Raw genomic sequence first — 56,165 nt, forward strand, 5'->3', positions numbered from 1 at the left:
GGGCGCAGGAAGATGATCCCAATCGGGATGGCGGACAATGGCCCGATCTTGTGTTGATCGACGGAGGCAAGGGGCAAATGAGTTCGGTCAAGGCGGCGCTTGAAGAAATTGGGGTTGACGACGTGCCGCTGATCGCGATTGCCAAGGGACCGGACCATGGCCGTGAAGGGCGCGAAGTGTTCCACTTCCCGGACGGACGCGAAATCACCCTGCCGGTGAATGCGCCGGTGCTGTTCTATCTGCAACGCCTGCGTGACGAGGTACACCGCTTCGCCATCGGCGCGCACCGGACCAAAAGGAGCAAGGCGATTACCGCAAGTCCTCTGGACGAAGTTCCCGGCATCGGTCCATCGCGTAAAAAGGCGCTGCTGATGCACTTCGGGACTGCCAAGGCGGTGCGGAGTGCCAGTTTGGAAGATTTACAAAAAGCGCCCGGCGTATCGGCGGCGGTCGCGCAAACGGTGCACGATTTTTATCATATGATTTGAGGCACGACCGTTAAGGCCAACGGTCGAATATTTGGACTTGTTGCCAAGCCACAACGGCGTAAACAGGGAGATAGGGATATTACTCCCCTTGAGGCATTGATATGCAAATCAAAGATCGACCCGAATTTAGTCGCAAGGCGGCTGTGATGACCTTTAGCCCTGACCAAGATGTATTTACGGCGGTTCAGGCGATGAGCGAAAAGAATTATGGTGCAGCTGTGGTGATTTCACCGGATCAAAAGCCACTGGGCATTGTAACTGAACGTGACTTTATGCGACGATTACTGAATGCCGGCCTTGATCCCAAAACGACCCCACTCAGCGCTATTATGACAACAGACTTGAGGCTTGCAAAGGGTGATGACGACCTGCTGGATTGGCTGCGTCAAATGTCCAACGATCGCTTCCGCCACCTGCCGGTCGTTGATGATGACGGAACTCTGATTGGGATTATGAGCCAAGGCGATTTCGTCAGCTACACCTGGCCTGAATTATTAAACAGGTTAAAGGAACAAGCGCGTGCAACGTTTGACATCAACCCTTCGATCTTCATTGGTTTGGCGGCATTTGTTCTGATTGCGCTGACCGGTATTTTTGCAATTTTGCTAACGCGATAAAACGCAATGTATTGAAATATTAAGCTCTTCAAATATCTTACAATATCAATATATTATAGAAAGAAGCCATTTGCCTATTATCAACGCTAACAACGTCGACCTCTATTACGAAGACAATGGTCCAGCCGACGCGCCCGTTATCTTGCTCGTCATGGGCCTGGGCGCGCAGATGATTGCTTGGCCGGACGAGTTTATTCACGCACTCGTCGCAAAAGGTTTTCGCGTCATCCATTACGACAATCGCGATGTTGGCATGTCGCAGCGGATGGAGGGAGCTCATGCTCCGCATCTGGTATGGACGCTTTTCAAGGCACGCTTGGGGCTTTCGGTCAGCGTCGCTTACACTCTGTCCGATATGGCTGCGGATGGGATCGGTTTGTTGGATGCGCTGGGCATCGAAAAAGCGCATGTGGTCGGCGCGTCGATGGGCGGGATGATCGTACAGCTGATGGCTGCTAACCACCGGGATCGCTTATTCAGTATGACCTCGATCATGTCGTCCAGCGGTAAGCCTGGCCTTCCCGGCGCGCGCGCCGATATCCAGCGTCGCTTCATGGTAAAGCGCTCGCCCAACGCCAGCCGTGATGAAGCCGTCGCATTCGGCACCGATCTGGTTAGTTCGTTTTCTTATCCCGATCCGGCCCGCGCGAAGAATTCCCACGCCGAAATGACCGCCAAGGCGTTCGACCGGGGCTATTATCCGGTGGGGACACGGCGGCAGTTGCTGGCGATTATTGCGGACGGTAGCCGCGTAGAAAGGCTTAAGAAGATCACCACCCCGACCCTTGTCGTGCATGGCGCCGCTGATCCGTTGGTGCCGAAAGAAGGCAGTGAAGATATCGCCCGCCATGTCCCCGGTGCCCGACTGGAAATCATTGATGAGATGGCGCACGATCTGCCGCCGTCGCAGGTCGACCGCATGGTGGACTTTATCGCCAACCACGCGGCCGCCGTACGCTAACGGTTGTCCAGCTGCGCCCTGACCGCGTGCAGACCTGCGCGCGTGATTCGGTAAGGCGCGCCGCGTTGGCTGCCGATCAATTTTCTGCGGCGTAACTTTTGAAAGACAGCCAAAGTGCAGTCGGCAAGGCGCCAACCATCCCGGTTTATGCAGTCGACTTCGACAATATGGCCGCGGTCGTCAAAACGGTGGATGATCGAACCACCCTGCGCCAACGCATGCAACACGCGTTGTTCATGCTTCGAAATATTCATGGAATTTAACCCGTTGAATAGGTTTAGTGACCGGCCCGCACGAACGGCGAGGCCGGGGCTAAATCATCAGGTCTGCGAACATTTCACAGACGCTGGATTAACGGGTGGCAATCTCTTGCATAAATTCCTCGGTTAGGCGGTCAGAATATCGCTGATCGTGAATATTGCAAGTCGGATCAAATTTGTGTTGCGGCGCACCATTTTACACTTGCGCGCTATGATAGCTGCGATAACTTGGCGCTATGTCCAAAAATCAACTTCTCCTTGAAGCCATCGCACTCAGGAAATGCGTGACGACGGTCTATAATGGTGTGGCGATGACACTTGCTCCGCACATTCTGTATACCAAAAATAATGCGCTGTTCATCGATGCGATCACGATCGAAAAACATGGCGAACCGCCGCGTGAGAAAAAACTCGGCGCATTCCATCTTCAGGGATTAAATGATCTTCGGATAACCGATTGTCATTTCGAAATTGACGAATTGTTCGAACCCGAAGCTGAAAAATATGAAGGCGCAGCACTTTTCAAAATAAGCGACGGTTAGGGATAACACTTCCCCTGGGGGCGCAGGCTTGGCATGATGGCCCATGCACATCATCGCCACTGCCATCATCTGTTCGGTCAGGAACCACGGCGAAACCGGAGCCATTGTGGGGGCGTTCAGCGCCGATGACGGGTTGCTTGCCGGCTATGTGCAGGGTGCACGGGGGCGGCATTTAAGGCCCGTGCTGATTCCCGGCAACGTCATCAACGGTGAATGGCGGGTCCGAACGCCGGGACAACTGGCATCGCTAACCGCAGAGCCGTTTCACAGTCGCGCCCATCTGTTATCGGAACCTTTGGCAATAGCGGCGATTGATTGGGTAACGGCGTTGACCGCGGCTACATTGCCAGAAGCACTTGCTTATCCGCGTCTGCACAGTGCGCTTGATGGTGTGTTATCCGCAATAGAGCTTGCCCCTGCTGCACGGGTTTGGGCAGGGGCCATTGCGCAATATGAGACCTTGTTGCTCGCCGAACTCGGCTATGCCGAGGAAGGCACTAATGATGGCGCACCGGTCGCAATGATGGCACAGAACCGGGAACGGTTGGTGGCGCATATTCTGGGAGAACGCCGTGCCGATGTAATGGCGGCTAGGGAGCGTTTGGTGGACAGGTTAAAAAGGGCAGTTGCCTAATCAGGGTGGGGACGGCAAGGGAAAGCCGACCTTTTATATCATTTGCCATAAGGATATCGGACCCGTGTTAATCGCCCTTCTTCCCGGTGACGGGATTGGACCTGAAGTTATTACGCAGACACGCCGTGTGCTTGATGCGCTCTTGATCGATGCGCTCCATTTTGAAGAAGCACTTGTCGGTGGTGCGGCCTTTAAAGCGACGGGTCACCCCTTGCCGCCGGAGACTCTCGATCTTGCAAAGCGTGCCGATGCAATTCTTTTTGGCGCAGTCGGTGATCCCGATTGCGATGGGCTGGAGCGCCATTTGCGTCCGGAGCAAGCGATTTTGGGGTTACGCAAAGAACTCAACCTTTTCGCCAATTTGCGCCCCGCAAAACTATTTCCGGAACTTACCGATGCGAGTGCGCTGCGCCCCGAAGTCGCCAGCCAGATTGATATGGTGATCGTGCGCGAACTGAACGGTGACGTCTATTTTGGCGAGAAGGGCATGCGCACCACAGCGGACGGAAAGCGCGAAGGCTATGACATCATGTCCTATGATGAGGATGAAGTCCGCCGGATTGCCCGGGTCGGATTTGAAACCGCTATGGCGCGGGGTAAAAAGCTGTGCTCGGTGGATAAGGCCAATGTGCTCGAAACGTCGCAATTGTGGCGCGATGTGGTGATTGAAACCGCGCAGGAATATCCTGATGTCGCGCTCAGCCATATGTATGTCGACAATGCCGCGATGCAGTTGGTGCGTAATCCGGGGCAGTTTGATGTCATCGTGACCGGAAATCTGTTCGGCGACATCCTGTCGGATCAGGCCAGCATGTGCGCGGGATCGATCGGTATGCTGCCGAGCGCCTCACTCGATAGCGCGCAAAAGGGGCTTTACGAGCCCATCCACGGAAGCGCGCCGGATATTGCAGGGCAGGGCAAGGCCAACCCGCTGGCGACCATATTGTCGGCGGCGATGATGCTGCGTTATTCGCTTGGACAACCGGCGCAAGCTGACCGGATCGAACACGCAGTTGCAAGCGCGCTTGCAAATGGCGCGCGCTCTCCCGATTTGGGAGGGACGATGTCGACACATGAAATGGGCGATGCCGTTCTTGCTGCCTTGACCTGAACCTTTTGCTATCCGAAAAGCGACCCATGAAGAAAAATACCGGCCAGAATCGCGCAATCACCAGCACTTGGCGCCCCGCCACCCAAGCCATCCGCGGCGGCACATGGCGCAGTGAGCATGGCGAGACGTCGGAAGCCTTGTTCCTGTCGTCCGGCTTTACCTATGACGATGCCGAGACTGTCGCGGCACGCTTTACCGGTGAAGCTGAGGGCATGACCTATTCCCGGCTGCAAAATCCGACCGTGCAGATGCTGGAAGAACGCATCGCGCTGATGGAAGGGGCCGAGGCGTGCCGCGCCCAAGCCACCGGCATGGCCGCAATGACGACGGCGTTGCTGTGCCAATTGGAACAGGGCGACCATGTTGTGGCGGCGCGGGCGGCATTTGGGTCGTGCCGCTGGCTGACCGACAATCTGTTGCCAAAATGGGGGATTACGACAACCACCATCGACAGTCGCGACAATGACGCGTGGAAGGCGGCTATCCAGCCCAACACCAAAGTCTTTTTCTTCGAAACGCCGGCGAACCCGACGATGGATATCGTGGATATGGCCTATGTGTGCGGGCTGGCAAAAGAGCATGGCATCACCACCGTTGTCGACAATGCCTTTGCCACGAGCGTGCTGCAACGTCCGATGGATTATGGCGCGGATGTCGTGGCCTATAGTGCTACCAAATTGATGGACGGGCAGGGCCGCGTGCTGGCTGGTGCCGTGTGCGGGACGCAGAAATGGATTGATGAGGTTCTGTTGCCGTTTCAGCGCAATACGGGGCCAAACCTCTCCCCCTTCAATGCCTGGGTGGTGCATAAGGGGTTGGAAACGCTGGAACTGCGCGCGATGCGGCAGTCGGAGAATGCGCTGAAAGTCGGCAAATTTCTGGAAGGGCGCGTGCCGACGATCCTGCATCCTGGGCTTGCCAGCCACCCGCAGCATAATCTGGCAATGAGCCAGATGAAGGCCTGCGGCCCGATCTTTTCCTTTGTCCTCGACGGCGGACGCAAGCAGGCGCACCAGTTGCTGAATGCCCTGCAGTTGATCGATATTTCAAACAATATCGGCGATGCCCGCAGCCTGATGTGCCACCCGGCATCGTCGACACATCATGGCATGGGGCCAGAAGGCCGTGAAGCGATGGGAGTTGGCGAAGGGATGATCCGTATCAATGTCGGGCTGGAGGATCCGCAGGATCTGATCGACGATCTGGATCAGGCATTGAAGGTAGCCGGTTTATGAGCAATATTCTCGATTCTTTCTTTACTGCCAGTGCGACGACCGACGGCATAACCGTTCGCGTGGCGCCCAATTATTTGAATGAACAATCGCAGCCTGCGCAGGGGCGGTGGTTTTGGTCTTATCATATCCGGATCGAAAATCACGGTGACGAGCCTGTGCAACTGCTGACACGTCATTGGAAAATCACCGACGGCCGGGCGATGGTGAACCATGTCGATGGCGATGGTGTGGTCGGGGAACAACCGTTGCTCAATCCGGGTGAAAGCCATGATTATGTTTCAGGATGCCCTCTTGGCACGCCGAGTGGCATGATGGAGGGGCAATATCGTTTCATTCGTGCCGATGGCAGTACATTTTTGGCAGACATTCCGCGCTTTAAGCTGCTTGCACCTGCGACCGCGCGATGAAGCGGACGCATCTTCCGCTGAATGGCTTGCGCGTTCTGGACGCTGCAGCCCGGCATTTGAGCTTTACAAAAGCGGCCGATGAACTGGCCGTTACGCCTGCCGCTGTCGGGCAACAGATACGCGCGCTGGAGGATATGTTGGGCGTTGTGCTGTTTCGGCGCACTCCCAAAGGATTGGAATTGACCGGCGAAGGCACTGCTGGACTTGATGCTTTGCGCCAAGGATTCCTGATGTTTGAAGACGCTGTGCGCGCCATGCAAGCAGGGCAGTCCTCCAATTCCTTAACGATCGCGGCGCCGCGCGATTTTACCGCCAAATGGTTGGCTTCCCGGCTTGCAAAATTCGGACAGGCAAATCCTGAAACCCGCTTCACACTAATTGCTGCGGATGAAGACATTGATTTTACCGAAGCCAATCTCGATCTTGCTATCCGACTGACTGAAGGCCCCGGAGAGCACGAAGGCGTGCGCTTGTCCGAAGGTGCATTTATAACCGTAGGCGCGCCGGAAGGCGGATTGGACACGCCTATCAGTTGGCCGCATTGCCCCGTTGCCGAAGGATTACCCGCATTGCGCCTGTCGGATGCCGGCCTTGCTATCGATGCCGCAGCCATTGGCCTTGGCCGTGCAAATGTGCCTTATCTATTGGCAGAAGCCGATATCGCTGCGGGAAGGGTCAAGGTCGTCGACAACTCCAAAGAGAGTAACTTGGCTTACTGGCTGGTCGCACCCTTGCCGCAATGGCGGCAAAAAAAGGTGAAGGCGCTTGTCGAGGCCTTGACCTCCTGATTTCAAAAAGGCCGAAGCTTATTGCCCGGCCACGCTATCCAGCAATCGGCCCATAAGCGACGCAAAGACCATGTTGTCGACATCTTTGCTGATGTCATTCCAGCTGCCGGTAATGGTGTACCATTCACCCGCTTTCGATTGTGCCAGAAAGCTCATGGAAATCACGCCGGGTTCTGAACCACCCTTAAATCCCAGATATTGCCATTTCTCAGCGGATACAGGTGCCACGCCCTTGTTCACTGCCATTATATCCAGCATAGTCTGGTTGCCGGTTTGACGGATATTACGCAAAAGGTTGCCGATATCGGCCGGCGACGCAAACCATTCGATGCGGTCGATCGCGACCGGGCCGGAGCCGAGACCCGAGGGGTCAATCTTTTCAAAACCGAAGGCCGTTGCCTCTTTGGCCAGCAAATTACGCTGCTCGGCCTCACTTGCATTTTCAAAGCGCTTGCGAAGTTCCGCGTTGCTTTTCAACACAAATACCTCAACCGTATTCAACATCGGCAAAGCTTTGTCGGGGTCGCTATGTCCAATGGCGGCCAGCTTTTGTTCGACCGCATCGCGGCCCAAAACCCGCATCAACGCATCGGTCGCGGTGTTGTCGCTGGATGATATCATCCACGTCGCCAGTGTTTGAAGTGTAACCGGTGTCGTGCGGGGCCAGTTTACAGTGGCGTTTGAGGAATGGCTGTTCGCCAGTATCGGCACGACATCCGACCAACTGCGCCGTCCGGCCTGAATTTGCGATGCAAGCTCGGCCAGAATATAAAGTTTGAACGTCGAAGCTATCGCAAATTGCTGTCCGGTGGCGCGCCCGGCGACTTGCGAGCGTTGGCCTGACGCATCGATTTTTTCGACAAGATATCCGGCTTTCCCGGGCAGTTCGGCAAACGCAGCGTCAATTTTTGCCAGTGTGTCACCTTTTAGGTCGAACCCGGTAATCAGCAGGCCCACAACTTTTTGGGGCGAGCCAGATTCAACTGTAATGAGTGCGGTGGCAATGGCTTTTTCAAATTCGATCTTGATCGTGGCGCCATTAGTACCTTGCATCTCAACCGCGATTATTTTTTCCGGCTTACCATATTGCGCGATAAACTGGTCCGAGAGAGCCTTAAGCTGGGCTGGAGGAACCGCCGCCAAAAAGGTAGGTGAAAAATACTCTTCGTATTTGACCAATCCCGACAAAACAGCAGGCAGTTGTTCTATACGCTGGTCGAGCGGCTTCATGGGAACATTATCGGATTTGGCAGGTGTATTGGCCAATATCGGGGAGGCGCAGGCCGAACTAAGGGCAAGTGACAGAGCAAGTAACAGTTTCACCAGTTCGTCTCCTATATCATAGGTCCTGACCTCAGGGCCCCAATTCTAAGCGTCTATTGCCTCTTCGTCCAATTGAGCGGCATTGTCCTGAATAAAATTGAAACGGTGTTCGGGGTTTTTGCCCATCAGCCGGTCCACCAGGTCAGTTACCGCAGCTCGCCGTTCATATTCGCCAGGCAGCGTGATGCGAATGAGAGAACGGCTTTTGGGGTCCATTGTTGTTTCGCGCAACTGACCGGGGTTCATTTCGCCCAATCCCTTAAAGCGACCGACCTCCACCTTTTTATTTTTGAACACGGTTGCCTCCAACTCTGCGCGATGGGCGTCGTCGGCGGCGTACACGCTTTGGCTGCCATGCGTCAGGCGGTATAATGGCGGCCGTGCGAGGAACAGGTGCCCGGCTTTCACAATCTCGGGCATTTCCTGAAAGAAGAATGTCATCAACAATGTCGCGATGTGCGCGCCATCGACATCGGCGTCGGTCATGATGATGACCCGTTCATAGCGCAGATTGTCAGGGTTGCAGTCTTTGCGAACACCGCAGCCAAGCGCGAGCTGCAAATCGGCAATTTCGTTATTCGCGCGAATTTTATCGGCGGTCGCGGATGCCACGTTCAGGATTTTACCCCGGATTGGCAAAATCGCCTGCGTCTTGCGGTCGCGCGCCTGTTTTGCGCTTCCGCCTGCGCTATCGCCTTCGACGATGAATAATTCGGTGCCAGTGGGGTCGTCGGACGCACAATCGGTCAGCTTGCCCGGCAGCCGCACTTTTCGGCCCGACGTCGCCGTCTTCCGCTTGACCTCTCGCTCCGCCTTGCGGCGCAATCGGTCGTCGACCTTTTCCAGAATGAAACCCATCAAGGCCTTGCCGCGTTCCATATTGTCGGTCAGGAAATGATCAAAATGGTCGCGGACGGCGTTTTCGACCAGCCGCGTTGCTTCTGGCGACGTTAGCCTGTCTTTGGTCTGGCTTTGAAATTGGGGGTTCCGGATGAACACCGACAGCATCAGTTCGGCTTCGTTGAATATGTCCTCCGCCGAAATTTGCGCTGCCTTTTTTTGGCCAACCAGCTCGCCGAACGCGCGCAACGCTTTTGTCAGGGCAGCGCGAACGCCGGCTTCATGCGTTCCGCCATCGGGGGTAGGGATCGTATTGCAATACCAGCTATAGGCCCCGTCGGAATATATCGGCCATGACACGGCCCATTCGACGCGACCCTGACTGTCAGGAAAATCTTGCGATCCTGCAAAAAAATCAGTGGTCGCACATGCGCGCGTGCCGAGTTGTTCCCTTAAATGATCGGACAGGCCGCCGGGAAATTGAAACACCGCTTCGGCAGGTACGTCGGCGCTCGCCAACTCCGGATCGCAGCGCCAGCGGATTTCAACGCCCGCGAACAGATAGGCTTTTGAGCGGGCGAGACGGAACAACCGTGCGGGTTTGAACTTTGCGTCCGGCCCGAAAATTTCCGCGTCCGGCGTGAACGCGATCGTCGTCCCACGCCGGTTCGGGGTCGGCCCCAGTTCTTCCAGCTTTCCAAGTGGATGGCCTTGGGCAAAACATTGGCGATAGAGCTGCTTGTTGCGCGCGACTTCGACAACGGTGTCTGTCGACAACGCATTAACAACCGATACGCCAACGCCATGCAGTCCGCCCGATGTGGCGTAGGCCTTGTCCGAAAACTTGCCGCCGGAATGCAGCGTGGTCAAAATGACCTCCAACGCTGATTTGTCCGGAAATTTGGGGTGGGGATCGACAGGGATGCCACGGCCGTTATCGCTGATCGTCAGGCGGTTTCCGACACCGAGATGTACTTCGATCCGGTTGGCATGGCCCGCGACTGCTTCGTCCATGGAATTGTCGAGCACTTCGGACGCAAGATGATGCAGAGCGCGTTCGTCGATGCCGCCAATATACATGCCCGGCCGCCGCCGCACGGGTTCGAGCCCCTCCAGCACTTCAATCGCCGAGGCATCATATTCATTGGAGGCGGCGGTCGCCGCAGCGCTGCCGCCAAAAAGATCATCACTCATACAAACGGGTATAGGACGCACGGAGTCACCCGTGCAAGCGCCGTATCGATTTGCCCACAGGAAAGTTTTTGGTCGATATATAGGGCCTGCTTGTCGAAAGCCGGTATTTGTCCGATGATGATGGCATAGCGTGTTACACTTATAATACGGAGAAGATTTATGCTCGAGATTTCAGGGATTAGCCATGTTTACGCGAACGGTACTCGGGCTCTTGATAATGTAAATCTCTCCATACCCCGGGGCATGTACGGTCTTCTCGGTCCAAATGGCGCGGGGAAATCGACATTGATGCGCACAATCGCGACCCTGCAAACCCCCACCAGCGGCTCGATCAAATTCGGCGACCTGGATATCTTGCAAAATCCCGAAGAATTGCGAAAACGCCTTGGCTATTTGCCGCAGGATTTTGGCGTTTATCCGCGTGTGACCGCATTCAACATGCTGGACCATATGGCGGTGCTTAAAGGCGTGTCGAGCAAAGGCGAGCGCAAGACGGTCGTCGAAACACTATTGAACCAAACCAATTTATGGAACCACAGAAACCAGTTTATCGCAGGATTTTCTGGCGGAATGCGACAAAGGTTCGGTATCGCCCAAGCGTTGATCGGATCGCCTGAGCTTATCATAGTTGATGAACCAACAGCAGGCCTTGATCCCGAAGAGAGGAACCGGTTTCTTAATTTACTCGCCGGAATCAGCGATAATGTTGTTATCATTCTATCGACCCATATCGTTGACGATGTTGCTGACCTCTGTCCGCGAATGGCGGTTCTTGCCGGCGGCCGCGTGCAATTGGAAGGCGCGCCGCTTGACCTGATTGCCCAAACCAAGGGGCGCATCTGGAAAAAGACCATCGGCAGGGACGAACTGGTGGCGCATCAGCAGGACTATCAAGTGATTTCGACGCGGTTGTTTGCCGGACGGACTATCATCCACATACTTGCGGATGGCAAACCTGCCGGTTTTGATGATGTCGAAGCGGGGCTCGAGGATGTGTATTTTACCACCCTTGCCGACCTGCGTAGCGCCGCTTGAGGAGTGCCACATATGCTGTTTGACGTCGCGCGCTTTGAACTGCGCTACCAACTCCGCAATCCCGTATTTTGGGTTTCGCTGTTGCTTTTCTTTTTTCTCGGCTTTGGCGTTACCGCCAGCGAAAATGTTAGCATTGGCACACCGGGAACGGTCCATGAAAACGCCCCGTTTGCAATCGCGTCGATGATTGCGCTGGCGTCGCTCTTTTATCTTTTTGTCATCACATCCTTTGTCGCCAATGCGGTCGTTCGCGATGACACCAGCGGCTTTGGCCCCATTATAAAAGCGACAGCCATTGGCAAAACCAACTATGTTCTGGGGCGCTATCTTGGCGGAGTGGCCATTGCGCTGCTGGGATATTTTGCAGTACCGCTGGGGATGTTGGTTGGCGTGTCGATGCCCTGGGTTGACCCTGAAACCTTGGGCCCGAACAATCCGGCTTATTATCTTTGGCCTTATCTGATTCTTGCGGTTCCGAATATTCTTCTGATGTGCAGCCTGCTTTTTGGCCTTGCGACTATCACGCGGTCGATGCTGTGGAGCTACATTGGCGTCGTCTTGTTCTTCATGGGTTATCTGATCGTAACGACGATATTGGGGGGCAAGGTCGAATATCAGGATTTGCTGGCGCGTTTCGAACCGCTGGGTTTCGGGGCTCTGGCGGAGGCAACGCGATATTGGACAGCGGCAGATATGAATACCAAATTGCTGCCGTTCAATGAACAGCTATTGTTCAACAGAGTCCTGGTGCTGACGATGTCGGCTGCATTGCTGGCGGTTACATATTGGCGTTTTTCGATGGAAGAACGCGCCCCGTCCAAACGGAAATTGAAAAGGCTGGCCCGTCAGAAATTGGGCGAAGGCGGCGAAGCGGGCCCGGCTGTTATGGCCCCGTTGACGCACCAAAGCTTTGGCTCCGCATCGACGCGGGCGCAGTTCATGGTCCGGCTCAAGATGGAAATTCTGCAGGTCTTGCAAAGCCCAGGGCTTATCGTTTTGATGTTGATTGCCTTGATCAATACGGTGGCCGGGTTGTGGCTTACGCAGACAACATACGGTACGCCGGCATATCCGGTCGGGGCGGATATCATTACGAATATCATTGGCGGGTTTTCGATTTTTCTCCTGATCATCGCGGTATTCTATGGCGGCGAATTGGTGTGGCGCGAGCGCGATGTGAAAATCAACGAAATCATCGATTCCACGCCAACAGCAAATTGGGTCATAACCATCCCCAAACTACTCGCGATCCTTCTGATTTTGTTGAGCATCAATGCGGTTGCGATGACCACCGGCCTGGCGTTCCAGCTGATCAAAGGCGTTACCGATTTCGGCCTGTCGAATTATCTGTTCTGGTTCGTCTTGCCGACCACTGCTGAAATGCTGATCGTCGCGATATTGGCGGTATTCTTGCAAGCGGTTAGCCCGAACAAATATGTCGGTTGGGGCCTGTTTCTGCTGTGGTTCATATCCAGCATTTTCATCAGGAATATGGGCTACACCAACGCTCTTTACAGCTATGGGGCGAACCCCTTGACGCCGTTAAGCGACATGAACGGCGACGGTGGTTTTGGCTATGGCGCGTGGGTTTTGCGCGGTTATTGGTTGGCGTTCGGGGTCATCCTGTTGGTGGTTGCGCATCTTGTATGGCCACGCGGAACCGATACCCGTTGGCGCAGTCGCGTCAAACGGGTTGGTCCGGGGTTGCGGGGCACGCCCCTGGTTTTAATTGGCGCCAGCATCGCCTTCATGGTTGTGACTGGTATCCATGCTTGGCAGAATTTCAAAATATTCAACCGCTATGAAACCAGCGATCAGGCCGAGGCGTTCCAAGCGGATTATGAGAAGAAATATCTGAAATATGAAAAGCTGCCACGACCTGTCGTGAAATCCGTCACCCTGGACGCGCAGATATTTCCGAAGGACCGTCGGATGGAGGTCACGGGAAGTTACGTCATGCGGAATGAAACCGACAAGCCGATTTCGGAAGTCCATATTCGTCAGGGTGATCGCGATGTCGTTTATCCAAAACTGGCGCTGGCAGGAGCCAAATTGGCGAAGGACGATACGAAATTCGGGTACCGCATTTTCCGGTTCGACCAGCCGTTGCAGCCCGGTGCCGAAACCCGGCTCGATTTTCAATCCCGCATCCATCATCGCGGCTTTCGTAACGGAGCGCCGGCGACATCGGTCAATCTGAATGGCACGTTCGTCAACAATTTCGAATTTGCGCCCATTGTCGGCATGAACCGACAGGTTGTGTTGCAAGATCGAACCCAACGCAGGCGGCAAGGGTTACCGGCCGAATTGCGAATGGCAAAGCTCGAGGATATGACGGCGACGCGGGAAAATTATGTCCGCACAGATTGGGTGTTGTCCGACATTACCGTCACAACAGACGCCGATCAGGTGCCGATTGCTCCGGGCAGCAAGCTGTCCGACGAAAGCAGGAATGGACGACGGACGGCCCATTTCGTCAGTTCGGCGCCCATCCACAATTTCTTGTCGATCCAGTCGGCCCGCTACAAATTGACCCAAAAAAATCACAAGGGTGTGTTGCTGTCGATCTACCATGACCCGCGTCATGAGTGGAATGTGCCAAAAATGATCGGGGCGTTGGAGGTCGGGCTTGATTATTATCAGGCCAATTTCGGACCTTATCAATTTGACCATGCCCGGATCATCGAATTTCCGGGCTATCAAAGCTTCGCGCAGGCTTTTGCCGGAACGATGCCCTATTCCGAAAGCGTGGGTTTTGCGGCGGATGTTTCCGACCCGGACGCGATTGACTATGTAACCTATATTACCGCGCATGAATTGGCGCACCAATATTGGGCGCATCAGGTGGTCGGTGCCGATATGCAGGGCCAGACCGTGACCAGCGAAACACTGGCGCAATATTCAGCCCTGATGGTCATGAAAAAAATCTATGGGCCGGACAAGATCCGCCGTTTCCTGAAATATGAGCTCGATCAGTATCTGGGAGGACGCAAGGGCGATGCTGTGGGTGAACAGCCCCTATATCGTGTCGAAAATCAGCCTTATGTCCACTATCGCAAGGGCTCGTTGGTATTTTATCTTTTGCAGGAAAGACTGGGCGAAGACGCGGTCAATCGTGCACTCAGCCGGTTTGTCCAGACATGGAAATTCAAGCCAGCGCCTTTTCACCGGTCCGTTGATCTGATCGCGGAATTGCGAAAAGAAGCGCGAACGGCCGAACAGCAGGCGTTGATTACTGACCTGTTCGAACGCATCACGGTGTATGATTTGAAAGCCAAAGAAGCCAAAACAGCCAAGTCGCCCGACGGGCTTTGGACGACGACTTTGTTATTTGAGGCCAACAAATATTATGCCGATAGCAAGGGCAATGAAAAACCGGCGGCACTTGATGAAAATATTGAGGTTGGTTTGTTCGGCGCCCGACCTGGCATCGGTGCCTTTGGGGCGAAGGATGTCGTTTCGATAGATCGAAAGCCTGTCAAAAATGGCAAGCAACAGGTCGTTATCAAATCGAAACGAAAACCTGCCTTTGCCGGCGTCGACCCATATAATTTTTACATCGACCGCAATTCGGATGACAATGTCATAGATGTCACAAGCTGAATGAAAAAGGGCGGCTCGATTGAGCCGCCCTTTGCTTTGAGTTTAGCGAACCCGTGGGCCGCCAAATGGCATAGGTGGGGGTGGGCGACGGACGCCCCTTGGCAACTGCGCTTGATACGCACGTCCACAATGCTCTACGCAATATGGAAAACCAGGATTAACCGCGTCGCCACAGAAGTGGAAGTCCGCTTCACCAGGATGCCCCATCGGCCACCGGCATACACGTTCGTTCAAATCAAGAAGGGACGTTTTATTGGCCATTTCCGCGCTTGGCTTTGCAGGGACAAGGCGGCGGGGTGGCGCCGGTGGAATGGGCGCTTGCTGGTCACCGGGGCCTTGACGCATGAAACCGCCCGGTCCGATCGAAACGATTCGCGGCATGGACGACGCCGGACGCTCTGCTGGCGCTTCGCCGGATGTCGATGGAGCGTCCGCAGATCGTGGGGCAGGAGCGGATTGCGCTACCCTTGGTTTTGCGGGTGCTATTGCAACAGGCTTTACCGGCGAGGCTTTTTTGACCGCAGCTTTTTTCTCGGGTTCATTCGCTTTCACAGGCGACGGGCGTGATTTCAGTCCCAAGCGGTGCGCCTTGCCAATAACCGCGTTGCGCGAAACGCCGCCAAGTTCGTCAGCGATCTGACTTGCAGTCAGCCCCTTTTCCCATAGGGTTTTTAAGTGATCGATCCGCTGGTCAGTCCAGGACATATTTTCTTTTCCCAAATTCTATTTCACAACGCCGTCTTTATGGCGCGATTGCGCCTTGCGGTTGAAGCTGCAAGCCGATAGTCGATTGCGTGATGAGTATCCACCAAAAAACCGCACGAGGCCCAGATAGGGATTCGAAACCGATCGTTCAACTGCCCGATGGCGTCAAGCACATACGCCATGTAAATTGGATTGGATTAAAGACCTTATATCTAAAAGAAGTGCGTCGCTTTTTTAAGGTTCAACTTCAGACGATTTGGGCACCTGCAATTACGACGTTGCTCTATCTTATTATTTTCACCGTGGCTTTAGGTGCGGTTAAGCCGACTGTCCTTGGTGTTTCCTTTGCCGATTTCATCGCGCCGGGATTGATTATCATGGGAATGATGCAAAATGCGTTTGCTAATTCCAGCTTCTCGCTGCTTGTGGGCAAGATACAGGGTACAATTGTCGACTATCTGATGCCGCCTTTATCCAATGCCGAGGTGCTGGCTGCATTGACGGCGGCTGCGGTGACACGGGCGTTCATGGTAGGGGGAACAATCTGGCTGGCCATGGCGTTTTGGCCGGATGTAAATGTTACCCCTGTCCATTTCTGGGCTGTCTTGTGGTTCGGGTTGATGGGGTCAATGTTGCTGTCGCTCATTGGCGTTATGACGTCAATCTGGGCCGAGAAGTTTGATCATGCTGCTGCTGTTTCAAACTTCGTCGTGGCTCCCGCAGCCTTATTATCAGGTACATTTTATTCCGTCGACAAGCTCGCCCCGACTTTTCAGGCAATCAGCCATGCCAACCCGTTCTTCTATGTCATATCAGGGTTTCGATATGGATTTATCGGCAGTGCCGACAGCCCCGTGCAATTTGGAGCGCTATTGTTGCTGACGATCAATATTGTGTTGGCAACAATCTGTTATGCACTGCTGCGTTCTGGTTGGAAATTACGCGCGTAAAAACTGTCGTCCAAATTGGACTGATTCTAAATTAGCCCCAATATAGGCCGTTTATTCTCCTTACAGGAGAAGGCATTATGACGCTGCAAGCGCTGGCGAAGTTACAACATCGCTGCGAACGCCTGACGGCAGCATTGGGGCGCGGAACGGCGTCCGAAATTGCCGCAGCGCTCGAATTGCTGCGGCAATCGTTGGTGGAACTATATGAACTGGGTTATTGGCGCGAACAGCCGGACCAGTTCAAACAGCATATGCGCCTGTTCCGCACTGTCGCAAACGCGCCTGTCAGCGCCCGGGTGTCCAGCTCTGCGCCTGACAAAATGGTCCGATACAGCCCTTGACGACCAGGTTCCCGGACTTGCCCTTATAGATGATAGACCGATAGGTTTTGCCCGATTTGGGGTCGTAAATTTGCCCCTTCCACTCATTCCCGGCCGCTTTAAAGCCGGTCAGAATGTCCATCCCCAACAAGGTCCGGCCACGCAGGGACTTGTTCGGATTGTTAATGTCTTTTTGGCCAACGCCGTTGGGAGGCGGTACAAGGAATTTGGCCAGTTTCCCGCATATCGCTGTCCCGCATTCGTAGATTTCAACAACGCCATCCTTGCTTTCGGTGACCCAGCGGCCCGTAACAGGTGCCGCCGCCTGGGCCGATGCAGATAAAGAACCAATAACAATCAATGCCGCCGATAGTTTTCGATAGATCATATACGCTCCTCAATTCCTCTTTTTTCCGTTCATAGCGTACAATCATATTGCCGCAATGTTTTTGCCTTTTTATGGCGACATGCTAACCCGCTCAACATGAATGACATCTTACTTTTCGACTATTGGCGTTCGTCCGCCAGCTACCGGGTCCGCATCGCCCTCAACCTAAAAGGCGTGCCCTATCATTCTGTTCCAACAAGCCTGATCGAAGGGCAGCATAAATCCGCAGATTACGTCGCCCGCAACCCGCAGGGATTTGTACCGATGTTATCCATTGACGGGCACGACCTGACGCAAAGCCTTGCGATTATCGATTATCTCGACGCACATTATCCTGATCCGGCGATGGTGTCATCAAACCCGGCGGACCGCGCGAAAACCTTGGCGCAGGCTTTGTTGATTGCGGCGGATATCCATCCGATCAACAATTTGCGTGTTCTGAAATATCTCAAAGACCAAATGGGACAGGATCAGGCCGCGATCGACAATTGGTACCGGCATTGGATGGTCGAGGGCTTTACCGCCTTGGAAGTCATGGCCCCGGCCGACGGCCTGTTCGGAGGCGATTTGCCCAATCTTGCGGACGTCTGTCTGGTGCCGCAAATGGCAAATGCAAGGCGGTTTGAAACGCCGTTGGCGGCATTTCCCAAGCTCGTCAGGATTGACGCGGCGCTGACGGCGATGCCCGCTTTCAAGGCGGCCCATCCCGATGCGGTAAATCCGGACGCATGAAATCAGCCATATTGACCGCGGCACCGCTGCTGCTGTTCGCCGCGCCTGCCGGTGCACAAAGTTGTGAATGGCCCGTGCGCGATCCGGATGATCAGGCCACCTATGGCTGCATCCGAAACCTCGCCGAATATCCGGTGCCAATCGACATCATGGACATTGTCGTCACCGGGTCTTTGGCCGCCCCCAAAAACGAGGGCAGCTATGCCGTATCTCGGGCATTTCTTGTGGAGAACACCAGCCGGCTGGAAAACGCATTATCCCAGGTCGCAGGATTGCAACAGTTTCGGCGGTCGGATGCGCGATCTGCAAATCCAACCAGTCAGGGGGTCACGCTTCGTGGTTTGGGCGGCAATGCGTCGTCGCGCGCCCTGCTGCTGCTGGATGATGTCCCGCAGGCCGATCCTTTTGGTGGCTGGATCAGCTGGCCTGGTTATGATGCCCTGCAACTTGCCAGCATCAAAGTCAAAAGAGGTGCAGGCCAGGTCGCGGCTGGAACCGGCGCGCTGGCCGGTGTAATTGAGCTCGATAGCCTCCAAAATATGGGTCGTACCAAAACGGCCCTCCATCTTGGCAGCCGGAACAGCGTTAATGCCAATGCAAAGCTGCTCAAAAAATTGGGTGCCGGTAGCATCGCAATCTCGGGAAATTTTTCCCGCGGTGACGGCTTCTTCCCGATCCGGAAAGGGCAACGCGGTGCAGTTGACCGGGCCGCACCTTATGAACAAGGGGCAATTGCCATACGCGCGGTTGCGCCATTGTCGGCAAATACCGAATTGCAGGCAAATATGCGGGCATTTACCGATGAACGCGACCGTGGATTTGATTTTTCCGATAACCAGAATAGCGGCGTCGATGCGAGCGTAAGGGTGGTCAATCGCGATGCGGCAGCTTGGCAGTGGAGCGTGCTCGGCTATGTGCAATTGCGCCAATTTGCCAACCGCTTTGGTGCGATAGGGTCGGGCCGTAATTCCGTCAGCTTGACGCTTGATCAGTTCTCGGTTCCGTCGACAGGACTGGGCGCGCGGGCGGAAATACGCCCACCATTGGGGGAATCGACCGAATTGCGGATTGGCGGAGAGTGGCGTCGCACGGTCGGCGAAACCAACGAGAATTTCTTTTTCACCGGCCTGGTTCCCGGTCGCAACCGGCGTGCAGGCGGCAAAAGCGATACTTTGGGGCTATTCGCCGAAGCCAGTTTTGAGCCATCTGATCAGCTTGCTTTCACCGCCGGCGCGCGCGCCGACCATTGGAGTATCACGGACGGTTTTCGCAAAGAGGTAAATATTGCCGGTTCGGTAAGGTCAGACGACGTGTTTGCTGACCGGTCGGGTTGGGAAGGTACAGGCCGGGCAGGGGCAGTCTGGAACGCCGGCGATGGCGTAAAAATTCGCAGCGCAGCTTATCTGGCATGGCGATTGCCGACGCTGAACGAGCTTTACCGGCCATTTCGCGTCGGGGCTGATGCGACTGCCGCCAATGAATTGCTAGCGCCGGAACGGTTGAAGGGTGCCGAGATCGGTATGGATTTTGAACGCGCAGGCTTCATGATTGGCGGGACATTATTTACGAACAGGCTTGATAACGCGATTGCCAATGTCGGATTGGGCAATGGTCCGGGCAATTTCCCCGGCGTTGGCTTTGTCGGGGCAGGCGGCGTGTTCCGGCAGCGGCAGAATCTTGATGCGATCAACAGCAAGGGTGTGGAGATGGAAGCGAGCTATGCGCACCGCGAGTTCTCGCTGAACGCTGGCTATGCTTATGTCGATGCAACGATCAAGGCGAGGGGAAGCGCGGCGGCGCTGAAAGGTTCGCGCCCCGCACAAGTGCCTAAACATTTTGCCAATCTGGGGATAGGCTATGACGGGCAAGCCGCGCGCGCCAATTTTTCCGTTCGTTACGTCAGCGGACAGTTCGAAGATGACGTCAACAGCCGCCGGTTGAAAGGCGCTGTAACCCTTGATGCCGGCATCGGCGTGTATATCGGCAAGAAGATCACGCTTGAATTGACGGGCGAAAATCTGTTCGATGCGAGGGTGGAGGCAGCAATTGCCAGCGACGGTGTGATCGAAAGGGCGATGCCACGGACAGTTTGGGCTGGAATTGCGGTAGATTTTTAATGGCAAAGACACAACAACAACTGAAATTGGCGGAATTTCTGCCTTATCAATTATCGATTACGTCCAATGCGATCAGCGACCTCATCGCGCGCGCCTATCGCGGCCGGTTTGCGCTGAAGATACCGGAATGGCGGTTGATGGCGGTATTGGGGGAACGGGCGTCAGCAACGCAACGTGAATTGTGTGAAGCGACCGCGATGGATAAGGTTACCGTTAATCGCGCGACAAAGGCGCTCGAAGATCGGGGGCTGGTGGCTCGCGCCCCGAATGCAGCCGATGGCCGGTCACATCATGTAGCGCTGACGGACACGGGCCGGGAATTATATGACCAGATTGTACCGCTGGCATTGTCGGTTGAGGCGGAGCTGGAAAAAATACTGGGAAGCGGAGAAGCCAAAGCACTTGAAAATATGTTGGCCCAATTGCGGGCGCGGGTTGCGGAACTGGGGTGAAAAAACTTGCCAAATATAGTTTCAGTTGATACTAAATTATAGCCGACTATCCGGCCCTTAATTTATCCAAAATTGCAAATATTGGAGCGACCCATGACCGATCTGTTCGAAAACCCTCTCGGCCTTGATGGCTTCGAATTTGTGGAGTTTTCAGCTCCGGCGAAAGGTGTCTTGGAACCTGTTTTTCAGAGCATGGGATTTACCCATATCGCGTCGCATCGGTCCAAGGATGTGCAGCTTTGGCGACAGGGTGAGATTAACCTGATCGCCAATTATGAACCGCGCAGTCCCGCCGCTTTCTTTGCCGCCGAACATGGTCCATCGGCTTGCGGAATGGCATTTCGGGTCAGGGATGCCGCCAAAGCGTATGACGAGGCTTTGGCGCGCGGTGCGGAGCCGGTGGAAAGCAAGACGGGCGTGATGGAATTACGCATTCCTGCGATAAAGGGCATTGGCGGCGCATTCATCTATCTGGTGGACCGCTACGCCACGTTGGAAAATCCGGAAGCGCTGTCAATCTATGACATCGATTTCGAATATTTACCCGGGATACTGCGAAACCCGGTAGGAGCAGGGTTCCAGAAAATCGACCATCTGACGCATAATGTCTATGGCGGCCGCATGGCCCATTGGTCCGCCTGGTATGAACGCATTTTCAACTTTCGCGAGATCCGCTATTTCGACATCAAGGGCGAATATACCGGCTTGACCAGTCGTGCGATGACCGCCCCCGATGGCAAGATCCGCATTCCCCTGAACGAAGAAGGCAAGGCTGGCGGCGGGCAGATAGAGGAATATCTGCGCGCCTATAATGGCGAGGGTATCCAGCATATCGCGCTGATCTGTGACGATCTGATTGGTTGCTGGGATAATCTGCAAAAGCTGGGTGTGCCGTTCATGACCGCACCGCCCGAAACCTATTACAAGATGCTGGACGAACGCCTGCCGGGACATGGTCAACCCGCTGACGAGTTGCAACAACGTGGTATATTGCTTGATGGCACGACAGACGGAGGCGCGCCGCGCCTGTTGCTGCAGATTTTCGCGCAGCCCCAGATCGGCCCCGTATTCTTTGAATTTATCCAGCGCCGCGGCGATGAAGGGTTCGGCGAAGGCAATTTCAAGGCGCTGTTTGAAAGCATCGAACGCGACCAGATTGATCGCGGTGTTTTGGAGGTGTCGCAATGACGGTACCCTTTAAATCGGAACGGATCCATCATGTCGCCTACCGGTGCAAGGACGCCAAAACGACTGTCGAATGGTATGAACGGGTGATGGGCTTTACCTACACCAATGCCTTTGCCGAAGATTATGTGCCCTCCACCGGCGCATATGATCCTTATATGCATATCTTTCTTGAGTGTGGCGGCGGCAATGTTTTGGCGTTTTTCGAATTGCCCAATCAGCCTGAAATGGGACGTGACGAACAGACACCTGAATGGGTCCAGCATCTGGCATTCAAGGTCGCCGACTTTGACATGTTGAAAGCAGCAAAGCTCCATATCGAGGCACAGGGCGTTGACGTGCTTGGGCCAACCTATCACGGCATTTTTCGCTCAATCTACTTTTTTGACCCCAATGGCCACCGGTTGGAACTGGCTTGTGACATAGGCACCGAAGAACAATATAATGAATTGCAATCGGTCGCGGCGGCTATGCTGGATGAATGGGACCGGACGAAAAAAGCGCCCAAACACGCAGATTGGCTCCATATCGAACCGGGGGGTGAATAAGGCGCTCCACCAAAAGGTTGCCGCATCTGCAAACTGCAGGCATCATGCGCAAAATAGGAGAGGGAATATATGAAACTCGCATCGTTAAAATCGGGCCGTGACGGCAAATTGGTCGTCGTTTCAAATGACCTCGCCTGGTGCGCCGATGCCGGACATATTGCACCCACTTTGCAGTTGGCACTGGACGATTGGGATCGAACCTTACCCCGGTTACAAGCGCTTGCTACAGATTTGGAACATGCCGCAATCCCGCGCGAACGCTTTCATGAACATGACGCCGCAGCGCCTTTACCGCGCGCTTTCCAATGGGCGGACGGCTCTGCCTATGTCAACCATGTGGAACTGGTGCGAAAGGCAAGGGGGGCAGAATTGCCCGCCAGTTTCTGGCATGATCCGCTGATGTATCAGGGCGGATCAGACGAATTTCTGGGCGCACGCGACGATATATCACTCGCTAATGAAGAATGGGGCTGTGATCTGGAGGCCGAAATTGTGGTCGTAACCGGCGATGTGCCGCGCGGCGTTTCGGCACAAGACGCACTGTCCTATATCCGTCTTGTCGGGCTTGTTAACGACATCAGCTTGCGCAACCTGATTCCGGCAGAACTTGAAAAGGGCTTTGGCTTTGTTCAGTCAAAGCCGGCGAGTGCGCTTTCCCCTGTCTTTGTTACCCCCGAAAGCTTGGGGGATTTTTGGCGGGATGGAAAGCTGCACCGTCCATTGATGGTCGATTTGAATGGCGCGCCTTTTGGCCGGGCTGTGGCATCGGAAGATTGCACATTCGACTTCGGCGTATTGATCGCGCATTTGGCAAAGACACGTAACCTTGAAGCCGGATCGATTATTGGATCGGGCACCGTTTCCAATCGCGATGCCGACGGTGGCCCCGGCAAGCCGGTATCACAGGGCGGGCTTGGCTATAGCTGTATCGCGGAAGTCCGGATGGTTGAGAAGATCCAGACGGGCGAAATGACGACACCCTTTTTAAAGGACGGCGATATTGTCCGTATCGAAGTACGCGACGATGCAGGGCACAATATTTTCGGGGCCATTGAACAGGTCGTGCGGACGAAACCTTAAGTTGCGCTTGTCGCCGCACTCCCCTCCCGCAAGCGGGAGGGGGATTGGTTCATGCAGTGTGCGCGGAGTTATCCCCTGCAAATGACGTCACCCTGAACCAAGTTCAGGGTGACGGGAGGGGTAAGTGGGTTGACGGGAATTAGATTTCTCCCCTCCCGCATGCGGGAGGGGGCGGGGGAGGGTTAGTCAGCGTGACCTCAAGGCGCACCTATAGCGCCCTCCCTCCCTTTATCCCACCCGCCTACTTCTTGGCGAATGCATCGCCAATCGAACAGGCGGCTGGTCCCAAAATAACGATGAACAACACCGGCAAGATGAACAGGATCAACGGGATGGTCATAATGGCTGGAAGGCGTGCAGCCTTTTCTTCGGCCTTCATCATACGTTCGTTCCGGAATTCCGACGAAAGTACGCGCAAGGCAGAAGCCAATGGCGTTCCGTATTTTTCTGTCTGGATCATGGTCGTTACGACGCCCTTGATCGAGTCAAGATTGACGCGAAATGCAAGATTTTCAAAGGCCATCCGGCGCTCTGTTAAAAAGCCGAGTTCAATCGCAGTGAGTGCAAATTCATCGCCCAATTCAGGATAACCACGACCAAGCTCCTTAGCGACACGGTTGAAAGATGTGTCGACCGTCAATCCAGCTTCGGCACAAATGACGAGCAGATCGAGCGCATCGGGCAGGCCTTTGCGGATTGCATCGGTGCGTTTTTGAATAAGGTTGCCCAAGTAAATATCGGCCGCCTTATATCCTAAAATGGTCAGGATTGCGAACGCGGCAAAGCGCTTGAACGTGCTGTAGTCGGCCATTCCGCCCAAGCCATAAATCCACAGCGCAGCTCCTCCACCAAAGACGACAGGAAGGACGAGACGACTGAAAATCACGGTCACCGCCAGCTCTTTGCGGCGAATACCGGCCTGCGACAATTTTTGCTGCACCGTCTTGATCTGGTCTTCCTGCAAAACTTGAAGCTTTGACAGCATGTGACGCATTTTATCGGTGGTTTCGGTCTTCCGAACCAGTTTTGCGCGCTTTTTGGATGTTGTGGCGGTAATACCGGCTTTCAGCTGTTCGCGCCGATCACTCAGTGCCTTGACCCGTTTTGACATTGGATCACGGACGGTTACGGCGGCATAAATTGCAAAAATTACGGCAACAGCTGCGACGGCCGATAATAATGTGGCGACCCACAAGACGTCGATACCTAAAAGTTGAGGTCCACCTGGATTGGTCATTTCTTTATCCCGCCCCCAACACTAAATTTCAAAATTGACCATTTTGGCCATGATAAAGGCGCCAATCGACATCCATACAATGCCGATCATGCCCGCGATCATCAGCCGTGGTTCGAAGAAGAAGCCCGCCAGATATTTCTGGTTCACGGACCAGACCATACCGAACACGAAAAACGGCAGTGATCCCACGATATAGGCCGATGCTTTCGATTCGGACGACATTGCGCGAATTTTGAGCTTCATTTGCGCGCGTTTGCGTAACACGTCGGCCAGATTTGAAAGTGTTTCAGCCAGATTGCCGCCCGTTTCGCGTTGTATGGCAAGGGTGATGACAAAAAACTGGAATTCCGGCGTTCCCATGCGGTCCGCCGTTTCTTGCAGCGCGTCTTCCATCGACTTACCAATCCGGACTTTTTCGGTGACCATCTTGAACTCTTCGCCAACAGGTCCGGGTATTTCCCTTGCGACCACACCAAGCGTTTCGCCGACGGGAAGGCCTGATTTCAGGCCGCGCACGAGCAATTCGATTGCGTCGGGGAAGTTGGTCGTGAACTTTTTAATGCGGCCTGCGATCAGAAAGTTAACGACAAAATGCGGAAGTCCGGCGCCCAGCATCAATCCGCCGAAAAGCGAGAGATATATGGGAGCGCCTTTGATCCAAAGGCCGATCATAACAAGCGCGGTAATGCTTGCCGATGCCGACATATATTGCTGCAAATTCCAGTTCTTGCCAGTTTGCGCGAGGCGCAGTCTCAACTTGTCGGAGCGGCTGATGCTGCGTCCGTCGGTAAAGATCATAGGACGACGTGCGGCCAATGCCTTACGCATTTGTTGCTCGACGCGTGCATCCGCGCTGTCGGAATGACGCATCTTGACCGCACCCAGGCGGCGTGTGGTTGCCTTGCCGATATTTGGTCCAATGAAAGCGAGCGCGATCAGGACCAGAACCAGCATGAAACCTGTAGCAAGAATAAGATTTTGCATCATTGTTTGCTTAGCCCAAATTTACGTGCCGGCGATGCATCACATACGGGTGCATCGCCGCCACGAGGTTTATTTCTTTTTCAACAGCGACTTGAAACCGGACATTACGGATTTTTTGGTTTTTTCCGTTTGCGGGGCCGCTTCGGCAACTTCCGCGGCGCTTCCGGCAATCATATCGGCCAAATTGACAATCCCGGTCGACAGCTTGCTGCCTCTTACTGCCTGAACGATCGGCTGGCCTACTTTGGCGGCTTGCGCAGTTGCTTTGGGGTCCGAAGGAAGCAACAGATCGATTTTGCGCTCGATGGTGCCTTCAAAGTCCTTACGGCTAATTTCGAGTGCCGCAGCTTGTACATTGTTGGCGACAACAATGGTTTTGCAATGCGGCGCATTTTGTTTCAGCCATGCCAGAACGCGAATGGTATCGCGCGCGGCGGCCAATGTCAGTTCGGTTGTGACAACTGCCATATTCACATCTTGCATCAGATGCGGATATGCGATCAGCATACTGCGCGGCATGTCGATGACCGTGTTTTCAAATGCTGCGCGGAATTCTTCCTGCAATTGATAGAATGCACTTCCGTCCGTCAGCACAGGGCTGCTCATCGGTGCTTCTGCCGAAAGGATGGAGAGCTTGTCGTTCGCCTTGATCATTGCGCGTTCGATGAACAATCCATCGATACGGCTGGGATTGTCGATGGCGTCGGTCAGGCCGCGGCCCGGCTCAAGGTCCATTGCCAGTGCGCCGGTGCCAAAATGGACATCGAGGTCAAGGAATCCGGTTGGATGGCCTTGTCCTTGCGAAAATGTCCAGGCGAGCGAAGCTGCGATTGTTGAAGCACCGCATCCGCCACGCGTCCCGATAACAGCGGTCGACACATGCGGACGATCTGCCGAATGTTCTTCATGCTTTGGCGCGTTCAATATGGTTTGCGCGTTGGCAAAAGCATCGCGCAAGGCATCGGGGCTCAAAGGTTTCAGCAAATAGTCCTGAAGTCCGGACATCAACAAATCACGGTATAAACGCACATCGTTGACTTGGCCGACGGCGATAACAATCGTTCCGGGCTCGCACACTTCGGCAAGGCTGTTGATATCGGAAATAGGGTCACCCGATTCCGACAGGTCCACGAGCAATATTTGCGGACTGGCGGATACCGAAAGCGACTGGATTGCATTGCGAAGACCGCCCTTATAGGCTTTGTCCTGGCTCCAGCCCATTTCTTCGCAGACGCCGCGAATGACGTCCAGCGTCAGATCATCGCAGACATATGCGTTAATCGGGTCACGAGTTCCGGCGACGCCGGATTTCCAAGGAGCGTTCATTAGTTGCCTCCGGTTTTGGCGCGGTAGGTATCGACCGCTCTTTTGCCGCTATTGGTATCAAGCCGCTTGTTTTCTTGTCCGCGCACCAGATCTTCTGGATTGGCAATCATGGCTGCCAGATTGCTGTTTACCGAACAACCGTGGTTGCTGTGGTTGCTGGCATTGTAGTTGCGATCATGATCGGTGGTGAAATCGGGGCACGATGGCACCGATGCCTTGGAACGGGTTACGATAACGCGCATCATGCCGGACACGACTTGCCCCGCGGTTACGGGGGCAACCTCGTCAAGCAGAACACCACGCTCGGCCGCCACTTTCGAAACGATTTTGGCTGCGGATTGATTTGCATAAGCAGAGCCAAAGTCGACCGATACGCGGTCACCATAGCCCAATTGCAATGCATCAAACCATTCACCTAGTCGGGTCTGCTCTGCCGAAGATATACCGCCGCCATCGCTGTTCAGATCAATCGCATAATTGGTGCGTTCAACCACAGGTTGGTGAACTGAATACATCGATGTGTTCGATGTTCCCAGCGAGCCTGCAGCACATCCAGCCAATGTTATGCTGGCAGCTGCTGCGGTCAGGAATTTCATGTTACGCATAGTCATTCTCCTGAACTGGGATTATTGGTCGAAACTGAAACCGGGGCCTGAAACCGCGGCTTGCGCTTTTGCTTTGTCACCTTTTTGCGGCAAAGCCGGTGCTGCGTCGCTGACCGAGCCCATTTCCGGGCCACTGGATGGTGCAGGGGCGATGGTCGGCATTGGTCGGGTTTTGTCACCGTCCTTGTCGAGAACCTTGCCCAGCAGGAGGCGTTCGGCGTCATTGGCTGAATGGATGCCGTCAGTCGGCAGTTTGATCTCGCTATCCGATACTGGCTTTACCAGATACGGGGTGATGACGATCATCAATTCAGTTTCATTGCGACGCCAACCATTGGATTTGAACAATGCGCCCAAAATCGGAATGTCTCCGGCACCGGGCGTTTTGTCGACCGAAGTGTTCAACTGGTTGCTTAGTAAACCTGCGATCATCATGCTTTGGCCAGAACCCAACTCGACGGTTGTTTCCGCCATCCGGGTTGTAGTTGCGGGGACTTCAAGTCCGCCGACCCGCACCGCGCCTTGTGACGAAATATCGGATACTTCGGAACGGACACGCAGCGATATGCGGCCATCAGAAAGCACGATCGGTGTGTAGGTCAGGCTGACGCCATAGGACTGGTACTGAACCGACACACCATTGTCTGACGATGTTACGACCGGAAAAGTCCCGCCAGCCAGAAACTCGGCGGTTTCGCCTGAAACCGTGGTCAGGTTGGGATTGGCCAGCGTTGAAATCAAACCGGCGCGCTCCGACAAGTCGAATGCCGCGGCAACATCGATACCGAAGAGCTTGCCCGCTGCGCCGATCAGCGCAGAGCCGGTTAGCTGGGTTATATCATATGTTGTGACTGGCGATGCGCCCGTACGTGGTATATTTGGGTAGCCACCGGTGATATTCGCAAAATTCCGACCAGCGCTTTGGAAAGGGAGCAGGAAGCCATTGCCGGTTGGGCCGTCGAAATCACGGGTGTTGAAGTTGCCACTGATTTCTTTTGCCAGCGACCGGCTGACCTCCGCAACACGGACTTGCAGGTTAATTTGCAATGGGGTCGCTGTCTTGATGCGGTTTACGACCCTGGACTGTCCGCCGCTAAATGCGGTGACAAGATCGGCTGCGTCCGAAGCTTCTTCGGGCTGCTTAACCGTCCCGGTCAACATGATGATACCATTCATCGTCGTGACTTTGATATCGGCATCCGGCATGGCCACAGCCAACATCTGGTCGATGGAGTCTAGGTTCGTACCAACGCGAACGGTCGCGGAATAGACCGTCCGGCCAGCGGCATCGGTTGCAACGATGCTCGTTTCGCCCGGACCTTTGGCAACGATGTAAAGTTGCCGGCCAGATTTCACTTCGACATCAGCGACGCTTGGATTGGCGACAACGACATCAGTGATGGTCGAGCTCAGGTTGATCTGTTGTCCGCGACCGATTGCCAGCGTCACAAGCTTCGCATCTTTCGCGGACTGTGCGTGGGCAACGCCCGGCAAAGCGACGATCGAAGTGGTGCCAAGGGCTGCGGTCAGCACTGCTGCCGCAAAGCCGGATTTGATTTTTGCTATCGTTTTCATCTTACTGTCTCCGGCTTACGTCAACCACAGTTTCGGCGCCTGCGCGTGATACGCGGACCGTTTGTGAACTGACGACTTTCTGGACTTGCCTTTGGATGCGGACATTTTCCGAGGCGATTGCCAGCGGGGTTTGGGCAGGAATGCTGCTCCGCTGGAACCGCGATACATCACCGCCTGTTGTGTAAGTGCTTTTTCCTGAAATCGGGCGCTGAGCGATCTTTTTCATGATGGCGGCTTCCTGTTCGGCGGTCGCGCCTTCGGGAATGTTTACTTCACCAGTGGCCAGCGCTTGCTCCAGTTCGGCCGCATTATCGGCGAGTGATCGCAATGAAAGGCTGATCGTACCCAGTGATTGTGCTACGGTAATACGCTCGGCAATCGATGGAGTTGCTTCCATTGTGACCAGCTTATATTTGCGAACAACGGTATTTCCGGCTTCGTCAACAGTGTTGGTTGAACGTTGGTCGGTTGCCAGAACGCGCATGTTGCGCAGGATTGTTTCCGATACTTTCAACGGAGGGCCACCGGGGCCTGCGATGTTCTGCGTCAGCACAAGGTCGACACGGTCGCCAGGGAAGATAAATCCAGCTACACCGGTCAGCGCAGATACGGGCACCGTAATGGCGCGCATACCAGGTCCAAGGGCCGCTGCGAGAAATCCGCGGTCGCCGGGCTTTACAAGAGAACCCTTTGTAATGGGCTGGCCCGCAGTAATCGCGTTGCGGACAACGGTTCCGATCAACTCATCGGGTGACATGGCGCCAGCTGCGCCATCAGGACCTTCACTGGCGCCCGGGCCTTCAATGAAATAAGCGTCTTCGACCAGTTCTTTTGGCCAAGGCTGATAGCGGAAGCTTTCGGCGTTGATGATCGTACCGACCGGCAATGCCCGTGTCGCGACCATGACCTTGGGTCCGGTTTCGACCGGCTTGGCCGCCGCCGCTGTGGGCGCTGCCGCTCCGGTAAACATGCTGCGCGCAAGAAACGCGGTAATGGCTGCTATTAAAAGCGCGGCCACCAGCAAGATAACTTTTTTCCTATCCATGACGAACTGTCCCCTGAAAGGTCCCCTGTTTGAAGAATGCTATTTCACGTAAAATGGTTAAAAATCCGTTCACCGGCTATCCAGAGGCCGGCAAAGGCTATTGCGACCCCATATGGTACGCGCACGCGTCCATCTTGTTGTTTCGCCTTGTGAATTATCACGAAAATAATGGTTACCACCGCCCCCAGTATCGAAGCGTAGAGCACCATCCGGATGACATCGACCCAGGGCCACCATAAGGCTAAGGCCCCGAAAAGCTTGACATCTCCGCCGCCCATCGCGCCAAAACGGAAGGCAATTGCAAAGAAGATGAAAACAATCGTCGCAGTCAACAGGTGCACGCCGATTGCAAGCGGAGTGAAGCCCCCTATCGCGTACCAATAAGCAGGTGCGGCGAGCGCGACTGCCAATGTTATCTTGTTGAAAATAAGACGGTATCTTACGTCAGTATAAATCGAGACGATGAGCGCAATTGCCAATCCCCCCAGGAGTGCGTAAGCGAGTGTTTCACTAGTCATTTGCCAAGCATTAACCATCAAAGCTTGCTAAAAGGTAACCATGCACGCCCAGAAATTTGAGATAAACCGACGCGCAATACCGTCTGATGCAACTGAAAGCTTATGGCGTGCACAGGATGGCTGGCCGATCAGGCGGATTGACTGGCAAGGCGCAAAAGATCCCAGAGGATCATTGCTTTTCTTGCCGGGGCGCGGCGACCACTATGAAAAATATCTCGAAACACTGGCCTATTTTGCGTCTTTAGGCTGGCGCGTTACTTCGATCGACTGGCGCGGGCAGGGTGTGTCGGGCCGACTGCTGGACGATCCACATGTTGGGCATATCGATGATTTTTCAACATGGATTGCTGATCTGCGTCATTTTTGGGGGATTTGGAAAGCCGAAACTCTGGGCCCACATGTTGTCCTTGCACACAGCATGGGCGGGCATTTGGCGATGCGCGCGCTTGTCGAAAAGGCTTTTGATCCTGTTGCGGTTGCCCTGAGTGCGCCAATGCTCGGCATTCAGACGGGCGGATTGCCGCTTTCGCTGAATCATGCCTTTGCCAAGTTGATGTGCATGATCGGGCGGGCAGAAACGCCCGCATGGAAGGTAAGCGAAAAGCCGCTGTCGCCGATGAATGTCCGTGGCAATATATTGACCGGCGACAAAGACAGATATGAAGACGAACTTGCGTGGTGGACGCTGCGACCCGAAGTCAAACTTGGACCGCCAAGCTGGCACTGGATCGAGCGGGCGATTGCGTCAATCCGGTCTCTTGATGAACCGGGCAAGCTGGAAGCGGTCAAAACGCCAGTGCTGTTGATGGCAACGACCGCGGACCAATTGGTCAGCACGCCGCGGGTCATCAAGGACAGCAAACGGCTTCCGCATTCGGAAACACTGATATTCGGCAAAGAAGCCGCGCATGAATTGCTGCGTGAAACAGATGCAGTGCGCGACCAGTGCATCGAACATATCCAAATTTTCCTGGACCAATATGCGCCGGTGAAATGAGCGATTTCAATGTAGCCATTATCGGCGCCGGGATCGCTGGCGCAAGCCTTGCCGCTGAGATATCGGCGTTCAAATCTGTCCTGTTGATCGAGGCGGAGGCGCAGCCGGGATATCATTCAACCGGCCGCTCTGCTGCATTTTGGGATGAAAGCTATGGCGGGCCATCGGTTCAACCTTTGACCACGGTTTCTGGCCCCTTTTTGGCAAATCCAGCGCCCGATTTCCACGATGTACCGCTGATGCACGCGCGTGGTGCATTGCATTTGGGAACGCATTTGCATCAATCGCTTGCCGACGCGCTGCTTTCCGATTTTGCCGATAGCGGTGTCCGTTTCGAACGGCTGGGACGAACGGGGATCGAACGGCATGTTCCGGGATTGTTGCCGGATTGGATATCCGGACTTTGGGAACCGGATTGTTGCGATATCAATGTAGGTGGATTGCACGGGGCCTATCTGCGACAGGCAAAACGGCAAGCTGTGGAGTTGCAATGCAACGCCCGCATACAATCGGTGCAGTGGAAAGCGGGATGTTGGCATCTATCGGCACCGGGTAAGAATTGGACAGCCGATATCCTGGTAAATGCAGCTGGTGCATGGGCCGATGATGTGGCTCTAATGGCGCAAATCCGGCCCCTTGGCATACAACCTTATCGGCGCACGATCGCCCAATTGTCAGTATCGCCAGCGGCACCGGCAAATTTGCCTCTGGTCATCGGGCTTGACGGCAGTTTCTATTTCAAACCCGACAGCGGCGGAACCTTGTGGTTAAGCCCCCATGACGAAACGCCAACAGCAGCCTGCGACACCGCGCCCGAGGAAATTGACGTCGCGCTTGCGATTGATCGTCTGCAACAGGTCGTCGATTGGGACATTCGCCGGGTTGAGCATAAATGGGCCGGTTTGCGGAGCTTTGCACCGGATCGTAAACCGGTCATCGGACCCGATCCCCAAAATGCCGCGTTTTTCTGGCTGGCGGGACAGGGTGGTTTTGGCATCCAGACGGCCCCGGCAACCGCCAAACTTGCAGCATCGATGATCGTCGACACATTAGTCCCGCCAGCTGGAGTTCGTGCAAGCGACTATCTGCCTGAGCGTTTACACTGATTTACTTGGCATTTGCCGGGTCATTGATAATGTGACCAGTCTATCGGATCCACGTGGTTTCCATAACCAAAAATTGCATCGGGACCACGTTCGAAAGGCGTCGATTCAGCTGGTAAAGAGGAGAAGATTTATGGCCCATTATTTTGAAATCAAAAAGAATAAGAAGGGCGAGCATGTCGCCTATTTCAAATATAACAACGAATCCATTTTCTGGACCGAAGGTTATTCGAGCAAGGCCGGTGCGAAAAAAGCGATTGAGTCGATTTTGAAAAATGGCCCCGGCGCGGAAGTACGTGACGCCGAATAGACCCTGACCCTAGCGCGCGCGGGCGGCCTCTGCAGCATCGCTGGCGAGGCGGTCGGCGCGTTCATTTTCGGGATGGCCGTCATGGCCCTTGACCCAAATCCACTCGATTTCATGCTTCGCTACAGCTTCGATCAAATCATGCCAAAGATCGGCGTTGCGAACAGGCTGTTTTGACGCGTTTTTCCAACCGTTTCTTTGCCAGCCGTGGACCCATTTGGTAATGCCGTCGAGGACATATTTGCTATCGGTGTGCATTTTGACATGGCAGGGTTCGATCAGAATATTCAGCGCCTGAATTGCTGCCCACATTTCCATTCGGTTATTGGTGGTATCGGGGTCGCCGCCCGAAATTTCCTTTTCCCGCGTGCCATATCGAACAATCGCACCCCAGCCGCCGGGGCCGGGATTACCCTTGCACGCCCCATCGGTAAATATTTCCACCTGCTTCAATTTCGGCCCCCATCATCCTAAAATAGCTGATATATTGTTCTTATCGCTATAAAAATCCAGTCGACGCAAATAAGCCAGCGGGTCTTTCCGGGTGACCATGGCATTGGCGGGCGTGTTTATCCAATCGTAACATCGTGTCAGCAAAAAACGCAAGCACGCACCACGGAGAAACACTGACAAGGCGTCCCGGGTTGGTACATCCATCGCAAAATGGCGATTATAGCCCGTCAACAAGCCATCGCTTAAATCAGGATGGAAAATCGATCCTTCGGGATTGAAGCACCAGGCACTGTGGGTAACAGCCAGATCATAGCCGCAAAAGTCAGTACAGGCGAAATAGAAATCGATTAACCCGGTGACCTGATCGCCTAGCATCAGGACGTTATCCGGAAACAAATCCGCATGGATTGCGCCAACGGGCAGCGACTTTGGCCAATGACTTTCAAGATAATCGCACTCGGTCCCAATCCGTTCGGAAAGGCCGGGGCTGATGCCATTCAGTCCCGACGATGTGCATTGGCTGGCGAGTGCGCGCCATGCGTCAACCCCCAGGCTGTTGGGCCTTGTGGGGTGGAAATCAGCAAGCGCAGCATGCATCTGGCCAAGCGCCGCGCCTGTGGCCTCCGCTTGTGCCGCATTGGGTTGCGTAACCGAAACGCCGTGCAAAAATTCGATGAGGCATGCAGGACGCCCCGCAATTGCGTGCAGCCATTTCCCAGTACGATCTACAATAAAACGCGGAACCTTGCACCCTGCGTCGTGAAGATGTTTCAGCAAAGCATAGAAAAAGGGAAGGTCGGCCGGATCGACCCTGTTTTCATAGAGCGTTAGAATAAAACGACTTTTTGTAGTTTCCACAAAGTAGTTGCTGTTTTCAACGCCTTCGGCAATCCCTTTCAGGGAGATCAGCTCACCCGCATCATATAGCAGCAGAAATTCAGAAACCTGCTCCGGCCCCAAATGCGTATAGACCGCCAATTCAACCCTCCGAGCCGGCCAGTTCGCGGGGCAATTTGAAGATTATGCTTTCTTCTGCGGTCGTGACTTGCTGTTCATCCAGATGAAAATGGTTCGACAGGGAATCGATGATCTCGCGCACAAGCAGTTCGGGCGCTGAGGCGCCTGCCGTCAGGCCTAGTGTGTTAACGCCATCGAACCAGTTCATACTGATGTCATCCGCGCGTTGGACAAGATGTGCCTTGGCACCTGCACGGACAGCCACTTCGACAAGGCGGACCGAGTTGGAGCTGTTGGGTGCACCGATTACCAACACCAGGTCGCATTCGCTGGCTATCGCTTTAACAGCATTCTGGCGGTTCGACGTTGCATAGCAAATATCTTCGCCTTTGGGTCCGACAATATCGGGAAAGCGGTGCTGCAACGCGTCGACAATCTCCGCCGTATCGTCAACCGACAAGGTGGTTTGCGTTAAAAACGCCAGGTTTCCTGTGTCTTCAGGATCCAATTTTGCAACATCGTCGACGGTTTCGACAAGCGACATGGATCCTTCGGAAACTTGGCCAAATGTGCCGATAACTTCCGGATGTCCGGCATGGCCTACAAAGATGATATGCCGCCCGGCCTCCGCCTGCCGTTCGGCTTGGCGATGAACTTTAGATACGAGCGGGCAGGTCGCGTCCAGATATGCAAGGCCGCGTTCTTCGGCATTTGCAGGAACAGATTTGGGAACGCCATGCGCCGAAAAGACGACATGGCCCCCATCGGGTATCTGGTCGAGTTCGTCCACAAATACCGCGCCTTTGTCTTTCAGACTGTCGACGACATATTTATTGTGCACGATTTCATGCCGGACATAAACCGGGGCGCCATGCTGTTCGAGGGCAAGCTCGACAATTTTGATAGCGCGGTCGACACCGGCGCAAAAGCCGCGCGGTGCGGCAAGGAGAAGCTTCATGGGGCGCTTGGCGTGATTGTGTTCAGTCATCGGCAATGTCCTTTAGGTAAAGTCGCGCCATCCGCCAAGGCCTTTCCCCTGTTGCGCGCGCCGCTACGGATGGATAAGGACCTTTTAGAAACGCGGTTAAGCGAAACCTAATAAGAATCCTGAGGATATTCCTGTATGAAATTTGTGGTCAAAACCCTTGTTGTGGGCACTGTCATGGCGTCACTTGCCGGATGCGCCAAGGATGGGGAACTTGATTTATCTTCAGGCGTTGGCATCAGCGTAACGCGAACCGGTTGCCCTACTGTCGCGGTTCCGGACGGCACCGGCGACATCACCCTGTTTAGCGCAGCCGGCAATCAGGACGCGAGCGGGATTGATGTGGTTGCAACGATCACCAATGTCCGCCCGACCTGCAACAGCAGCGGGGAGAAAATATATTCGCAAGCCAGTTTTGATGTGCAAGCGCGCCGGAGTGACCCCAGAGGCGACCGAACAGTCACGGTCCCGTATTTTTCAACGATAGTTCAAGGCGGCAGCGCGGTTGTTGCAAAGCGCGTTGGCCAGGTGACGTTACAGTTTGCCGACGGTCAGGCAAAGGCAACTGCAACGGCGCAAGCGGCAAGCTATGTCGATGGAAATGCAGCCCGCTTACCTGCCGAGATCGTCCAGAAAATCACGAAAAAGCGTAAGCCGGGTGATCCCGATGCGGCGCTTGACCCTATGGCCGATCCAGAGGTGCGCGCTGCGGTTGTTCGGTCGAGTTTTGAAATGCTGATCGGGTTTCAACTTACCGAAGAGCAACTGCGTTATAACGTCACGCGCTAACCGGCGCTTCGCCAAAGGCACAGACTATGACCCTGTTTGAAAAATTTGCAGCGCATGTGGATCATGCGCTTGACGCTCTGGTTGCTAATGGCGCTTTGCCGGCAGACCTGGATCGCAGAAATGTGACGCTTGAGCCACCTCGCGACACGTCACATGGTGATCTTGCGACCAATGCCGCAATGGTATTGGCAAAGCCGGCGGGAACCAATCCTCGCGCTTTGGCAGAGTCATTGGCGGCCGAGCTTGCGAAATTGGATGTTGTTTCGGGGGTTGAAGTTGCAGGCCCGGGTTTCCTGAACCTACGCCTTGATCCATCGGCATGGATTGATGAATTGCGGGCCATTGGCCAATCGGGCGACAATTATGGCCGGTCGCATATTGGCGACGGGAAAGCCGTGAATGTGGAATATGTCTCTGCCAACCCCACAGGTCCCATGCATATGGGGCATTGTCGCGGTGCCGTTGTCGGCGATGCACTGGCGTCTTTGCTGGAATATTCCGGATTCAAGGTCATCCGCGAATATTATATCAACGATGCCGGCGGACAGGTCGATACGCTCGCGCGTTCCGTGCATTTGCGATATTGTGAAGCACTTGGGCGTGATATCGAAATTCCCGATGGCTTATATCCCGGCGATTATCTGATTCCAGTCGGGCAGAGGTTGGCGAATGAATTCGGTAATCAGTTTCTGGATGCGCCGGAAAGTGAATGGCTGGTTCTCTTCCGAAAAGCTGCGGTTGCCGATATGATGGAAATGATAAAAGCCGATCTGGCTTTGCTCGGAATCCATCATGATCTGTTTTCGTCGGAGGCCGAGCTGCATGACGCCGGCAAAGCCGATGCGGCAGAGGCCGAGCTTCGTGCTCGCGGCCTGATTTATGATGGCGAATTGGAAAAGCCAAAGGGCAAGGAAATTGAGGATTGGGAACCGGTAACGTTACCGCTGTTCCGGTCCACGCAATTTGGCGATGATCAGGATCGCCCGATCAAAAAATCGAATGGCAGTTGGACCTATTTTGGTGCCGACCTTGCCTATCATTATCAAAAAAGCCGCAATGTCGATGCGATGGTCGACATCTGGGGGGCTGATCATGCCGGTACTGTAAAACGTATCAAGGCCGCCGTGAACGCGCTGACCGAAGGCAAAGTGCAATTCGATGTCAAACTGGTCCAAATGGTCCGTTTGCTGCGCGGAGGTGAGCCTGTCAAAATGTCGAAGCGGTCCGGCAGTTTTGTGACCCTGTCGGAAATGGTCGAAGAAGTGGGCAAAGACGTCGTCCGGTTCACGATGTTAACCCGCAAATCTGATGCCCAGATGGATTTCGATTTTGCCAAAGTGGTTGAGGCATCCAAAGACAACCCGGTATTCTACGTCCAATATGCCCATGCCCGTATCCAGTCGACCTTGCGAAAAGCGCAGGCAGAAGGAATGGGGCCCGATGTAGCGCAATTGGGTTTGCTGGGGGACGAAGAAGTTTCGCTGATTCGCGAAGCCGCCAATTTCCCGCGCATCATCGAGGCCGCCGCCAAAGCGAGTGAACCGCATCGGATCGCCTTTTATTTGAGCGATTTGGCGGCAGCTTTTCATTCATATTGGAATTTGGGGAATGACCAGCCCGATAAGCGCTTCATATTGGCACAGAATCCTGCCTTGACCGGGGCAAGGCTTTTCATGGCCGCGAATATCGGGCAAGTTATCCGCAACGGGCTTCGCTTGATGGGCGTAGAAGCCGCAAACAGCATGTAGCTATAGTTGGAAATTTGGGGAATTTGGCATGAGCGATGAAACCAACGATAATCGGAGTAACGATGCGCTAGGTCTGGACGAGACGGACCGCCTGCCTTGGCTGGAGACGGCTGACGGCTATGATTATGACGAGGGAGCGTCCCCATTAAAAGTTGCTGCCATGGTCATGGGTGGCCTGCTTTTGCTAGCGGCGATTGTCGGCGGAATATTTTGGGTGCAGCGAAATCAATCCGGCGCACCGACCGGCAATGGCGAATTGATTGCAGCCCCGAAAGGCGATTACAAGGCAAAGCCTGAGGAATCGGGCGGCAAGACGTTTGAAGGCGAGGGCGATTCAGCATTCGCCGCAAGCGAAGGGCAGAAAACAGGGGCCACGTTGGCCCCCCAACCAAAGACTGCCGAACCAAAGGTTGCGGTTGCACCGTCCGCCACTCCCAAACCTGCTGAAAAAAGCTCGGCACCTGCCGGAGCGGTGATGGTTCAGCTTGGCGCGTTTGGCGACACCGCAAAAGCCGAAGCCGCTTGGGCAGCATTTGGCAAGCGGTTCGGTTTTCTGTCGGGAACCAACCGGCGCATTGCTGAAGCAAGCGTTGAAGGTGGCCGCAAGATATTTCGCCTGCAAGCGGTGACGGCGAATGCAGCAGCAGCCCAGCAATTATGTGCGAAGCTAAAGGCTGCTGGCGAAAACTGCCTCATCGTTCGTTAGGGTCAGCATGGCGAAGCTATCTGGCCAAAAATGCGCGCGCCGATAGGTGATTACTGCATTTGATGGGCGTTAGGGACAGTCCCCGTAAAGCACGACGCCGGGGACTGTCCCTTTAGGGACTGTCCCCATATTATAAGCAGCTACTTCAGAAGTCCTTGAGATATGTCTATATCCTCCTTGCGCTAAACAAAATTGCCTGAAACTTCGCAAGCGCATGCGTCGAAACCGGTTATACACAATTAAACTGTTCAAGGCGCGGGTGTGAAACTTGCGCTTGTGGCGCCGACGGCTTAGCAACGGTGCCATGAAGCCGGTGATTTTTGGCCTTTCGGGTCCGACACTTACGAACGAAGAATTGCGTCTGTTTCGCGATGTCGAACCTGCGGGCTATATATTTTTCAAACGGAATATCGAAAACCGCGCGCAACTTCGCGCGCTTACGGACAGTATCAGGGCGTTGCACGGGCGCGAAGACGTGCCGATCCTGATTGATCAGGAAGGCGGCCGGGTCGCGCGGATGCGTTCGCCGGAATGGCCTGATTTCCCGGCTGGCGGTGCCTTTGACGCATTATATGACGTGGCCCCTCTCACAGCGATCGAAGCGGCGCGGAACAACGCTGAAGCAATCGCGCTGACCCTATCCGAGGTCGGCATAAATGTGGATTGCCTGCCGGTCCTTGATGTTCGTGTGCCCGATACCCATTCGGCTATCGGCGACCGGGCATTGGGAAGCGATCCCATGCGGGTTGCGGCATTGGGTCAGGCAATCCTCGACGGGCTTGCCGCAGGCGGTGTTGTTGGCGTGGTCAAGCATATGCCGGGACAAGGCAGGTCGGTTGTCGACACCCACCATGATTTGCCCCATGTTCATGCGAGCGAAGCAGAATTGGAGCAGGATCTGCAGCCATTTCGTACCCTGAACAATGCTCCGATGGGAATGACGGGCCATGTCGTTTACGACATTTGGGATGCCCAGAATACGGCCACAATGTCGCCCTTTGTTATCGAACAGATCATCCGGAAAAATATCGGTTTTGACGGTTTGTTGATGAGCGACGATCTCGATATGAACGCTCTTACCGGCGATGTGCCAACGCGGGCGGCGAATTGTGTGGCGGCCGGGCTGGATCTTGCCCTGAATTGCTGGGGACGTTTTGATGAAATGGTGGCGATTGCGGAGCGGTTGCCCGACATTACGGACACAGCAAGGGCGCGGCTTGATCGTGCAATGACGGGTGCTAAAATGGCTTTTGATGCCGAACGGTTGGCCTTTTTGCTGGATAAGCGGGATCGATTGCTGGCTTTGACAGATACTGAAGCAAAGCTGACGCACGGGGAAACTGGTGCCGCATGAACGCCGACGGGCTTTTTGAAGATGCCAATGCCCTTCGCGAACCGGACGAGCGCCCGGCCGATGTGCTGACAATTGATATTGACGGGTGGGAAGGCCCGCTCGACCTCCTTTTGACATTGGCCCGCAACCAAAAAGTCGATTTGCGTGCGATTTCAATTTTGGCGCTGGTGGAGCAATATCTTCTGTTCATCGAACAGGCGCGGACGCTCAAGCTGGAACTGGCGGCAGATTACCTCGTCATGGCTGCTTGGCTGGCATATCTGAAATCGGCTTTGCTGTTGCCAAAGGACCCGACAATTGACCCTTCACCCGAAGAATTGGCGCTGCGGTTGCAACTCCGCCTGGAACGGCTGAATGCCATGCGGGAAAGCGGCGCGCGGCTGATGGCGCGGGACAGGGTGGGGCGCGATGTGTTTGTGCGCGCGGCACCCGAAGGGTTGAAGGTGGTGAAATCCCGCGCTTGGGATTGCGAATATTTCGAACTGATAGCGGCATATGGCCAAATCAAAGCCCGGAGCCAGCCGGTGTTTCATGTGGTAAAAAAGCGGGCCGTCATGACGTTGGAAGAGGCGCTGGATCGCGTTTCATCCATGATCGGTCGGGCGGTCAATTGGACGGCAATCGAATCGTTTCTTCCCGACAATGCCGACCCCGCCCAGCGCAAGTCGGCACTGGCATCAAGTTTTGTGGCGGCGTTGGAATTGGCGAAACGTGGCACAATCGATTTACAGCAAGATGCCATATTCGCGCCGCTGAAAATCAGGTTAAAGGCATGACCGTCGAACATGATCCCGACGTCCGTGCGGTAGAAGCAGCCTTGTTTGCCGCCGAACAGCCGATGACGGCGGAAAATATCCGCAATTATGTCGGGGACTCTGTTGATGTGGCGGCTGCGCTGACACAGCTGTGCGCGCAATATGAGGGCCGGGGGATCGAACTGGTACGGCGCGGGAATAGCTGGCATTTCCAGACAGCGGCAGATATGGCCCATTTGTTGCGGCGTGAACGCGAAGATACCCGAAAATTAAGCCGTGCCGCGGTCGAGACATTGGCCATCATTGCCTATCATGAGCCCGTTAGCCGGGCGGAAATAGAGGCAATACGCGGCGTGCAGATTTCCAAAGGTACGCTTGATGTATTGATGGAAACGGGCTGGGTCAGGCCCGCCGGTCGTCGTGAAGTACCCGGAAGGCCCTTGATCTACGCCACCACTTCCGGATTTTTGACGCATTTTGGATTAACCTCGCGCAAAGATCTGCCGGGTATTGATGATTTGAAGGCCGCTGGACTGCTGGATCCTATCGATATGGCGCTGGGTGATATGCAATTCGGCGAAGAAAGTGATGGCGAACTGGAAATTGTCGAAGACAATGACTAAATGCTGTATGAGCGTGAACAGGCAGTATGTGCTGCCCTTGCCGGGGACATCCCCGTTAGGAGTATGAAATGGGTGGATTAAGCATCTGGCATTGGCTGATTGTAGGCATTTTGGTGCTGCTATTGTTCGGCAAAGGTCGTTTTTCCGACATGATGGGTGACGTGGCCAAGGGTATTAAAAGCTTCAAAAAAGGCATGACCGAAGAAGATGAAGCCCCAAAAGTTCCGCCGCAAATCGGTGCGACTACGGTTATCGACGCTGAAAAGCAGACTGACAAGACGCAAGGTTAAGGCAGATGGTACCGGCGTTTAACTTGCCCTCGTTGCCGGGGGCGTGGAATGTTTGACGTCGCGTCATCTGAATTTCTGCTCGTCGTGCTTGTCGCGTTGCTGGTCATCGGACCAAAGGACTTGCCAAAATTGTTGCGCGTGGTTGGCAAATGGGTCGGCAAGGCGCGCGGCGTCGCTGCCCAGTTTCGTTCGGGTTTTGATGAAATGGTCAGGCAGTCGGAACTGGAAGAGCTCGAAAAAAAATGGAAGGCCGAAAATGAACGCATCATGCGCGAACATCCGGCTGACCCGCGTTCCGACGTCGTCGGTGATGATCCTGCTCCAGCGCAGCCGGAGTTGCCAATGACTCCTGTTGCAACCCCCGAAGCGCCATCTCAATCATGAGCGATCTTGACGAGAGCAAGATGCCCTTACTCGATCATCTGATCGAGCTGCGGACCCGTTTGTTGTGGAGCTTTCTGGCACTTGCCGTGACATTCGGCGTGTCGATCTATTTTGCCCGACCGATCTTCGGTTTCCTGGTTCAGCCATTGTTGGCATCGGGTCAGACAAAGCTCATCTATACCGCTATTTTTGAAGCGTTTTTTGTAGAAATAAAGGTCGCGTTCTTTGCCGCTGCCTTTTTCTCTTTCCCGGTATTCGCAACCCAGTTGTGGCGCTTTGTCGCACCCGGTCTTTATGCCCAGGAAAAGCGGGCGTTTTTGCCGTTTTTGCTGGCTACACCGGTGTTGTTTACGCTCGGCGCGGCGATGGCTTATTATATGGCGATACCCGTGGCGCTGAATTATTTGCTGGGCTTCGGCGGAAATGTCGGAGGGGTGGAGCAACAAGCTTTGCCGGGAGTCGACAATTACCTCAATTTCGTGATGAAGTTCATTTTCGGCTTCGGCATTTCTTTCTTGCTGCCGGTATTGCTGATGTTGCTTGAAAAGGCGGGCATCATCACACTTGCCCAGCTTAGGGGCGGGCGGCGTTATGCGATTGTCGGCGCGTTCGCCATTGCTGCGGTGTTGACGCCCCCCGACGTTGTGTCCCAACTGCTGCTCGCGATCCCCTTATGCATTTTGTATGAACTGGCCATCATCGCGATCTGGATCACCCATAGAGGCCGCGCAAAAACGGCCCCGGAATCACCCGAGGCCGCAGCGGAATAAACTCACGAAAATCAGATCGCCCGGTCGCCAGCTTCGCCGACCGATTCAATATCTTCGCCAAGCCCCTTCACCGTGTTGCACGCGGACAACAGGATTGTCGCGGAAATCAGAATTGCAGTCGCTATTTTACGCATGAACATTCTCCAGTTTGACAGATACTTTCCTTTGCACCTGCCAAACTGAATACAGCCTTACGTAAAATCAGAAGCTGAACCGTGCCGTGATGCGAAAGTCGCGTCCGGCCAATGCCACGAAATCCTTGGTGAACGACGCCGCGCGCCGCGCTTCGACATCGAAGATGTTATTGGCAGCGGCAATCAAGCTGATATTTTTATCGCGCCCAAATGGCCGCCAGGTCAGCGCCGCGTTCACCATCGTGAAGCCATCGGTGGGGTTTTCAAAGCTGGCGGTACGGTTCTGGCTATCGGTCCATTCCACTTCGCCGCGTAAATCGAGATTGCCGCTTTGCAGTTCCAACCCGCCCAATAAACGCAAGGGAGGAATGCGCGGGGCAGGGCCATCGCCGGTGATGGTTGCCCGCGTGTAATCGGCGACAGCATCGATCACAATGTCAAACCCGGCGGCACGGCCTATATTTGCGTTGGCCTCTGCTTCGACCCCCCAAATGCGGGCCTTTTGCTGCAAATACACAAATTCGGGCAAGTCATCGACAATGTTGCCGGTGTCATTTTCAAAAATGAAGCTGTTGAACCGGTTGGCATATAGCGTTGTTGTGAAATCAAATCTCGTGCTGTCGTAGCGCGCATATAGTTCGCCGTTCCAACTGCGCTCGCTTTTCAATGTCGGGTCACCGACTTCAAACGATTGGGTGGCGACGTGGGGGCCGTCGGAAAACAATTCTTCAACCGACGGGGCGCGGCCGGTGCGTGAAATATTCGACCCGATTTTCAGGTCACCGATCGTATACCCAATGCCAAGTGCCGCGGATATATTATTGAACTTGCGTTCAATACCCAAAGTCTGCGCCTCAAGACGGGCGTGATCGAAGCGAATAGCGACTTCGGCGTCAAGACCGCCAATTGCAAATTCCTGCAGTGTGAATAGCCCCAATTGATTGGACCGGGTCGGCGGAATAAATGCTTCATCGCCAACCGCTTCAAAATCGCGGGTCTGGAATTGAAGGCCCGTTGCGCCGCGCCAACCGCTGCGTTCATTCTGGGTCAGTTCAAATCGCGCTTCGATCGCTTCGCTAAAGAAGGTGGTGCCGACATCGGGGCCTTCGAGTTCCTTGTGGGTATAGTCGGCATAGCCTGCGCGGATACGTGCCTTGTCGAACAGACCGTCGCCCAATTCCACCTCACCGCGAAGGTCGAAGCGATATTGACGCAGGTCAATGGTTACTTCGCCGCCAACAGGCTCGGTAAATTCTGGCCGTTCGGGAATGCCATAAAGCGTGTCGTACACATTAAATGAAATGCCAAGATTACCGCCGTCATCGATGAATGCGCCACCTGCGCCAAAAGACCATGTCTCCACGCCGCTATTTGGCAGGCGGCTCCGAAAATTGGCCCAGTCATTTGCGTTGGCCGCTTCTTCCAGATTGCCCAAAGCGGTTTCATCCGCTGCGACGCCAAGTGCTTCGTCACGCAATTCCGGGGACAAGAGGAATCCGCCGATACGCAGGTCTTTCGATTTGCGGTAGCTGCCGTCCACATGGGCGACAAACCGGCTTGAAACAGGAACGTCAATTGATGCGCCGCCTGAATATTCGTTCGCAACTGTGGAATATCCCAAAATAGCGTCGACATGCACCGGTTCTTCGGGAACTGCGCGCGGTATGCGCTTATCGATAACGTTGACTGCGCCACCCACGGCCTGCCCGCCAAACAGAAGAACAGCGGGACCGCGCAGGACTTCGATGCGTTCGGTTGTGAGCGCATCAATGGTGACGGCATGGTCGGCGGATGTATTGGAAGCATCGATATTTCCGATCCCGTCCGTCAACACAGCGACGCGATTGCCCTGAAAGCCACGCAAAACAGGCCGTGAAGCACCGGGCGAGAAACTGGTTGCCGATACGCCGGGAATTTGCGCGAGCATATCGCCAAGCTGGCCCTGCATTTCAGCCGCCAATTTCTCGCCAGACAAAGAGGAAGTTCCAGATAGAATATCAAGACGCTCGACATAAGGGGCCGTCACGACGATTTCTTTATCGGTATGAAAATCGTCTTCACCGGCATTTGTCGCACGCTGTTGTGCAAATGCAGGGGTGGCTAACGCCAAGGCAAGGGTGGACAAGCTTACAGGATAAAGGGCAAGGCGCGTGAAAGTCATTGAAAATTACCATATTTTGAGAAAGGTCGATTTCGGAATAGGATGTATGTTATAATATAACAATACACAAAATTTGAATTCGACGAAATGACGCATTTTGCCGACGGTTCGCACCCAAAGGATGCAAATGCCTCCTTTCCAAGCCGAGCCAATGACAGTGCCGCTTGCGGTTATCCCTGAAGATCTTTAGCTAGCCCCGTTATGACTTTCTTGCAGAATAGCCTCGATTTGATTGGAAACACCCCTCTGGTCCGGTTGCGCGGACCCAGCGAAGCGGCCGGTTGTGATATTTTTGGCAAATGTGAATTCGCAAATCCCGGTGCATCGGTGAAAGATCGCGCCGCGCTGTTCATTGTGCGTGACGCGGAACAACAGGGACTTTTGAAGCCCGGCGGGACAATTGTTGAAGGGACGGCCGGCAATACCGGCATCGGCCTTGCTTTGGTGGCAAATGCGCTGGGCTATAAAACCATTATCGTAATGCCGGAAACCCAGTCGCAGGAAAAGAAAGACACGCTCCGCGCTTTGGGCGCGCAATTGGTCCTCGTTCCGGCGGCGCCCTATTCCAATCCGGGGCATTTCGTTCACACATCCCGCCGGATCGCTGAAGAGACGGAAAATGCGGTTTGGGCAAACCAGTTCGATAATATTGCAAACCGCAAGGCGCATATCGAAACGACAGCCGAAGAGATTTGGGCGCAAATGGACGGGCGCGTGGACGGATTCACATGTGCCGCAGGTACAGGTGGAACGATTGCCGGCGTCGGATTGGGTCTAAAGGCCAAGAATAGCAGCGTCACAATTGCATTGACCGACCCGCATGGCGCAGCCCTTTTCAGCTATTTTGCGACAGGTGAACTGCGCTCGGAAGGTAGCTCGGTCGCCGAAGGCATCGGTCAGGGACGGATCACCGCCAATCTGGAAGGCGCGCCTATCGACACGCAGTTTCGCATTTCCGATGAAGAGGGAATGCTTTGGGTACGCCGGTTGTTGTCCGAAGAAGGTCTGTGCCTCGGGTTATCGTCCGGGATAAACGTTGCCGGAGCCGTTGCGCTGGGTAAGCAATTGGGATCGCATGCACGGATTGCCACAATATTATGCGATACCGGTTTTCGCTATCTATCCACGATTTACAATCCGGACTGGATGAAAGCGAAAAACCTGCCGCCTATGCCTTGGCAATTGGATAATTGAGGCTATCGTTTCAACATGAAACTGCTTTTTGAACATTTGTGCCAAAAGGATCCTCTATGGTAGAACCACGCCAATCAGCGATGCAGCGTATTCAGGTCGGAGTAATCGGGCTGGTTGTCGTGCTTCTTTTTGTTAGTCTGGCAACGATGGTTCTGGACCGGGTTCAATCCGGACCCGATGCGGTCGCAACGGGCAAAGCCGATGCGGGAATTGATCCTTCGACGCCGCCTGATGAGCCGCTTGCCGAACTTGGTGTGACACCAATTGCAAAAGACGATGGTGCGGAAAAGGCCTTGGAAGAGCCTGCGCAATCGATTAGGCAGGTTCCCGGTCGCGCACCGTAAAATGCCGCTGTCCGATCTATCCAAATTTGCGCCAGCGGGCGCGCAAAAACGCCTGTTGGTGGGGCTATTGATCGTTTTAGGGCTGATTTTCTTCCTTTCGGCCATGCGCTATTTCAAAACCGAAGAGGCCGGTGCGAAACCCGTCGTTGGTTTGATGACGACATTGCCGTTGCAATGGAGCGAAGGCGGCATTGAGGCTGATCTCGCCAAGGATGCCACAGCACACCCTGCTTATGCGCGGTTACAGCAACAGTATGACATCATCCCGCTGGATAATTTTGAATCGTGGGATACGCAGAAAATTGACCTGCTTATTTTGGCGCAACCCCGCGCACTGACTCCGGCGGAACTTGTGATTGTCGATAATTGGGTTCGTTCGGGCGGGCGGCTTTTGATTTTTGCAGATCCGGCCCTGCAATGGGGAAGCCTGTATCCCATCGGGGACAAGCGTCGCCCGCTTTTTACAAGCTTGCTGTCGCCTCTGTTTTCGCATTGGGGCGTAGAACTGGTTTTGCCCATGACCGAACAGCAGGAAGTCATTCTGTTCGATATCAATGGATTAACGCTCCGCACGCAGACGCCGGGCGAATGGCTTGCAAAGGCCGGCGGTGAAGGAGGTGTCTGCGAAATTTTGGATCGCCGGATATTGGCGGACTGTAAAATCGGCAATGGCAGGGCGTTGATGGTGGCGGATGCGGATCTGCTCGATACCGTTTACTGGGAAGGTCAAGGCGTTCGCAAAGTCACGGGAACCGATGAATTTCCCAATATGAAATGGGTAACGGACCTGATCGCGACCTTGCAAAGTAGCGCAGAAACCAGGCCTGGGCCCTGACCTATGAAAATGGCTTGAAATATGGGGACAGTCCCCGGCGTTGCGTCTTCAGATATAGGTATGGGGACAGTCCCCGGCGTTGCTTCCTACGGGGACTGTCCCCCTGGGGACTGTCCCCAACATTGCGTTCAACATCCACACAGAAAGCTAAAATCAGCGGAAAATATAAATTTATCTAAATAAAACAAAGATATGTACTAATTTTCAGTAGCGTTCCCACAAATTCCCTCTTTTCATCCATAAAATCCCTTGGTATGCCCAGTTGTCCAAGGGGTGGATTCCTGATTCTTACGGTCGTTCCGGCGTCCGCATGGTGATTTCGTGTCGCCGTGGTTGGAGATCTGCGCCCTGTTGTTGAGGGTGGGTTTACGTCGTGTCAGCGTTGGTGGTCTATGCGGGTTCGGGGGTGTCGACAGTCGACGCCAAAGGCCGCGCGACCATACCTGCAGAGCTGCGCGACAGCGTTCAGGCTTCGAGCGGCGTTAACTCGGTTTGCATTTCCCGCCACCCCAAGCTTCCCTGTCTTATCGGATTTGGCGGTGCTGAGCGGCTGAAATTGCGCGCTGATGTTGAGGCGCAATGGCAGAGCGCCTTAAACCGCGGCGTCGAATTTGACCGCGAATTGGCGGGCGTTACGGCCTCCTCTATTTTTGAAACGAACTTTGAAGCCAGTGGCAGGTTCGTGCTTTCCCCAATGCTGCGGCATTTCGGGAAAATCGAAGATCGTGCCTTTTTCTTCGGTGCGACGACCCATTTCATGCTTTGGAACCCTGATGTCTTCCTCGCCGAAGCGCCCGAGGGTTATAATGCGGTCAAGGACGAGCTGCTCTATTGGCTCTCCCAATCCGGAAAGCGCGACAAATGACCGCGCAACCTCCCCATATTCCCGTTTTGTTGGATGAAGTCATTCACGCTCTGGCCATCACCCCTGGATCAGAGATTGTGGACGGTACCTTTGGGGCAGGAGGATACAGCCAGGCGATACTGGCTGGTGGCGCGCGCGTTTACGCGTTTGACCGTGATCCCGATGCATTATCCGAAGGTGCAGACCTTGCAGGCCGCAGTGGGGGCGCCTTGCGTCTTTACTCGGCCTGCTTTTCAGATTTGGATAAAGTGTTGCTGGCAGACGGCATCACAAATGTCGACGGCGTCGTTCTCGATATCGGTGTGTCCTCGATGCAACTGGATCGCGCCGAGCGTGGCTTTTCATTCCAGAAAGACGGTCCGCTCGATATGCGGATGGCGCAAGACGGAATGACCGCAGCGGATTTTGTCAATGACGCTGAAGAAGACGACATTGCCAACATTATTTATCGCTATGGTGAAGATCATCGTTCGCGCCGGATCGCGCGGGCCATTGTTGCGGCGCGCCCAATCGAGACCACGGCGCAACTGGCTGCGGTCGTTCGCAAGGCGGTTGGACATAAGCCGGGTGCGCCAAAAGATCCAGCAACGCGTGCCTTTCAGGCGATACGCATCCACATAAATCGCGAACTCGATGAACTTACAGACGGGCTGGAGGCGGCCGAAAGGATGCTCAAGCCCGGTGGCCGTTTGGCCGTTGTGACATTTCACAGTCTGGAGGACCGGATTGTTAAACAGTTTCTGCGCCGCCGTAGTGGCGCGGAGGGTGCAGGGTCTAGGCATATACCGGTGGTCGCAAGTGCCGGCCCTGCATCCACTTTTGAAAAAGCCGAAAAGGCGGTTCGTCCATCGGACCTGGAAATCAACCAAAACCCGCGGGCACGGTCAGCAACATTGCGATCTGCGATCCGCACAGCAGCGCCCGCTTGGGCCGAAGGAGAATTGGCAGCATGAGCCTTGCCATGAAACGATTGAAGAATTTGGGCTGGTTGGCGCTGGTGTTTATGGTCGCTATTCTGCTGTATCCATTGTCCTTGAATGTTGCTGCGGTGCATAGCGACCTGATTTCGGTCGACCGGCAAATCCTCGATACAAAACGCGAAATCAGCTTTCTGCAGGCGGAAATCCGCACAAGGGCGAGTTTGCAGCAGCTCGAAGAATGGAACGAACTTCTATATGGTTATGCCCCGCCAACAGCGGCGCAATTTGTCGATGGTGAGGCTGCACTTGCGGGGTTGGGTTCCGCCATGCCTACTGCAAAACCTGTGATGGTTGCGGTGAGCGCTCAACCTTCGGGCGTTATCGGCGGCGGGACGCGTTCCGCCAATAGAGTCGATGAAGAACCGGATCTCGATATTTCCGACGTTGAAAGGCCCGTTCCTTCAGTTGAAAAACCAAAGGCGCAGCAGAGCCGGACCGAGCGGCTGGCGCGCATGGATGAAAAATTGCTGTCGGATGATTTCATGCGGGACATCGAGGCAAGGGCTGATCGGGAACGCGGCGGTCGATGACCATATTGGCAGCCCGGACAACAACGCGAAAAAGCGGGATTGGCACGCCGCCTTTTGCGGCGCTTGGATTTTGGCGGCTGCTTGTATTGTTGGCGGCCTTCGGCCTGTTTGTCTTATTGCTTATCGGACGTTTGGCCACCTTGGCCTTGTTCGAAAGCACGCGTGCATATGGTGCGACAAGCACCGAATATGTCCCTGATCGCGGAGATATCGTGGACCGAAATGGCGTCCCGTTGGCGCGTAGCATATATGGCTATGCCATTTGGGTAAAACCGGACCAGTTGTTGGGCGATCGAAAAGAACTGGCGCGTCAGCTTGCCGCGATTTTTCCGGATACTCCGGCCGCGGAATTTTATGCGAAACTGATGGCGGAAAAGCCCGGTTATCTGCGCAAGCGCGCCTTGCCTGAACAGGTGCGGCAGGTCCATGACCTCGGCGAAATCGCCATCGAATTTCCTCGAGAGGCAACACGGCTTTATCCGCAGCATGATATGGCGGCGCATGTTCTGGGTTTTGTGAACCGCGACGGAAAAGGTGCAATGGGGATGGAGCGGGTGATGAATGATCATCTGCGCAATCCCGCAACCCGCTCAAAGCCGCTCAATCTCGCGCTTGATGTGCGGGTGCAGGCGGCGTTGGAGAGCGAATTGCTTGCAGGGATGCGGTCCAATGGCGCCAAGGGTGCCGCAGGTATTGTGCTTGATGTCCAAACCGGAGAGGTCGTTGCAATGGCGACGCTTCCCACGTTCAATCCCAATCGTCCCGTTTTCGCCAATATCCCCGATCTGGGGGAAACGATCGTCAACGGCCGTTATCCGATTTCACGGCAGACAAACAATGTGACCAATCGCGTTTACGAACTCGGTTCAACATTCAAGCCGCTGACCGTGGCGGCGGCGCTCGATGCGGGTACAGTGCGTGATTTGTCGATTAGATATGACGCGACCAAGCCTCTGGCGATTGGCGGATACAAAATCCGCGATACCCATCCTTCGGGTCGCTGGCTTAACACGCCGGAATCGTTGATCCACAGTTCCAATGTCGTCACGGCGCAAATCGCGGACAATCTGGGCGCCAAGCGGATGGATGCGATGTTGCGGACGATGCATTTCAATATGCGCCCCGACATCGAACTGGCGGAAAAGGCGATGCCGATTTACCCCAAAAACTGGGGTCGCCTGACCAATATGACGGTCGGTTTTGGGCATAGTATTGCGGTCACCCCGTTGCATCTGGCGAGTGGCTATGCCGCAATGGTCAATGGCGGGATTTATCGGCCTGCGACCATGTTCAAGACAAAAGCCAACGCAAAAATTCCCGGCAGGCGCGTGTTCTCGGCAGCGACCAGCGCGCGGATGCGTCAATTGATGCGGATGATTGTGGTGGATGGAACCGGCCGGAAAGCCGATGCCTTGGGATATCGCGTCGGCGGCAAGACAGGTTCGGCGGAAAAACCCGGTGTGGGCGGGTATAATCGCAGTCTTGTGGTTGCAACCTTCGCGGCTGCATTCCCGATGGATAACCCTCGATACGTAGTCCTTGCCATGCTGGACGAACCGAAAGGGACCGCTGAAGCGAGTTTCCAGCGCACAGCGGGATATACCGCCGCGCCTGTCGTTCAGAAAACGATTACCCGCATCGGGCCGCTATTGGGTATCATTCCCGATATGAAGCGCGATGTTGATGTTTCCGAACTGATGCCTTTATTGTGGAAGGCAAAGGGAGAATAACAATGCAGCTGGGACAATTGCTGACCGAACTGGACGGTGCAGCCGCCGAACAAACCGTCACCGGTTTTGCCATCGACCATCGAAAAATTGCGCCGGGTACTGTTTTTGGTGCCTTTCAAGGCGCTGCATTCAATGGTGAGGACTTTATTCCGGAGGCGATTGCCGCAGGTGCGATTGCGATTGTTGCCCGGCCAGAGGCGCAAGTGTCGGGGGCCGTGCATGTGCCTGATGCCGAACCCCGTCGCGCATTTGCCCGGTTGGCGGCCAAATTTTTCCGGCCTTTTCCCCAATCCATAGCGGCCGTTACCGGCACCAACGGAAAAACATCCACGGCGGAGCTTACAAGGCAATTGTGGCGGATGGCAGGGCATCATGCGGCCTCTATCGGAACATTGGGCATCACAACGGCGTCCGATCAGGCAAAGACCGGTCTGACTACGCCGGATATCGTGACATTTCTGTCGAACATGTCCGGTCTCGCGCGTGAAGGTGTAACACACACCATATTCGAAGCCTCAAGCCACGGCCTATCGCAATATCGCAGCGAAGCTGTGCCTGTATCCGTTGCTGCGTTCACAAATTTGAGCCGCGATCATCTCGATTATCACGGAACGATGGAAGACTATTTCGAAGCCAAAATGCGTTTGTTTGACGAGGTTGTGGATGACAATGGAACTGCTGTCATCTGGGCGGACGACACATGGTCCGATCAGGTCATCACACGGGTAAAAAAGCGGGAAATTCGGCTCATCACCGTGGGTGAAAAAGGCAAGGATATTCAATTATTGTCCCGCCAGCCCACCCAATTGGGGCAAACACTTGAGCTGCGGATTCAAGGTGATGTAGCAAAGGTCAAACTGCCGCTGATTGGAGCGTATCAGGCCGCCAATGTTTTGGTCGCAGCCGGTATAGTGATCGCCAGCGGGGGCGAACCAGAGGATGTACTTGGTCATCTGGCCCGTTTGCAGCCTGTGCGCGGACGATTGGAGCGGGCGGTCATTACCAAAAGTGGCGCACCGGTATATGTAGATTATGCCCATACTCCGGACGGATTAAGCGCCGCTATTGCAGCCCTGCGACCACATACCAAGGGGAAACTGATTACGGTATTCGGGGCCGGCGGCGATCGGGATAAAGGCAAACGTCCTGAAATGGGGGCCATCGCCGTTGCTGAATCCGATGTCGCTATCGTCACGGATGACAATCCGCGCAACGAAGACCCGGGCTTGATACGCGCCGACATAATGGCCGGAGCACCGGGCGCACATGAAATTGGTGATCGCCGTTATGCCATTGCGTTTGCAATCGAACATGCCGAACCGGATGACATTGTATTGATTGCCGGCAAGGGTCATGAGCAGGGCCAGATTATCATGGGGCGGGTGTTGCCGTTCGACGATGTGGAAGTTGCGAGAGAATGCGCCGCATGACGCCGTTGTGGACCCATGCTGAATTGTTGGCAGCCGTAAATGGAACTGCGTCAGGCGTTTTTGATGCAAATGGCGTGGCGTTTGACTCGCGCGAAATCGGTTCGGGCGACCTCTTCTTTGCGTTGAAGGGCGAGGCCACAGATGGCCATCTATTTATCGACAAAGCGTTTGCCAACGGAGCCGCAGGCGCAATTGTCAGCGAGCCCGTCGATTTTCCGCACATATTAGTGGAGGATACTTTTGAGGCGCTCAATGCATTAGGCCGTGCGGCGCGAACACGGATGCACGGCAAGGTTGTCGGGGTTACCGGTTCGGTTGGAAAGACGGGAACGAAAGAGGCATTATTTGCGGCCCTCGACCGCTCTTCCCGGGGGAAGGCACATCGTTCTGTCAAAAGTTACAATAATCATGTCGGTGTTCCGCTCAGCTTGGCGCGAATGCCGCGTGATACCGAATATGGTATATTTGAAATGGGAATGAATCACGCGGGCGAACTGCGCGATTTGACCGCACTTGTTCGTCCCCATTGCGCTATTGTAACGACCATTGCACCGGCGCATATCGAATTTTTCAAGGATGAAAGCGGTATTGCGGATGCCAAGGCCGAAGTTTTCGAAGGCCTGACCGAAGAAGGTGTCGCCATTATTCCATGCGACAATGTGCATTTTGATCGCCTTCAAGCCGCCGCTGCAAAATATGCGCAAAAAACAATCGGTTTTGGTTTTGGTGAAAAATCGGATGTAAGATTGCTGGATCATGTGGCTACAAACAGCGGTGAAACGCTGATCACAGCAAAATTACCCGATGCGACGATCTGTTATTGTCTCTCGCAACCCGGAGAGCATTGGATATCGAATTCTTTGGCGGTGCTGGCGGCGGTCGAAGCCGTTGGCGGCGATCTGGCCGCGGCAGGGTTGGCCATGGCCGAACTGGGCGGGCTGGCCGGCAGGGGTGCGCGGCACCGGATTGCAGTTCAAAATGGAACCGCGCTGCTTATCGATGAAAGCTATAATGCGAACCCCGCTTCAATGCGGGCTACACTTTCCGAACTCGGCAAAGTGGATGGCCGAAAAATTGCGGTGCTTGGCACAATGAAGGAACTGGGCGATAAAAGCCGCGACTATCATTTGGCCCTCGCTGAACCATTGGCCGCTGCAAAAGTAGATTTTACAATTTTGGTCGGTGAAGAGATGCAGATTCTAGCCGAAAAGGTAAAGGCAGGGGTTGAGGGTCTTTCCGAAATCGCGCATTGCGCCACGGCACATGATGCGCTGGTGCTTCTTAAAAGCGAATTACGTGTTTCCGATACGGTTCTGGTCAAAGGTTCCAATAGCATGGGACTTTCGGCCATTGTCAGCGGCTTGGTGGGTGGGAAAAGCTAATGCTTTATTTATTGGCGGAATATCTGGGCTTTCCGGGTATTTTGAACCTTTTGCGTTATTTGAGCTTCCGTTCAGGGGCTACCGTTGCGACCGCGCTTGTCATCGGTTTGTTGATCGGACCTAAATTTATCGGGATGCTGCGTGTCCGTCAGGGCAAGGGGCAACCCATCCGCAGCGATGGGCCGCAAACCCATTTGGCAAAGGTGGGCACACCGACGATGGGCGGCCTGATGATCCTGATTGCGATCTCCACGTCGATGCTGTTGTGGATGAATCTGGAAAATATATATGTCTGGGCGTGTCTGTTAGTGATGGCGGGCTTTGGTCTCGTCGGCTTCATGGACGATTATGACAAAGTCAAAAAGCGCAGTCACAAGGGCGTTTCAGGCAAGGTGCGCTTGCTGTTGGAATTTGCGATTGCCGGTGTCGCCGTGTCGCTGATCGTGTGGCAGTCGGGGGGAATGTTGTATCTGCCATTCATAAATGGCCCTGTGCTCGATCTGGGGTGGTGGTATGTGCCCTTCGGGGCATTTGTGATTGTGGCCTTTGGTAATGCCGTCAACCTGACCGATGGCCTCGACGGCTTGGCGACCATGCCGGTTATTATTGCCTCCATTGCCTTTATGTTGATTGTCTACATGGTCGGCAATGCCAAATATGCCGCCTATCTCGGCATTCCATTCTACCTTGGGGCCGGTGATTTGGCGATGCTGTGTGGCGCCATAGTCGGCGCAGGGCTTGCATTTCTGTGGTTCAATGCGCCCCCGGCCGCGGTGTTCATGGGCGACACGGGCAGTTTGGCTCTGGGCGGCACCTTGGGTGCGATTGCGGTTGTGGCCCATCACGAATTTGTGCTTGCCATAATAGGTGGACTTTTTGTGGTCGAAGCACTTTCGGTTATCATCCAGGTGTTCTGGTTCAAGCGCACAGGCAAACGCATTTTCCGAATGGCACCTATACACCATCATTTCGAGCAACTTGGCTGGTCAGAGCCCACTGTTGTTATCCGATTCTGGATTGTGGCTTTTGTTCTGGCGCTTGCGGGTCTATCAACCCTCAAGCTCAGATGATTACCAGTCCGGCCTTTAAAAACCGCAAATTTGCTCTGTTGGGCCTCGCGCGCTCGGGTCTCGCTGCGGCTCGCTCACTGGCTGCGGGCGGGGCCGAGATTTTGGCGTGGGACAATGATGAAAATGCCCGTGCAAAAGTTGCCGATATCGCCACAATCGCTGATCCTTTGGACGCTGATTTGTCCGGTTATGACGGGATTGTGGTCTCGCCCGGCGTGCCCATCAACCGTCATCCCATTGCGGACAAGGCCCGATCCGAGGGGCTATCGTTAATCGGTGATATCGAATTGTTTGCGATGGCGCGGGCGGATTTGCCACCGCATCGAGTTGTCGGGATTACCGGAACAAACGGTAAATCGACGACGACGGCTCTGGTACACCATCTTTTGAAAAGTGCGGCATTGCCGGTCCGGATGGGTGGCAACATCGGTCTCCCCATTTTGTCGCAGGCCCCGCTCCCTGCGGGGGGCGTTTATATTCTCGA

General features: G+C 54.6%; 59 protein-coding genes (1 of these 59 running past the window's edge). 42 read left to right on the forward strand and 17 right to left on the reverse strand.

The annotated features are described in order from the left end of the window. The 3 genes from ACKVOS_RS08550 to ACKVOS_RS08560 form a co-directional block, all read left to right on the forward strand. The coding region (locus ACKVOS_RS08550) for a helix-hairpin-helix domain-containing protein (protein ID WP_409211589.1) at positions 1 to 488 on the forward strand (488 nt) is incomplete at its 5' end. 101 nt (positions 489 to 589) lie between these two features. Beyond that, entirely contained in the window at positions 590 to 1,105 is a 516-nt protein-coding gene (locus ACKVOS_RS08555; RefSeq protein ID WP_373475478.1) for a CBS domain-containing protein, read from the forward strand. Positions 1,106 to 1,175: 70 nt separating this feature from the next. Further along, positions 1,176 to 2,066, forward strand: a complete 891-nt coding sequence (locus ACKVOS_RS08560) for an alpha/beta fold hydrolase (protein ID WP_409211590.1) — start codon at positions 1,176 to 1,178, stop codon at positions 2,064 to 2,066. Here ACKVOS_RS08560 and ACKVOS_RS08565 read toward each other — a convergent pair. Next, positions 2,063 to 2,320, reverse strand: a complete 258-nt coding sequence (locus ACKVOS_RS08565; protein WP_409211591.1) for a YjhX family toxin — start codon at positions 2,318 to 2,320, stop codon at positions 2,063 to 2,065. The two genes, ACKVOS_RS08560 and ACKVOS_RS08565, sit on opposite strands and share 4 nt — an antisense overlap. Positions 2,321 to 2,562: 242 nt before the next feature. Between ACKVOS_RS08565 and ACKVOS_RS08570 the strand changes: the two genes are divergently transcribed. From ACKVOS_RS08570 to ACKVOS_RS08595, 6 genes are all read left to right on the forward strand, one after another. Further along, a complete protein-coding gene (locus ACKVOS_RS08570) occupies positions 2,563 to 2,868 on the forward strand; it encodes a hypothetical protein (RefSeq protein ID WP_409211592.1) in 306 nt (101 codons plus the stop codon). Positions 2,869 to 2,911: 43 nt separating this feature from the next. Next, positions 2,912 to 3,502: a DNA repair protein RecO gene (locus ACKVOS_RS08575; protein WP_409211593.1), complete on the forward strand. Its 591-nt coding sequence runs from the start codon at positions 2,912 to 2,914 to the stop codon at positions 3,500 to 3,502. A gap of 64 nt (positions 3,503 to 3,566) precedes the next feature. Beyond that, on the forward strand, positions 3,567 to 4,613 hold the full coding sequence (gene leuB / locus ACKVOS_RS08580; RefSeq protein WP_409211594.1) for a 3-isopropylmalate dehydrogenase: 1,047 nt from the start codon (positions 3,567 to 3,569) through the stop codon (positions 4,611 to 4,613). Between the two features lie 26 nt (positions 4,614 to 4,639). Next, on the forward strand, positions 4,640 to 5,848 hold the full coding sequence (locus ACKVOS_RS08585) for a trans-sulfuration enzyme family protein (protein WP_409211595.1): 1,209 nt from the start codon (positions 4,640 to 4,642) through the stop codon (positions 5,846 to 5,848). Further along, positions 5,845 to 6,255 carry a Co2+/Mg2+ efflux protein ApaG gene (gene apaG, locus ACKVOS_RS08590; protein ID WP_409211596.1) on the forward strand — a complete coding sequence of 137 codons (411 nt, stop codon included), beginning with the start codon at positions 5,845 to 5,847 and terminating at the stop codon, positions 6,253 to 6,255. The genes ACKVOS_RS08585 and apaG overlap by 4 nt, the downstream gene beginning before the upstream one ends. Further along, complete coding sequence (locus tag ACKVOS_RS08595; protein WP_409211597.1) at positions 6,252 to 7,043, forward strand: LysR family transcriptional regulator; 792 nt, start codon at positions 6,252 to 6,254, stop codon at positions 7,041 to 7,043. Before apaG ends, ACKVOS_RS08595 begins: the two co-directional genes overlap by 4 nt. 18 nt (positions 7,044 to 7,061) lie before the next feature. Here ACKVOS_RS08595 and ACKVOS_RS08600 read toward each other — a convergent pair whose 3' ends face one another. Continuing rightward, the gene (locus ACKVOS_RS08600) at positions 7,062 to 8,366 is read right to left on the reverse strand and encodes a serine hydrolase (protein ID WP_409211598.1); all 1,305 of its coding nucleotides are present in this window, start codon (positions 8,364 to 8,366) and stop codon (positions 7,062 to 7,064) included. 45 nt (positions 8,367 to 8,411) lie between these two features. Continuing rightward, complete coding sequence (gene parE, locus ACKVOS_RS08605; protein WP_409211599.1) at positions 8,412 to 10,400, reverse strand: DNA topoisomerase IV subunit B; 1,989 nt, start codon at positions 10,398 to 10,400, stop codon at positions 8,412 to 8,414. Positions 10,401 to 10,559: 159 nt separating this feature from the next. Here parE and ACKVOS_RS08610 point away from each other — a divergent pair, with 159 nt between their 5' ends. Together ACKVOS_RS08610 and ACKVOS_RS08615 are read left to right on the forward strand one after the other, a co-directional pair. Then, positions 10,560 to 11,435, forward strand: coding sequence for an ABC transporter ATP-binding protein (locus ACKVOS_RS08610; RefSeq protein WP_409211600.1), 876 nt, complete (start codon positions 10,560 to 10,562; stop codon positions 11,433 to 11,435). A gap of 12 nt (positions 11,436 to 11,447) precedes the next feature. Beyond that, positions 11,448 to 15,038, forward strand: coding sequence for a M1 family aminopeptidase (locus tag ACKVOS_RS08615; protein ID WP_409211601.1), 3,591 nt, complete (start codon positions 11,448 to 11,450; stop codon positions 15,036 to 15,038). A 42-nt stretch (positions 15,039 to 15,080) separates the two neighbouring features. On the opposite strand, the gene ACKVOS_RS08620 is transcribed toward ACKVOS_RS08615, so the two are convergent. Beyond that, the gene (locus tag ACKVOS_RS08620; protein WP_409211602.1) at positions 15,081 to 15,743 is read right to left on the reverse strand and encodes a GcrA family cell cycle regulator; all 663 of its coding nucleotides are present in this window, start codon (positions 15,741 to 15,743) and stop codon (positions 15,081 to 15,083) included. Positions 15,744 to 15,835: 92 nt separating this feature from the next. Here ACKVOS_RS08620 and ACKVOS_RS08625 point away from each other — a divergent pair, with 92 nt between their 5' ends. Beyond that, the gene (locus ACKVOS_RS08625; protein ID WP_409211603.1) at positions 15,836 to 16,693 is read left to right on the forward strand and encodes an ABC transporter permease; all 858 of its coding nucleotides are present in this window, start codon (positions 15,836 to 15,838) and stop codon (positions 16,691 to 16,693) included. A 77-nt stretch (positions 16,694 to 16,770) separates the two neighbouring features. Beyond that, complete coding sequence (locus ACKVOS_RS08630; protein ID WP_409211604.1) at positions 16,771 to 17,034, forward strand: hypothetical protein; 264 nt, start codon at positions 16,771 to 16,773, stop codon at positions 17,032 to 17,034. Here ACKVOS_RS08630 and ACKVOS_RS08635 read toward each other — a convergent pair. Beyond that, on the reverse strand, positions 16,979 to 17,401 hold the full coding sequence (locus ACKVOS_RS08635; protein WP_409211605.1) for a DUF2147 domain-containing protein: 423 nt from the start codon (positions 17,399 to 17,401) through the stop codon (positions 16,979 to 16,981). The genes ACKVOS_RS08630 and ACKVOS_RS08635 overlap by 56 nt on opposite strands. Positions 17,402 to 17,497: 96 nt before the next feature. Between ACKVOS_RS08635 and maiA the strand changes: the two genes are divergently transcribed. From maiA to ACKVOS_RS08665, 6 genes are all read left to right on the forward strand, one after another. Then, positions 17,498 to 18,133: a maleylacetoacetate isomerase gene (maiA, locus tag ACKVOS_RS08640; protein WP_409211606.1), complete on the forward strand. Its 636-nt coding sequence runs from the start codon at positions 17,498 to 17,500 to the stop codon at positions 18,131 to 18,133. Next, positions 18,130 to 20,250 (forward strand): TonB-dependent receptor, encoded by a 2,121-nt coding sequence (locus ACKVOS_RS08645; RefSeq protein WP_409211607.1) that lies wholly within the window; start codon positions 18,130 to 18,132, stop codon positions 20,248 to 20,250. Before maiA ends, ACKVOS_RS08645 begins: the two co-directional genes overlap by 4 nt. Further along, on the forward strand, positions 20,250 to 20,702 hold the full coding sequence (locus ACKVOS_RS08650; RefSeq protein ID WP_409211608.1) for a MarR family winged helix-turn-helix transcriptional regulator: 453 nt from the start codon (positions 20,250 to 20,252) through the stop codon (positions 20,700 to 20,702). The genes ACKVOS_RS08645 and ACKVOS_RS08650 overlap by 1 nt, the downstream gene beginning before the upstream one ends. 93 nt (positions 20,703 to 20,795) lie before the next feature. Then, positions 20,796 to 21,890, forward strand: coding sequence for a 4-hydroxyphenylpyruvate dioxygenase (gene hppD, locus ACKVOS_RS08655; protein ID WP_409211609.1), 1,095 nt, complete (start codon positions 20,796 to 20,798; stop codon positions 21,888 to 21,890). Then, a complete protein-coding gene (locus ACKVOS_RS08660) occupies positions 21,887 to 22,435 on the forward strand; it encodes a VOC family protein (protein ID WP_409211610.1) in 549 nt (182 codons plus the stop codon). The genes hppD and ACKVOS_RS08660 overlap by 4 nt, the downstream gene beginning before the upstream one ends. A gap of 69 nt (positions 22,436 to 22,504) precedes the next feature. Beyond that, a complete protein-coding gene (locus ACKVOS_RS08665; RefSeq protein WP_409211611.1) occupies positions 22,505 to 23,515 on the forward strand; it encodes a fumarylacetoacetate hydrolase family protein in 1,011 nt (336 codons plus the stop codon). A gap of 241 nt (positions 23,516 to 23,756) precedes the next feature. Here ACKVOS_RS08665 and ACKVOS_RS08670 read toward each other — a convergent pair whose 3' ends face one another. The 7 genes from ACKVOS_RS08670 to ACKVOS_RS08700 all read right to left on the reverse strand — a co-directional run bounded on the left by ACKVOS_RS08670 (position 23,757) and on the right by ACKVOS_RS08700 (position 30,805). Continuing rightward, positions 23,757 to 24,752 (reverse strand): type II secretion system F family protein, encoded by a 996-nt coding sequence (locus ACKVOS_RS08670; RefSeq protein WP_409211612.1) that lies wholly within the window; start codon positions 24,750 to 24,752, stop codon positions 23,757 to 23,759. 21 nt (positions 24,753 to 24,773) lie between these two features. Beyond that, the gene (locus ACKVOS_RS08675) at positions 24,774 to 25,739 is read right to left on the reverse strand and encodes a type II secretion system F family protein (RefSeq protein ID WP_409211613.1); all 966 of its coding nucleotides are present in this window, start codon (positions 25,737 to 25,739) and stop codon (positions 24,774 to 24,776) included. 66 nt (positions 25,740 to 25,805) lie between these two features. Continuing rightward, entirely contained in the window at positions 25,806 to 27,062 is a 1,257-nt protein-coding gene (locus ACKVOS_RS08680) for a CpaE family protein (protein WP_409211614.1), read from the reverse strand. Next, positions 27,062 to 27,667, reverse strand: a complete 606-nt coding sequence (locus ACKVOS_RS08685) for a CpaD family pilus assembly protein (RefSeq protein WP_409211615.1) — start codon at positions 27,665 to 27,667, stop codon at positions 27,062 to 27,064. The genes ACKVOS_RS08680 and ACKVOS_RS08685 overlap by 1 nt, the downstream gene beginning before the upstream one ends. 21 nt (positions 27,668 to 27,688) lie before the next feature. Continuing rightward, on the reverse strand, positions 27,689 to 29,242 hold the full coding sequence (locus tag ACKVOS_RS08690) for a type II and III secretion system protein family protein (RefSeq protein WP_409211616.1): 1,554 nt from the start codon (positions 29,240 to 29,242) through the stop codon (positions 27,689 to 27,691). Position 29,243: 1 nt separating this feature from the next. Continuing rightward, positions 29,244 to 30,287 carry a Flp pilus assembly protein CpaB gene (gene cpaB / locus ACKVOS_RS08695; protein WP_409211617.1) on the reverse strand — a complete coding sequence of 348 codons (1,044 nt, stop codon included), beginning with the start codon at positions 30,285 to 30,287 and terminating at the stop codon, positions 29,244 to 29,246. 44 nt (positions 30,288 to 30,331) lie between these two features. Next, a complete protein-coding gene (locus ACKVOS_RS08700) occupies positions 30,332 to 30,805 on the reverse strand; it encodes a prepilin peptidase (protein WP_409211618.1) in 474 nt (157 codons plus the stop codon). A gap of 40 nt (positions 30,806 to 30,845) precedes the next feature. Between ACKVOS_RS08700 and ACKVOS_RS08705 the strand changes: the two genes are divergently transcribed. From ACKVOS_RS08705 to ACKVOS_RS08715, 3 genes are all read left to right on the forward strand, one after another. After that, positions 30,846 to 31,802 (forward strand): alpha/beta fold hydrolase, encoded by a 957-nt coding sequence (locus ACKVOS_RS08705; RefSeq protein ID WP_409211619.1) that lies wholly within the window; start codon positions 30,846 to 30,848, stop codon positions 31,800 to 31,802. Continuing rightward, positions 31,799 to 32,908, forward strand: coding sequence for an NAD(P)/FAD-dependent oxidoreductase (locus tag ACKVOS_RS08710; RefSeq protein WP_409211620.1), 1,110 nt, complete (start codon positions 31,799 to 31,801; stop codon positions 32,906 to 32,908). Before ACKVOS_RS08705 ends, ACKVOS_RS08710 begins: the two co-directional genes overlap by 4 nt. A gap of 130 nt (positions 32,909 to 33,038) precedes the next feature. After that, positions 33,039 to 33,215, forward strand: a complete 177-nt coding sequence (locus ACKVOS_RS08715) for a YegP family protein (protein WP_409211621.1) — start codon at positions 33,039 to 33,041, stop codon at positions 33,213 to 33,215. Between the two features lie 9 nt (positions 33,216 to 33,224). Here the strand turns inward: ACKVOS_RS08715 and rnhA are convergent, their stop codons facing one another. Genes rnhA through ispH form a run of 3 tightly spaced genes read right to left on the reverse strand, consistent with a single transcriptional unit; the run spans position 33,225 to position 35,610 of the window. Continuing rightward, positions 33,225 to 33,665 (reverse strand): ribonuclease HI, encoded by a 441-nt coding sequence (gene rnhA / locus ACKVOS_RS08720; RefSeq protein ID WP_409211622.1) that lies wholly within the window; start codon positions 33,663 to 33,665, stop codon positions 33,225 to 33,227. Between the two features lie 12 nt (positions 33,666 to 33,677). Continuing rightward, positions 33,678 to 34,643, reverse strand: a complete 966-nt coding sequence (gene thrB, locus ACKVOS_RS08725) for a homoserine kinase (RefSeq protein WP_409211623.1) — start codon at positions 34,641 to 34,643, stop codon at positions 33,678 to 33,680. A 1-nt stretch (position 34,644) separates the two neighbouring features. Continuing rightward, a complete protein-coding gene (gene ispH / locus ACKVOS_RS08730; protein ID WP_409211624.1) occupies positions 34,645 to 35,610 on the reverse strand; it encodes a 4-hydroxy-3-methylbut-2-enyl diphosphate reductase in 966 nt (321 codons plus the stop codon). 135 nt (positions 35,611 to 35,745) lie between these two features. On the opposite strand from ispH, the gene ACKVOS_RS08735 reads away from it, so the two are divergent. The 9 genes from ACKVOS_RS08735 (at position 35,746) to tatC (ending at position 43,026) form a co-directional block, all read left to right on the forward strand. Then, positions 35,746 to 36,396, forward strand: a complete 651-nt coding sequence (locus ACKVOS_RS08735) for a hypothetical protein (protein WP_409211625.1) — start codon at positions 35,746 to 35,748, stop codon at positions 36,394 to 36,396. 26 nt (positions 36,397 to 36,422) lie between these two features. Beyond that, entirely contained in the window at positions 36,423 to 38,144 is a 1,722-nt protein-coding gene (argS, locus tag ACKVOS_RS08740) for an arginine--tRNA ligase (protein WP_409211626.1), read from the forward strand. A gap of 28 nt (positions 38,145 to 38,172) precedes the next feature. Next, on the forward strand, positions 38,173 to 38,850 hold the full coding sequence (locus tag ACKVOS_RS08745; protein WP_409211627.1) for an SPOR domain-containing protein: 678 nt from the start codon (positions 38,173 to 38,175) through the stop codon (positions 38,848 to 38,850). Positions 38,851 to 39,154: 304 nt separating this feature from the next. Next, entirely contained in the window at positions 39,155 to 40,204 is a 1,050-nt protein-coding gene (gene nagZ / locus ACKVOS_RS08750; RefSeq protein WP_409211628.1) for a beta-N-acetylhexosaminidase, read from the forward strand. Further along, a complete protein-coding gene (locus tag ACKVOS_RS08755; RefSeq protein ID WP_409211629.1) occupies positions 40,201 to 40,980 on the forward strand; it encodes a segregation and condensation protein A in 780 nt (259 codons plus the stop codon). Before nagZ ends, ACKVOS_RS08755 begins: the two co-directional genes overlap by 4 nt. Next, a complete protein-coding gene (gene scpB / locus ACKVOS_RS08760; RefSeq protein ID WP_409211630.1) occupies positions 40,977 to 41,582 on the forward strand; it encodes an SMC-Scp complex subunit ScpB in 606 nt (201 codons plus the stop codon). Before ACKVOS_RS08755 ends, scpB begins: the two co-directional genes overlap by 4 nt. 68 nt (positions 41,583 to 41,650) lie before the next feature. Beyond that, positions 41,651 to 41,872 (forward strand): twin-arginine translocase TatA/TatE family subunit, encoded by a 222-nt coding sequence (locus ACKVOS_RS08765; RefSeq protein WP_409211631.1) that lies wholly within the window; start codon positions 41,651 to 41,653, stop codon positions 41,870 to 41,872. Positions 41,873 to 41,920: 48 nt separating this feature from the next. Next, a complete protein-coding gene (gene tatB, locus ACKVOS_RS08770) occupies positions 41,921 to 42,256 on the forward strand; it encodes a Sec-independent protein translocase protein TatB (protein WP_409211632.1) in 336 nt (111 codons plus the stop codon). Then, entirely contained in the window at positions 42,253 to 43,026 is a 774-nt protein-coding gene (tatC, locus tag ACKVOS_RS08775) for a twin-arginine translocase subunit TatC (protein WP_409211633.1), read from the forward strand. Before tatB ends, tatC begins: the two co-directional genes overlap by 4 nt. 11 nt (positions 43,027 to 43,037) lie before the next feature. Here the strand turns inward: tatC and ACKVOS_RS08780 are convergent, their stop codons facing one another. Together ACKVOS_RS08780 and ACKVOS_RS08785 are read right to left on the reverse strand one after the other, a co-directional pair. Beyond that, positions 43,038 to 43,160 carry an entericidin A/B family lipoprotein gene (locus tag ACKVOS_RS08780; protein WP_160353226.1) on the reverse strand — a complete coding sequence of 41 codons (123 nt, stop codon included), beginning with the start codon at positions 43,158 to 43,160 and terminating at the stop codon, positions 43,038 to 43,040. A gap of 67 nt (positions 43,161 to 43,227) precedes the next feature. Beyond that, complete coding sequence (locus ACKVOS_RS08785) at positions 43,228 to 45,270, reverse strand: TonB-dependent receptor (protein WP_409211634.1); 2,043 nt, start codon at positions 45,268 to 45,270, stop codon at positions 43,228 to 43,230. 252 nt (positions 45,271 to 45,522) lie between these two features. Between ACKVOS_RS08785 and ACKVOS_RS08790 the strand changes: the two genes are divergently transcribed. The 11 genes from ACKVOS_RS08790 to murD form a co-directional block, all read left to right on the forward strand. Beyond that, positions 45,523 to 46,515 carry a cysteine synthase A gene (locus tag ACKVOS_RS08790; RefSeq protein WP_409211635.1) on the forward strand — a complete coding sequence of 331 codons (993 nt, stop codon included), beginning with the start codon at positions 45,523 to 45,525 and terminating at the stop codon, positions 46,513 to 46,515. Between the two features lie 56 nt (positions 46,516 to 46,571). Beyond that, positions 46,572 to 46,859: a hypothetical protein gene (locus ACKVOS_RS08795; protein WP_409211636.1), complete on the forward strand. Its 288-nt coding sequence runs from the start codon at positions 46,572 to 46,574 to the stop codon at positions 46,857 to 46,859. Between the two features lies 1 nt (position 46,860). Further along, positions 46,861 to 47,694: a Gldg family protein gene (locus ACKVOS_RS08800; RefSeq protein ID WP_409211637.1), complete on the forward strand. Its 834-nt coding sequence runs from the start codon at positions 46,861 to 46,863 to the stop codon at positions 47,692 to 47,694. Positions 47,695 to 48,067: 373 nt separating this feature from the next. Beyond that, positions 48,068 to 48,559 (forward strand): division/cell wall cluster transcriptional repressor MraZ, encoded by a 492-nt coding sequence (locus tag ACKVOS_RS08805; RefSeq protein ID WP_409211638.1) that lies wholly within the window; start codon positions 48,068 to 48,070, stop codon positions 48,557 to 48,559. Continuing rightward, complete coding sequence (gene rsmH, locus ACKVOS_RS08810; RefSeq protein ID WP_409211639.1) at positions 48,556 to 49,512, forward strand: 16S rRNA (cytosine(1402)-N(4))-methyltransferase RsmH; 957 nt, start codon at positions 48,556 to 48,558, stop codon at positions 49,510 to 49,512. The genes ACKVOS_RS08805 and rsmH overlap by 4 nt, the downstream gene beginning before the upstream one ends. Beyond that, on the forward strand, positions 49,509 to 50,069 hold the full coding sequence (locus tag ACKVOS_RS08815) for a hypothetical protein (RefSeq protein ID WP_409211640.1): 561 nt from the start codon (positions 49,509 to 49,511) through the stop codon (positions 50,067 to 50,069). The genes rsmH and ACKVOS_RS08815 overlap by 4 nt, the downstream gene beginning before the upstream one ends. Further along, positions 50,066 to 51,799 (forward strand): peptidoglycan D,D-transpeptidase FtsI family protein, encoded by a 1,734-nt coding sequence (locus tag ACKVOS_RS08820; protein ID WP_409211641.1) that lies wholly within the window; start codon positions 50,066 to 50,068, stop codon positions 51,797 to 51,799. The genes ACKVOS_RS08815 and ACKVOS_RS08820 overlap by 4 nt, the downstream gene beginning before the upstream one ends. A 2-nt stretch (positions 51,800 to 51,801) precedes the next feature. Continuing rightward, on the forward strand, positions 51,802 to 53,229 hold the full coding sequence (locus ACKVOS_RS08825; protein WP_409211642.1) for a UDP-N-acetylmuramoyl-L-alanyl-D-glutamate--2,6-diaminopimelate ligase: 1,428 nt from the start codon (positions 51,802 to 51,804) through the stop codon (positions 53,227 to 53,229). After that, positions 53,226 to 54,611, forward strand: coding sequence for a UDP-N-acetylmuramoyl-tripeptide--D-alanyl-D-alanine ligase (locus ACKVOS_RS08830; protein ID WP_409211643.1), 1,386 nt, complete (start codon positions 53,226 to 53,228; stop codon positions 54,609 to 54,611). The genes ACKVOS_RS08825 and ACKVOS_RS08830 overlap by 4 nt, the downstream gene beginning before the upstream one ends. After that, entirely contained in the window at positions 54,611 to 55,681 is a 1,071-nt protein-coding gene (gene mraY / locus ACKVOS_RS08835) for a phospho-N-acetylmuramoyl-pentapeptide-transferase (protein ID WP_409211644.1), read from the forward strand. Before ACKVOS_RS08830 ends, mraY begins: the two co-directional genes overlap by 1 nt. Next, positions 55,678 to 56,165, forward strand: the 5' end (the start) of a protein-coding gene (murD, locus tag ACKVOS_RS08840) for a UDP-N-acetylmuramoyl-L-alanine--D-glutamate ligase (RefSeq protein ID WP_409211645.1). The gene runs 802 nt beyond the window's last position; the window shows 488 of its 1,290 coding nt (coding positions 1-488); its start codon is at positions 55,678 to 55,680; the stop codon falls past the right edge of the window. Before mraY ends, murD begins: the two co-directional genes overlap by 4 nt.

It is taken from the genome of Sphingorhabdus sp. (assembly GCF_046154385.1).
Classification (GTDB): Bacteria; Pseudomonadota; Alphaproteobacteria; order Sphingomonadales; family Sphingomonadaceae; genus Sphingorhabdus_B.

Excerpts from the sequence above, each read along its gene's own strand:
- ACKVOS_RS08555 (WP_373475478.1), top strand. The coding sequence starts at position 590 with ATGCAAATCAAAGATCGACCCGAATTTAGTCGCAAGGCGGCTGTGATG.
- ACKVOS_RS08565 (WP_409211591.1), bottom strand. The coding sequence starts at position 2,320 with ATGAATATTTCGAAGCATGAACAACGCGTGTTGCATGCGTTGGCGCAG.
- ACKVOS_RS08570 (WP_409211592.1), top strand. The coding sequence starts at position 2,563 with ATGTCCAAAAATCAACTTCTCCTTGAAGCCATCGCACTCAGGAAATGC.
- ACKVOS_RS08575 (WP_409211593.1), top strand. The coding sequence starts at position 2,912 with ATGCACATCATCGCCACTGCCATCATCTGTTCGGTCAGGAACCACGGC.
- ACKVOS_RS08585 (WP_409211595.1), top strand. The coding sequence starts at position 4,640 with ATGAAGAAAAATACCGGCCAGAATCGCGCAATCACCAGCACTTGGCGC.
- apaG (WP_409211596.1), top strand. The coding sequence starts at position 5,845 with ATGAGCAATATTCTCGATTCTTTCTTTACTGCCAGTGCGACGACCGAC.
- ACKVOS_RS08595 (WP_409211597.1), top strand. The coding sequence starts at position 6,252 with ATGAAGCGGACGCATCTTCCGCTGAATGGCTTGCGCGTTCTGGACGCT.
- parE (WP_409211599.1), bottom strand. The coding sequence starts at position 10,400 with ATGAGTGATGATCTTTTTGGCGGCAGCGCTGCGGCGACCGCCGCCTCC.
- ACKVOS_RS08610 (WP_409211600.1), top strand. The coding sequence starts at position 10,560 with ATGCTCGAGATTTCAGGGATTAGCCATGTTTACGCGAACGGTACTCGG.
- ACKVOS_RS08615 (WP_409211601.1), top strand. The coding sequence starts at position 11,448 with ATGCTGTTTGACGTCGCGCGCTTTGAACTGCGCTACCAACTCCGCAAT.
- ACKVOS_RS08620 (WP_409211602.1), bottom strand. The coding sequence starts at position 15,743 with ATGTCCTGGACTGACCAGCGGATCGATCACTTAAAAACCCTATGGGAA.
- ACKVOS_RS08625 (WP_409211603.1), top strand. The coding sequence starts at position 15,836 with ATGAGTATCCACCAAAAAACCGCACGAGGCCCAGATAGGGATTCGAAA.
- ACKVOS_RS08630 (WP_409211604.1), top strand. The coding sequence starts at position 16,771 with ATGACGCTGCAAGCGCTGGCGAAGTTACAACATCGCTGCGAACGCCTG.
- ACKVOS_RS08635 (WP_409211605.1), bottom strand. The coding sequence starts at position 17,401 with ATGATCTATCGAAAACTATCGGCGGCATTGATTGTTATTGGTTCTTTA.
- maiA (WP_409211606.1), top strand. The coding sequence starts at position 17,498 with ATGAATGACATCTTACTTTTCGACTATTGGCGTTCGTCCGCCAGCTAC.
- ACKVOS_RS08645 (WP_409211607.1), top strand. The coding sequence starts at position 18,130 with ATGAAATCAGCCATATTGACCGCGGCACCGCTGCTGCTGTTCGCCGCG.
- ACKVOS_RS08650 (WP_409211608.1), top strand. The coding sequence starts at position 20,250 with ATGGCAAAGACACAACAACAACTGAAATTGGCGGAATTTCTGCCTTAT.
- hppD (WP_409211609.1), top strand. The coding sequence starts at position 20,796 with ATGACCGATCTGTTCGAAAACCCTCTCGGCCTTGATGGCTTCGAATTT.
- ACKVOS_RS08660 (WP_409211610.1), top strand. The coding sequence starts at position 21,887 with ATGACGGTACCCTTTAAATCGGAACGGATCCATCATGTCGCCTACCGG.
- ACKVOS_RS08665 (WP_409211611.1), top strand. The coding sequence starts at position 22,505 with ATGAAACTCGCATCGTTAAAATCGGGCCGTGACGGCAAATTGGTCGTC.
- ACKVOS_RS08670 (WP_409211612.1), bottom strand. The coding sequence starts at position 24,752 with ATGACCAATCCAGGTGGACCTCAACTTTTAGGTATCGACGTCTTGTGG.
- ACKVOS_RS08675 (WP_409211613.1), bottom strand. The coding sequence starts at position 25,739 with ATGATGCAAAATCTTATTCTTGCTACAGGTTTCATGCTGGTTCTGGTC.
- ACKVOS_RS08680 (WP_409211614.1), bottom strand. The coding sequence starts at position 27,062 with ATGAACGCTCCTTGGAAATCCGGCGTCGCCGGAACTCGTGACCCGATT.
- ACKVOS_RS08685 (WP_409211615.1), bottom strand. The coding sequence starts at position 27,667 with ATGCGTAACATGAAATTCCTGACCGCAGCAGCTGCCAGCATAACATTG.
- ACKVOS_RS08690 (WP_409211616.1), bottom strand. The coding sequence starts at position 29,242 with ATGAAAACGATAGCAAAAATCAAATCCGGCTTTGCGGCAGCAGTGCTG.
- cpaB (WP_409211617.1), bottom strand. The coding sequence starts at position 30,287 with ATGGATAGGAAAAAAGTTATCTTGCTGGTGGCCGCGCTTTTAATAGCA.
- ACKVOS_RS08700 (WP_409211618.1), bottom strand. The coding sequence starts at position 30,805 with ATGACTAGTGAAACACTCGCTTACGCACTCCTGGGGGGATTGGCAATT.
- ACKVOS_RS08705 (WP_409211619.1), top strand. The coding sequence starts at position 30,846 with ATGCACGCCCAGAAATTTGAGATAAACCGACGCGCAATACCGTCTGAT.
- ACKVOS_RS08710 (WP_409211620.1), top strand. The coding sequence starts at position 31,799 with ATGAGCGATTTCAATGTAGCCATTATCGGCGCCGGGATCGCTGGCGCA.
- ACKVOS_RS08715 (WP_409211621.1), top strand. The coding sequence starts at position 33,039 with ATGGCCCATTATTTTGAAATCAAAAAGAATAAGAAGGGCGAGCATGTC.
- ispH (WP_409211624.1), bottom strand. The coding sequence starts at position 35,610 with ATGACTGAACACAATCACGCCAAGCGCCCCATGAAGCTTCTCCTTGCC.
- ACKVOS_RS08735 (WP_409211625.1), top strand. The coding sequence starts at position 35,746 with ATGAAATTTGTGGTCAAAACCCTTGTTGTGGGCACTGTCATGGCGTCA.
- argS (WP_409211626.1), top strand. The coding sequence starts at position 36,423 with ATGACCCTGTTTGAAAAATTTGCAGCGCATGTGGATCATGCGCTTGAC.
- ACKVOS_RS08745 (WP_409211627.1), top strand. The coding sequence starts at position 38,173 with ATGAGCGATGAAACCAACGATAATCGGAGTAACGATGCGCTAGGTCTG.
- nagZ (WP_409211628.1), top strand. The coding sequence starts at position 39,155 with ATGAAGCCGGTGATTTTTGGCCTTTCGGGTCCGACACTTACGAACGAA.
- ACKVOS_RS08755 (WP_409211629.1), top strand. The coding sequence starts at position 40,201 with ATGAACGCCGACGGGCTTTTTGAAGATGCCAATGCCCTTCGCGAACCG.
- scpB (WP_409211630.1), top strand. The coding sequence starts at position 40,977 with ATGACCGTCGAACATGATCCCGACGTCCGTGCGGTAGAAGCAGCCTTG.
- ACKVOS_RS08765 (WP_409211631.1), top strand. The coding sequence starts at position 41,651 with ATGGGTGGATTAAGCATCTGGCATTGGCTGATTGTAGGCATTTTGGTG.
- tatB (WP_409211632.1), top strand. The coding sequence starts at position 41,921 with ATGTTTGACGTCGCGTCATCTGAATTTCTGCTCGTCGTGCTTGTCGCG.
- tatC (WP_409211633.1), top strand. The coding sequence starts at position 42,253 with ATGAGCGATCTTGACGAGAGCAAGATGCCCTTACTCGATCATCTGATC.
- ACKVOS_RS08780 (WP_160353226.1), bottom strand. The coding sequence starts at position 43,160 with ATGCGTAAAATAGCGACTGCAATTCTGATTTCCGCGACAATCCTGTTG.
- ACKVOS_RS08790 (WP_409211635.1), top strand. The coding sequence starts at position 45,523 with ATGACTTTCTTGCAGAATAGCCTCGATTTGATTGGAAACACCCCTCTG.
- ACKVOS_RS08795 (WP_409211636.1), top strand. The coding sequence starts at position 46,572 with ATGGTAGAACCACGCCAATCAGCGATGCAGCGTATTCAGGTCGGAGTA.
- ACKVOS_RS08800 (WP_409211637.1), top strand. The coding sequence starts at position 46,861 with ATGCCGCTGTCCGATCTATCCAAATTTGCGCCAGCGGGCGCGCAAAAA.
- rsmH (WP_409211639.1), top strand. The coding sequence starts at position 48,556 with ATGACCGCGCAACCTCCCCATATTCCCGTTTTGTTGGATGAAGTCATT.
- ACKVOS_RS08815 (WP_409211640.1), top strand. The coding sequence starts at position 49,509 with ATGAGCCTTGCCATGAAACGATTGAAGAATTTGGGCTGGTTGGCGCTG.
- ACKVOS_RS08820 (WP_409211641.1), top strand. The coding sequence starts at position 50,066 with ATGACCATATTGGCAGCCCGGACAACAACGCGAAAAAGCGGGATTGGC.
- ACKVOS_RS08825 (WP_409211642.1), top strand. The coding sequence starts at position 51,802 with ATGCAGCTGGGACAATTGCTGACCGAACTGGACGGTGCAGCCGCCGAA.
- ACKVOS_RS08830 (WP_409211643.1), top strand. The coding sequence starts at position 53,226 with ATGACGCCGTTGTGGACCCATGCTGAATTGTTGGCAGCCGTAAATGGA.
- mraY (WP_409211644.1), top strand. The coding sequence starts at position 54,611 with ATGCTTTATTTATTGGCGGAATATCTGGGCTTTCCGGGTATTTTGAAC.